Origin of the sequence: Marinitoga sp. 1197, assembly GCF_001021165.1 — a bacterium.
Classification (GTDB): Bacteria; Thermotogota; Thermotogae; order Petrotogales; family Petrotogaceae; genus Marinitoga.
In genome coordinates this window covers 57,672-113,876 of record NZ_AZAY01000006.1, presented here as the reverse complement: position 1 = coordinate 113,876, position 56,205 = coordinate 57,672, and the positions used below count along the sequence as shown (strand labels likewise).

Here is a 56,205-nt window from a genome sequence, read left to right as displayed (position 1 = left end):
TTCCTTTAAATGTTAGATATCCAGCTTGTGTAAAGAATATATTTGCATTTGCATCTTCTATTTCTCTTATTGAGAAATCCATTGCACTTACTGTGTTTTTTACCAAATCCTCATAGGTTACTTTTTTGTCTTCTATATATTTTGATAGAAATGATGGTGAGCCGCTTTCAAACCAGTAATTTCTGAATTTTTTTTCTTCAAAAAACTTTAATATGGAGAATGGATTATATACAAATTGTTCTCCATCAAAGGAAAAACCATTGTAATATTTTTTCATTTCTTTTAATAATTGATGTTCTGTTATTCCTATTTCTTTTGCTGTTTCTTTTATATAATCTTCAAAATAATATTCAAGTTCTTCCTGTGTATAACCCAACATTGTTGCATATTTTTTATTTAACGATATATCATTTAAATTATTAAGTGCTGAAAATACACCTGTTTTTGTGAATTTTGTAATACCTGTTATAAATACAAATTTTATGTATTCATCCTTTGTTTTTACTTTTTTATAGAATTCTCTTAAAAATGCTCTAAATTCTTCTGCTTTTTCTTTATTGTTTATATATTCTAATATTGGTGATTCATATTCGTCTATGAGTATTACTGTTTTTTCTTTGTATTTTTTACTTAATTCTGTTATTAAATGCCCAAATTTTGTTGGTAAATTATTTTTTATTGGTGAAATATCATATTCTCTATATAATTCTTCAATTCTTTCATTAAGTGAATCTATAAATTCATCATATGTTGTTAGTGTATTATCTGACATATCGAGTTTTATTACAGGATATTCCTTGAATTCCCATTTGTCATATATACATGTATCTTTAAATAATTCTTTTTCTCCTTTGAATAAATAATACAATGTTGATACTGTTAAGCTTTTACCAAATCTTCTTGGTCTTGAGAGAAAGGTTGGTATTCCGGAATTTGCTAATTCTAATATATATTTTGTTTTATCTATATATATATAATTTTCTATTATTAGTTTTTTATAATCCTGTACTCCTATTGGTAATTTTTTCATTTTCATCATCTCCACATTTGTTTTTTCTTAATATTATTATAGCATAAATGTATCTTACAAAAAACTGTTTTTATATATTCTCACGAGAATATGGAATTATATAAAGCCATGTTACTAATATACCTGTTAATTCTAAAAATTAGGGTATCCAATTAGTAAAAAGCAAGCGAAAATTCGCAGATTGTCCTTACACGCTATCGCGGGTATTGGTTAAAATAATTTTGATTTTATAAAAAATTTTTGTTTTCTATAAAATATTAAAAAAACTATTTACCTTAGATTTTTTATATCTAAAAAATCTAAGCGTAAAATGAAGTCGGTCAATTTTGCACGGATGCAAAATACAGAACATGGATGTAAGTCTGATATGGCCGGCGAGAATGAGCTATTTTTAAGGATTAACAATCAAGGTTTGAGCGACTTTACTTTTTAGACATCGTAATCAGATTTTTTTAACTTAATAATTTCTCCATTTTGCTCGATATATTTTATAAAATCATTAAATAATGAATAATTGGTTATTGTTAATATATCTCCTATAACGATTAATTTTTTTCTTGCTCTTGTAATTGCCACGTTTAATCTTCTTTCATCTGTTAAAAAACCTATTAAACCTTTTTCATTACTTCTTGTTAAAGAAAATATAATAACATCTTTTTCTTTACCTTGAAATCCATCAACCGTATTAACTGTATTATTTATTTTTTCTTTTAAATATTTCACCTGATCTTTATATGGTGAAATAATTCCATAATCGATATTGTTTTTATCCAGAATTCTACTAATTTCTATAACTATTTTTGCTTCTAATGGATTGTATTTTGATGATGACCCTTTTTTTATCACTTCATATTTTTCTTGAATTTCAGAGGTGTCAACAAAAATCAGAGGTGTTTTGCTTAATATTTTATTATACGGATAATTGTCGATATTAATATATATAGTTCTATTTTTAATATTTTTACTGCTTGTTAATATTCCATTATAAAACTTTTTATTAGAAAATTGCATTATTTTATCATTCATTCTATACTGAACTGTCAATATAGAAGAGTTTTCTGGATATTTTTTTATTAATCTTTCAAATAATGTTTTTGATAATACCTTTTTTGCTTTTTCACTTAAAATTGTTGGAGGAAGTTGTTTATGGTCTCCACCTATTATAAATTTTCTCCCACGAACTATTGGTATATAACATGATGGTTCAGTTGCCTGAGAACCTTCATCTATAACAACAGTATCAAATGTAATATTATCCAGTTCTTCAATACCAGCAGAACTATTTGTACTTATGATTACATCACAACTACTTATAATTTTTTTTACCAGAATTTCTTCTGATTCCTCTGCAAGATTATAAAGTTTTTGAACTTCGTTGTTAAGTTTTATCCACTCATACATTGACTTCATGTCTTCAGGAAAAATTCCTCTTGTTCCACGATTTTTTAAGGCGTATTTTTCTATTTGCTGCTCACTTAGTCCTCGTCTTATTTGAGGAATAGGCTTTTTATATTTATCCCTTTTTTCTGATAAATTAAGAGCTTCTTCACGGATTTTTTCAATTTTTTTATAATCTTCATGATTTTCAACGACATAATATAATGAATGGGATATTAAATCTTTATCTATTCTACTCGGATGACCTAATCTACATACTTTTATATCTTTATAACGTATAAGATTAAATAACAAATTATCTGTTGCAGCATTTGAATCGGAAGTTGCTAAAACTTTTTTATCATTTTTTACTTCTTGCATAATAATTTCTGTTAGAGTTCGAGTCTTTCCTGTACCTGGAGGACCATGTATTAGAAAAATATCTTTACTGCCAACTGCTTTTTTCACAGCCTTTTTTTGCGAATCATTTAAATCTTTATCATAAAAAGATAAACTTACGTTTTCAGGTTGTTTTGGTTTCTTATTACCTAAAATAATAGACTTTAAAATTTTAAGCTTTCCTTCACTATAATGAAGTTTTAAAATTGCATTCTGCATACGTTTAAAAGTTATTTCATTTAAATATAAGTCTATTCTAATGTTTTTTGATTTTTGGATCCAGATAGGTGGCCTATTTGAAAAAGATACAACAATATATTTATTTCCAATTTCTGTAACAGAACCTGTTAAATCGCTTTTTAAAGGATTACCTTTGCTAATCAATACAACATCTCCAACAGAAATATCTGTTTTAAAAGGCTCTTCTCTTCCAAATTTAATTAAATATATTCCCCCAATTTCTTTTCTTATAAATTTACCTTTTAAATTGTTTATAGCTCGTCCTATTTTTTCTCTATTTTTTCCATATAACTTTATTTCATTAATCATAGTTTTTATTTCGGCTTCTTTTTCTAAATCAATAGCTTCGTATAATAATTCTAAATAATTCATATTGTATCTCCTTTCTTTTTTTATAATAGCATAATTTTGTTATAATAAAGTATCGAAAGGTGGGATAATATGATTGGTGAATATCCGGAAAAATCCTGGTCATTTTCAAAAGACAAATTATTATCGAAATGCCCAAGGGCATATTATTATTCTAAATTTCTGATATGGGGCGGTTGGGAAAAAACGGCACCAGAAAGGTCAAAAATGGCCTATAGACTAAGTAAACTAACAACTATTGAACAATTTTTAGGATCTTTAATACACGATTATATTGCTAATAACATAACAGCTTTAAAAACTCCTGATTTAAAAATGGCATTGAAAAATATTGGATATGAATTTAATAAAGCTGTATATTATTCAAAAAAGTATCAAAAAGAATGGGAGAAAAATCCTAAAAGTATAGTTATGTTTTATTCTATTTATTATAAAAATAGAAATATATTTGAAAATGAATTTGGAAAAAAAATAAAAGAAAAAACTAAAATTTTGCTTCAAAATTATTATAATTCTAAAACGTTAAAAGATATACAAAACGGTATAAAAATAATGGAAATAGACAAAGAAAATAATTTTTCTTCTTTTTTTATTGATGATTATAAAATATATTCTATAATTGATTTTATGTATAAAAAAGGTAGTGAAGTTATCATTGTTGATTGGAAAACTGGTAAAAAATCAAAAGATGATGACTTTCAATTAAAATTATATGCATTATATGCTTATAAGAATTATACTATTAATTTAGAAAAAATCACATTGATAAATGAATATTTGCTGGAGGGTATTTCTGAAGAAAAAAAATATAACAAAGATGATATTTTAAAGGTAGAAGAGCATATTAAATCAAGAATAAAAATCCTCGAATCTTATTTAAAGGATAAAAAAAGAAATATCCCAAAAGACGAAATCTATTTTCAAGCAAAACCTTCAAAGTATAATTGTAAATGGTGTAATTTCAAAGCAATATGCCCAGAGTATAAGGAAAATTTTATTAATAAAAATTAAATAATATTAATATAAAATTAAAAAAGACTTCTATTTAGAGATAATTGGTTCAAATCTCTGTTTATTTTTTGTTATTGGATTTTGAATAATATGTAAAGTATGTTATTCTTATTTCAGAAAACGTTTTCAAGAACGTTTTTTGAAAGGGGTGAATGCGGTGAAAAAAAAAGGAATATTTAATTCTGAAATTTCTTCTGTAATTGCTTCCATGGGACATACTGATACTATTGCTGTTGTAGATATGGGTTTTCCAATTTCAAAAGATATTAAAAAAATTGATTTAGTAGTAGATATCGGAACTCCAACACTCGAACAGGTTACAAAAATTCTATTAAAAGAATTACATATAGAAAAAATTATTATTGCTAAAGAATCATCTGAAGATTTTATAAATTTAATTAAAAAGTTTAATAAAAATATTGAGTTTGTATCTCACGAAAATCTAAAAAAACTTTCTACTAATTGTAAAGCTATAATTAGAACTGGTGAAAATAAACCTTATTTTAACGCTATTTTTGTTTCAGGAGTGATATTTTAATGTTATTAGAATTAATAAAAGTGACAAAACAATTCCCCGGTGTTTTAGCTTTGGATAATATAGATTTTAAACTTAATCCTGGTGAAGTTCATGCCTTGTTAGGTGAAAATGGAGCTGGAAAAAGCACTCTGATAAAAATTATAGGAGGAGTAATAAAAGCTGATAAAGGAAAAATAATTTATAATGACGAAGAAATTTCTTTTTCAAATCCTTCAGAAGCAATAAATCGTGGAATCGCTACCATACATCAGGAATTAAATTTATTTGAGGATTTAACTGTAGCAGAAAATATTTTTATTGGAAATATAAATAAATTCTTTGTAAATAAAAAACAGTTAATTGATGAAGCTCAAAAAATTTTAACAGCTAATAATTTTAATATAAAAGCTGAAACAATTGTAAAAGATTTAAATACATCAGAAAAACAATTAGTATCAATAGCAAAAGCTTTATCCTTGAACTCAAAAATTATTATTATGGATGAACCAACGGCAGCTATAACTGAACATGAAACTAAAAATCTTTTTAAAATAATAAAAGAGTTAAAAAATAATGGAATAGGTATTATTTTTATTTCTCATAGATTAGAAGAAGTTTTTGAAATAGCCGATAAAGTTACTGTTTTAAGAGATGGGAAATATATTGGTAGTGGTTCTGTAGATAATTTTTCACAGGAAGATCTTATAAATATGATGGTTGGAAGAAAAATAGACGAGATGTTTCCTAAATATAATAAAATTGAAAATAAAGTAATTTTTTCTATAAAAAAACTTAAAGTGGGAAATGTAGTTAGAGATGTTTCATTTGATGTAAAAGAAGGTGAAATCTTTGGAATAGCTGGATTAGTAGGATCTGGAAAATCCGAAATTCCTTTAGCCATTTATGGATATATACCAGCAAAATGGGAAAGTTTAATAATTAATAATAGAAAAATAAAAAAAATAGATAACCCTAACAAAGCCTTAGAATATGGTATAGCACTGGTTCCAGAAGATAGAAAAAGCATGGGATTGATATTAGAATTAGATATTATGAAAAATATAATAATCCAAAATATTAAATTAATTGAAAAGTATGGTATATTATTTTGGAAAAAAGCTAAAAAAATTGCAAAAGATGAAATTAAAAAGTACTCTATCAAAGCAACATCATACAAACAAAAAGCTGGAAATTTATCTGGAGGAAATCAGCAAAAGGTTGTATTATCCAAAGTTTTAAAAAGAAATCCAAAAGTGGTTTTTCTGGTTGAACCGACAAGGGGTATAGATGTTGGAGCAAAAGTAGAAGTCTATAATATAGTTAATAATTTAGCTAATTCAGGAAATGCTGTAATTTTTATATCTTCAGAATTACCTGAGATAGTAAGTTTGTGCGATAGAGTTATGGTTATGCATAGAGGTAAAAGTATGGGAATATTAGAACAAAAAAACATAAATCAGGAAAACATTTTAAAGTTAGCTACTGGAGTTGATATTTAATGAATGGAAAAATTATTTTGAAAAAAATGAAAGAATATCCAGCAATAGTTGGTTTTATAGGTATTTCAATATTTTTTTCAATTTTAAGTGATAGGTTCCTTACAATATCTAATATAATTAATGTCTTTAGACAGGTTTCTATTCAGGCGGTAATGGCTTTTGGTATGACTATGGTTATAATATCAGGAGGCATAGATCTATCTGTTGGATCTATTTTTGCACTATCTGCAGTTATAATGGCATCTGTTTTAAAAACTGGTTCTATCTTTTTAGGTATAATAACAGCATTAGTTATAGGCGCATTGATGGGATTTGTTAATGGATTTATTATAGCAAAAGGGAGAATCCAACCATTTATTGTAACACTAGCAACTATGGCTATTGGTAGAAGTTTAACATTAGTATATACTCAGGGAATGCCTATCTCAGGGTTTTCTTCAAGTTTTAGAGTTATAGGAAGAGGAGATTTTTTCGGAATACCTTATCCTATAATAATTATGTTAGGTACTTTTACTTTGATATGGTATATATCATCAAATACAAAATTAGGATTATATACATATGCAATTGGCGGAAATGAAATGGCAGCTAAACTTAGTGGGGTTAAAGTTGTTAAATATAAAATAGTTATATATATGATTAGTGGAATTTTATCAGCGCTAAGCGCTATACTTTTAACCGCCAGGCTTAATAGTGCCCAACCTACATTTGGAACAGGATATGAATTAGATGCTATTGCAGCTGTTGTTTTAGGAGGAGCGAGTTTAACCGGTGGAAAGGGTAGTGTCGTTGGCACTATTTTTGGAGCTCTAATAATGGGAATAATCAATAATGGACTTAATTTATTAAACGTATCTCCCTTTTACCAACAGGCTGTAAAGGGTATTGTTATATTAATTGCAATACTGTTGGAAAGGGAAGAAAAATAGGGGGTGTATGTATGAAAAAAACTGTATTATTTGTAACATTTATTATTTTATTTTCATTGATGGCATTTAGTATTAAAATCGGATTATCTCTTTCAACATTGAACAATCCATTTTTTGTTGAGTTAAGGAATGGAGCTTTACAAGAAGCAGTAAATCAAGGTGTGGATATAGTAGTTGTTGATGCCCAGGATAAATCGTATAAGCAACTAAATGATATCGAAGACCTTGTTCAACAAAGAGTTGATTTAATAATTATCAACCCTACTGACAGTGATGCTATAGTCGCTGCAGTTGAAGAAGCAAATGATGCAGGTATTCCTGTCATTACTGTCGACAGAGCAGCAAATGGTGGCAAGGTTATTTTGCATATTGCTTCTGATAATGTTGCTGGTGGTGCTATGGCAGCAAAATATATTGCAGAACTTTTAAATGGCAAAGGAAATGTAGTAGAATTGGAAGGTATTCCTGGTACTTCTGCTGCAAGAGATAGAGGTAAAGGCTTTGAAAATGAATTAAAAAAATATCCAAACTTAAAGCTTATAGCCAAACAAACGGCTAATTTCAATAGAGCAGAAGGATTAACTGTTATGGAAAATTTATTGCAAGCATATCCAGATATCGATGCAGTTTTTGCTCAAAATGATGAAATGGCATTAGGTGCAATAGAAGCAATTAAATCAGAAGGAAAATTAGGAAAAATTGTCGTTGTTGGTTTTGATGCTATCCCAGATGCTATTGCAGCTGTAAAAAATGGTGAAATGGCAGCAACTGTTGCTCAACAACCTTCTTTAATGGGGGAATTAGCAGTTAGAAAAGCTGTTGAATATTTAGAAACAAAGACTATTTACATACCAGTTAATTTAAAATTAGTAGTAAAATAAAATGGGGGGATCCCCCATTTTTAATTTTTTATTAGTATATAAACATATTTTTAAGAGGTGTTTTTTTATGAAAAGAATTAGCATTAAGGATGTTGCCAAAGAGGCCGGTGTTTCTATTTCAACAGTCTCTAGAGTTATTAATAATAGTACTTATGTGAATAAAGAATTAAAAAAAAAGGTTGAAATTGCAATAAAAAAGTTGAATTACAACCCAAACATCTTAGCCCAAAATTTAAGACGTGGTAATACCAAAACAATAGGATTCGTAATTCCAGATATTACAAATCCTTTTTTCCCAAATATAGTAAAAGGGGTTGAAGACTATTTAAAACAGAAGGATTATACTCTTCTATTAAGTAATTCAGATCAGAATTTAGAAATAGAAACTAAAATAATCAATACTTTAATTTCCAAACATATAGACGGTATTATATTTACAGGAACAGGATTATATAATCCAACTTTAGAAAAATTAATAGATAAAGGTCTAAAAATAGTTTTTCTTGATAGGATTTTGGAAGATGTCAATGCTTCTTATGTTATTTGTGATAATAAATCTGGAATTTTAGATTTATTAAATTATTTATATAATAATGGAAAAAGGAGTTTTTATTTTATAAATGGAAGTAAAAATACATTTAGTGCAAAAATAAGATATGAAACATTTATTGATTTTATGAAAGAAAAAAACATATATAATTATAAACACGTTTATACTAATTTTTCTTATGAAGCAGGATTCAAATTTGGAAAACGCATAAAATCATTACCTGATGTAATTATAGGAGGAAATGATTTAATTGCATATGGTATAATTGATTCTCTTCAGGAAAAAGGAATACAAATTCCTCAAGATGTTGAGGTTACAGGTTTTGATGATATATTTTTTAGTAGACATTATAAACCTTCGCTAACTACTATAAGACAACCAATATATGAATTGGGGTACAAAGCAGCTGAATTAATTTTAAATTTAATTGAAGAAAAACAAAAAAAAATAAGAGGTATTATATTAAAACCCACATTGATAATTAGAGATTCAACGAAATAAACATTTATTTTAAATCTTTTCTTAAATCTCTCGCATTATGTAAATATATAAAATTTTGAGTATCGCTCTCACAAAGAATTAAAAATCTTATTATTCCGTTTGCAGAATTCTCAAAAACAGCTTCCTGGAATGTCATTAAAGGTATATTATTTAATCCGAAGTGCTCTCGTATGGCTGTTATGGGATTATATGCTGTTATGTCTGGAGTTGCAGAACATAATATAGCAATTATATTTTTTATGTTATTATTTTGAATGATTTTATTGTATAATTCTATAGAACGATTTTTTATATGTTCTTTTTCATTTTTATCTATAGAAGTAGCGCCTCTAATTCCTATCATAACACACCTCTTTTATTAGAATCATTTTACATTATATCATTACGATGTCTAAACTAATCCTTCTATGTAGTTCCTTTTATAAAAATTTATTGTTAATTTAACAATTTCATCTATTTTGAAAGTAGCTCTTTTCACATCATTACTCGACCTATTTATGCAATATACACAATCATAAATGCATGCGTTTGAAAATAGTATTTTTAGAAGAGATATACACCTGCCATCTCCTGTCCAACTATGGCATATTCCGCTATTCACAGCATTACCTAATCCATTTGAATTATTTTTTTCACTCCCGCTTGAAGCACAAGAAACATCATATTTAGCAGATGCTGCTATTATTTTAAACATCTACAATTATTATACTACTTTCAAGTATAAAAAACAATAGAATTATGTAAATTTTATGTTATAGGAGGAGTTTTTATGAAAAAAAATTTTTTGATTATTTTTTTATTGAGTGTATATTCCATAATTTTTGCTATTTCAGAAGGGAATTTTATTATTAGTTCTAAAGATTTAGAATTACCTGGAGAATATTACGATGGAAATAATTATTTTTGGAGAGCAGATTATCATCTCGAAGATTTAAAAGAAGCAACTGATTTAAATATTGAAATTCATAATATCAGTGATGATTCGACTGTACTTTTTTTTGATGAAGGTAATAATGAGAAAAAAAATTGGAAATATATAAAATCATTATTGGATAATGCGAAAAAATTTGTATGGATAGCAATATACGATGTTAATTATTATCCTTTTATAAAAGAATTAAAAGAGCTAAAGAATAAAAATATCGATATAAGATTAATAATAGAATCACAAAACATCAATTCCTATATATCTGGATTAAAAAAATCTGGCATATTGGTAAAATATGATAAAAATTATAAATTAATGCACAATAAATTTATAATTATTGATGGTTATTGTGTAATAACCGGAAGCACCAATTTTACAAATAATGGTTTTGGATATAACTCCAATAATTCAATAATAATATTTTCAAATGAGTTGGCACAGGATTATATGAATGAATTTAATGAAATGTATAACGGATATTTTGGTAAAAATTCGATTGATAATAAACCATATAAAAAAGTAGAATTTGACAGTGGATTAATAGAACCTTATTTTACTCCAGAAGATGATTTAACAAATAGAATAATAAAATTAATAAATGAAGCCAATAAAAAAATCCATGTTATGATATTTACATTCAGCAAACGTCAAATAGCTGATGCATTAATAGATGCAAAAAAAAGAGGTGTTGATGTCAAAATTATTGCGGAAGAATATCAATCAAATTATAACTGGGCTCAGATAAATTATTTAAAACAAAATGGCATTAATGTTATATTAGATAAAAATGACAAAACGTTTCATCATAAAGTAATTATAATAGATGAAAAAATAACTCTTACCGGTTCTTTCAATTTTACGAATTCTGCACAATATAATAATGATGAGAATTCTTTAATAATTCATAGTAAGTATATATCAGAAGTTTATGAAAAGGAATTTGAAAGATTATGGCAAAAATATCAAAAATAAATTATGCTTTTATTATCGCGCACAATCACCACCTAAATCTTTTATTTTTTCTATCGCATGTGGGATAGCAGGTAATAATACCTGCAAGTTTTCTTGTACAGCTTTTGGACTTCCAGGAAGATTTATAATTAATGTTTTATTTGCAATTCCAACAACAGCTCTTGATAGCATTCCATGAGGAGTTTTTTTTAGAGCTGTTGTTATCATGGCTATTTCCATGCCATATATCCTTCTTTCAATAACTTCTAAAGTAGCTTCTGGAGTTACATCTCTTGTTGTTAATCCCGTTCCTCCAGTTGTTAATATTATGTCGATATCTTTTTTTATTAATTCTTTTAATTCTTGAGAAATCTGTTCTTTTTCATCTGGCAATATTTTATATCCAATTAATTTTCCGCCTATGTTATTCATTAAATCTTGAATTATTTTTCCACTAATATCTTCCCTTTCACCCTTTGAGCCTTTATCGCTTAAAGTTAGAACAAAATATTTCATAAATTATCCTCCCTTAAAAAATGTCCGCTTTTCCCACCAGATTTTTCAATTAAATATATATCCGAAATTTCCATTTCTCTGTCAATAGCTTTACACATATCATAAATTGTAAGGGCTGCAATATTCACAGCAGTTAATGCTTCCATCTCTATACCAGTCTGAGAATGTGTTTTTGCTAATGAAAATATTTCGATATTATTATCGTTTATTTTAAATTCAATATCAATTTTCGAAATAAATATATTATGACACATTGGTATCAATTCAGAAGTCCGTTTTGCTCCCATAATACCAGCTATTTTTGCTGTAGTTAAAACATTACCTTTAATTATTTTTCCAGAAACTATTGCTTTTAATGTTTCCTTTTTCATCTTTATCTTTCCATGAGCACGGGCTATTCTTAAAGTTATGTTTTTCCCAGATACATCAACCATATTAACATTTCCATTTTTATCAATATGTGTAAAATCCATTCTACCCCCCCATTTTATGCATAGGCGTTTTCTTTGTTAATTTACTTAAATAGTGTCGTTTGGGTTTCTCAAAAATAGCAAATTTTATTTTCTCTTTTAATTTATCTTCTTCTAAAATAACATCTTTTATTGAAATATGGTAATCAAAAGCCAAACATGGATAAATTTTTCCATCTGCAGAAATTCTAATTTTATTGCAGCTTGAACAAAAATTATGTGTAATAGCAGAAATAAAACCTATGTATGAATTTAGTTCCTTTATTAAATAGTAATTTGAAGGACCTGAACCGAATTTTATTTTTACAGGAATTAAATTATATTTTTCATTTATTTTATCCTTTAAAGTTTTTTCGCTAATAAAATCACTATCATTATAATTTTTTCCAATAGGCATTAATTCAATAAATCTAATAGGCAAGTTCAATTTTGCCGCAAATTCAATTAAATCAAAGATTTCTGATAAATTTCTTTTTTGAATAACTGTATTGAGCTTGACTTTTAAACCTATTTTCAGTGATTTTTCAAGCCCATTTAAAACATTTTGCAGTTCATCTCTTTTAGTAATATTTTTGAAATTTTCACTATTCAGAGAATCCAGGCTAAAATTCACTTCATTTAAACCATTCTTTTTGAGTTCATCAGCAAGATAATACATTAAAGAACCATTTGTCGTTATACTAAATGTTCCAAAATATTTTTTTATTATTTTAGCAATATCAACAATATCCATTCTCAATGTTGGCTCTCCACCTGTTAATCTTATCTTTTTAAAATTTAAATCCTTTAAAGTTTTAACTAATACTTCTATTTCTTTTAATGTAAGTAGTTCATTATCTTGCATAAATTTTACTTCTTCATTCATGCAATAATTACATCTAAAATTACATTTATCAGTTAACGAAAGTCTAATATATTCAACTTTTCTATTGTATTTATCTTTCATAATAATTACCTCGATTCTGTGTATTTCCAGAAATTTTGTACTATTCTAATGAATACAAATATAATCATTGACATAATAAATATTAAAGCGGTTAGCGCTAATGCCTGTTTTAATCCATATCCCTGAAATTTATCGTAGGTAAGGACAGATAAAGTCATGGGATAATATGCTAATATAGCAACAGCACCAAATTCTGAAATACTTCTTGCCCACATTAATAAGGAACCTGTAATTATTTCATGTTTTACCATTGGTAAAGCTATAAAAACAAAGCTTTTAAAAGGTGTTGCACCTAAAGAACGTGCAACTTTCTCATATCTTATATCAACTTTTTTAAACCCATCTTTTACCGAATTTACAAAAACACTAAAACTCAAAAAACTCATCGCTGCAACAATTCCCCAAAATGTATGTACAAAAGAAATACCAAATAACCCAAAACTTTTCCCTATAAATGAATTTCTTCCTAAAGTCATTAATAATGCGATTCCCGCAGCTGTGTGGGGAATAGTCTGAGGAATATCGATAATAGCCTCTAAAATGGCTTTAAAGGGAAAATCAAATCGAATAATACCATAAGCAAAAGGAATGCCAAATATTACGGCTATTAATGTTGCTAATATTGCTGCAGAAAAAGTTATTTTAACAGTATTTAAAAATTCCGGAGTTTTAGAAATCTCAATTAATAGTTGATAATCTACATTTAGAAATACAGTAAGAAAAGGTAATAATATCGCAAATACAAAAGCAAAACTAATAATTATAATTATATTTCTGAACATATGATTCCTCCGTCAAAACTCCATTAAAAATTTTATAAACTTTTGAATTATTAATAATTTCATTTTTATCATGGGTTACATGAATAGTTGTTAAATTATACTCCTGATTGATTTCATGCAATAATTTTAAAATATCCTTTTTTATATCCTGATCTAAAGCTGATAATGGTTCATCAAGTAATAATATATCAGGCTTTGTCACCAGAGCTCTTGCTAATGCAACTCGCTGTTTTTCTCCCCCGGATAGAACCTGAACTTTTCTATTTAAGATATGAGAAATATTTAATCTTTCTATTATATAATGGAAATATTCAAAATCACTAATTTTCTTCATTTTCATACCAAATTCAATATTTTTTCTTACATTTAAGTGTGGGAAAAGATGATAATTTTGATATACAAAACCTATATTTCTTTTCTCCGGCGGTAATAAAGTAATATCCTTTTTGCCAAAAAATATTTTTCCCTTATGTTTTACAAATCCTGCAATTGATTCCAAGAATAGTGTTTTTCCTGACCCTGTTGGACCAATTATATAAATATAATTTCCAGAATTTATTTTTAATCTATTTACATTTAAAAAAAAATGATTAAAAACAATCTCAAAATTTTCAATTAATATTTCCAAATTAATACCCCCATAATTCCTTTAAGTCTTCAGGTAAATTTTCTGGAAAGTCAACATTCGCAAATAAATTCATTCCTTTTTCTTTAAAAATTTCTTTTCCTTTTTTGGAATACATAAATTTTATAAATTTCACGGCAATATTATAATGAGGTGCATTTTTTAATATAGTAAAACTATAGTTTATAGGTTTCCCATAAATCTTTATTTTTTCCCCATCTTTTCCAGGCACTTCTACAAATACTTTTTTATAATTTCCTTTATATTTTATTGAAGAAAGATTTATTTTTTCAGGTAATTCTATATATTTTAAATTATATTGAAAAGCTATTGATTTGTACAAAAATGCATAATCCATTTCATTAGCTTCTAAATACGCAATTAAATCAACTGATTTTTTTAAAATCATTCTATTTCTTGAATTCAAAAATTTTTGATATAATTCATTTTCATTATAATATTTTTCTGCTAATTGCAGTGTCATTAATGTTCTATATCCTGCCGGATCCAGTTCTGGATTAGAATGTCCAAAAATAACCTTTTTATTAAAAATAATTTTATACCAGTTTTTTTCATTTATTTGAACTTTATATTTTGAATTATCAGTATAAGCCAAAACAAGACTATTATTAGAAAAAATGACGTTGAAATTCGCATATTTGTTATATAAAAAATCTGGAATAATAGTATAATCAGCGACAAAAGCAATATCGGCTAATTGGTTTAATTCTGTAATTTTCCTTGCAACTACTAAACTTCCAGACCCCATTAATTGAACATTTATATCAGGATTTTCTCTTTCAAATTCAATGGATAGAGCTTTTAAAACATTGGTTAAAGAACCCGCATGAAAAATTACCAACTTTTCGGCCGGAGTTTGAACTGATAATACCAGAAAAACATATATCAAAATTTTTATCAAAATTTTTTTCATACTATCACCCAAAAATTTAAACATTTACTGTCTTACTAGTATAAAAAACAACTTTATCTCCAATTTTTATCTCTCCACCTTCAAGTACCTTTAAAAATATTCCTTCCAATGGCATAACACATTTTCCAATAGTCTGATAAATTGCACAAGATGTATGACATTTTTTCCCTATTTGCGTAATTTCTAACAGAGTATTACCGATTTTTACTTTTGTTCCTACAGGTAATTTGTATATTTCCCCATTTTTTATAGTGATATTTTCTGCAAAATCTCCATATTTTAGCTCATATCCATACTTCCGCATTTTATCAATACTTTCTTCTGAAAGCATTGATATTTGCCTATGCCAATTTCCAGCATGCGAATCACCAATAATTCCCCAATTGACTTTTAATTCTGCTTTTTGAACTGGTTCTTTAACAACTCCCTTTTTTTTTGAAATATTAATAGAAACTACAATACTTTCTATCAAAGCAATCCCCCCCTATAAAAGAACATTATTTATTAACACAATACCATTCCTATTTTGTTTTATAAATTATATCATTTTTCATATTTTTTACAAAATCCTATAATTATATTTCTAAAAAATTAATTTAAAAATAACTTTCAAATTCTTGTTATTTTAATGTGTAATTTAAAATATCTTTTTTATTCTATCTATTTGAATTTTTTTTTCTTTTATTTTTATACATCAGTTTGTCTGCTTTTGAAATAATAGAATCAAGCGTTTCCTTGTGATTATATTCGATAAATCCTAAACTTACACTGTAATTAATTTTACTTTTTTTACTAAGTTTTTTAAGTTCTTCTGTTATATTTTTTTCTAGTCTACGAGCATCTTCTAATTTACAATTATATAAGCCAACAAAAAATTCATCACCACCATAACGAGCTAAAATGTCAGATCTTCTTATATGTTTTTTAATTGTTTCAGATATAACTTTTAAAGCTTTATCTCCTTCATTATGACCATATGTATCATTTATGATTTTTAAATTATCAACATCTATAAAACCTATTGTAACTGGTTTTTTTTCTCTTTTGGATAAAAATATCAATTCTTCTAAGAGGTGAAACCCGGCATTTCTATTATATATTCCTGTTAAAGAATCATAATGAGCTAATTTTTGCAATTTAAATTCATTTTCTTTTAATTTTGTAATATCTCTGCTGATTAAAGCTATACCAATAACCTTCGAATCTCGATATATTGGATAATAATTATTGCTTACCCAATATATACTTCCATCTAATCTTTTTATGGCTTTTTCAACTATGAAATTTTTCTCATTTTTAAGAGAAAATTCAATTTCATCAAAAAACTGATATTCTCCTTTAAATATTTCCTTTAAATTATCATTTTCTTTTATTTTTTTATTAAAATCTCTTTTAGCCCATTTTTTGAAAACAGAATTAGCCAAAATAATATTTAAATTTTTATCAACATATAAAATCCCATCCTGGCTATTTTCTATTATAGATTTTAATAACATTTCTGATTTTTCAAGTTTTTCTTTTGTTATATTTAACTCCTTAGTATATTCTTTTAAAGATTTTAATAAATATTCCAATTCTAAATTTTGATTTTTAGTAATTTGTATTTGTTTTCTTAATTCAGCTGTTTTTCTTTTTATTATATTATTCATAACCCATATAATTAAAGCTAATACTATGAGTATTAATAAAGATATTGTAAGAATTAATGTTATCCATAACGGAATTTTGGCATTATGTAAATATTTACTTGTAATTGTATAATATACAGAATTAGGGTTGCTTTTTAAATTTGTTAAATTGGAATCTATTTTATGTATAATTTCCCGCAAATTGTCTTTATGATATATCAAATATGCATTAATAAGATAAAATGAAATAGGTGTTTCAAATGCATTATATTTTTTATAAAGCATCATTCCAACGTAATAATTTACCAACCCTGCATCAATCTCTTTTTTTATTAAAGCTCTAAATATGTCTTCATATGTATTGTATTCTAAAAATCTTATGTTTAAATCAAATGTTTCATCAATTTTTTTTAACCCTTTTTCTCCAAGATAAAAAATATCATTTTTTAATACTCCAATTGTTTTATTTTTTAAATCAAAAAAATTATGTATTTTTGTATTTTTTAAAGTGAAAATTTTTCCATATGTGTCATATAAAGGAACAGTATTATACTTAAAAATTTCACTTCTATCTTTTGTATACCCAACTCCTAATAAAATATCTATTAAATCATTTTCTAAATACTCTAGCCCTTCAGAAAAGTTTAAATAAACATATTTAACATCTATATTCTCTTTTTTAAATATATAATCCATAATCTCCGGAAGAATACCTTTTATTTTACCATTTTCGGCATACATAAGTGGAGGATTTTCATATACTCCAACTTTGAGTATATTTCCAAATAAATATGTAAAAGATAAAATAACTAAAATAATAAATATTTTTTTCATTGGGTATACACCTCAAATAGAAGTTTTTTATTTATTTCACCATACTTATCGAATTTTACAATCCCAAAGGAAGTATTAAATGTATTATTTAAAAGATATTTTTTTATTTCTTCTGATCTATTTGGCGTATTTTTATAAGTATAATATAATATTTCTAAAGTTTCATAAATAATATTTGCATAAATATTCGGATATACATTATATAGCTCCTTAAATTTACGGGAATATTCTGAATAATTTGAAAAGTAATAAGGTAATATTATATTTTTTTTATTATCTAACAAATCGATTAAATGTTTATCATTAAACCAGGGTAAAATTATTATATTTATTTTCGGATTCATTTTTTTCAATAAGTTTATTATTAAAGCACTTTTATTGATGGAGCTTATCATAATATATGCATAATTTTCATTATTATAGTACAGTTTGATTTTTTCTATTGAATTTTCCGGGGTATTTAAAGGAATAAGATTAATATTTCCATAATAAAAATTTTTAAAATTTTCAAATGAATTATTTATATAAATTGGATTTCCATATCCTTTTATAATAAGAATTTCATCTGTTTTTTTATTCAAATATTCTGCGATTTGCTTTTGTTCATTTTTATTATTAGGAATAACTCTTACAAACCAATCATCTTTGTTTGTATAAATATCAGAAGTAATAGAAGCACCTATTCCAAGAATTTTATCTTTTTTAAGCAAGGGATAAACAGGATTAAATGAAGTAGAATCTGTAGCAAATATCATTATGCTCACATTTTTCTTTTTTAATTTATTATATGCTTTTAAAGAATTCTCGGCATTTCCTTTTGCATCTTCATAATAGATCTTTATATTAGAATATTTATATTTTTTGTAAAATGTGTTGACTGCCTTAACAATATCTTCCATAGAAAATGTCTCATCTCCAGAAAAATTCCCAATTATGCCTATCTTTAATGGTGATTTTATAACATAAAAGAAAAGAATAAATATTAAAATAAAAAGAAATAAAAATATTTTTTTCATAATATCCTCCATAAAAAATTTTTACATGAAATAATTATACTATAATTTATTAAAAATACAAAACAATAATGTAAAATTAATTATTGATTCCATAATTTATTGAATAAATCTAACAATATTTGTCTAATATCTTTATTGTATATAATTAAGATATATTCATCATTTTTTTCGCGAGCTCTATATGTTAGATTATAACTTCCCAACAATAAACCATATTCATTTACTAATAATTTTAAATGCATATTTCTATATTTTTTTAAAATTTTATATTCTATACCTTTTAAATATTTTAAATTTGATACAAACTTTTCATTCCAGCTATCTGCAATAATTTTTACATCAACATTTATGGATGATAATTTTTCAAATGAATATAATATTCGACCATCAGTAAATGAATAAGTAAATATGTATAAAAATTTTTTAGATGATAAAATAAAATTATTTATAGCGCTGTATATATTTTTTGAGGGTCCGGTTATAAAAATTACTTTTCCAATATCTTTTGAATAAATAGATTTATTATCTATATTTTTGTTTTTCCCAAATTTACCATTTTGAAAATTTTGAAATTCTTTTAAAAAAAGAGAGGTTATTGCTTGATCTTCTGTATATATATAAACATTTAAATCTTCAAATATACTACCGCTTGTAAAATTCCCCGTTCCAAATAGTACACTTTTATTATCAAATATCATGAATTTTTCATGTAAATATCCCTCAATATTTTTATCAGGCAGTATATTATTGCTTTTAATATCATACATATTAAATTCTATAAAACCTTCGACATTGTTCTTGTTATTTAACATAGATAAAAAAGGGGCATTCAAACTCAATGATACAAATTTTATATTGTTAGAAATAATAATTTTTTCCTCTATAAAATCTGCCAATTCATAAGACGGAGTAATAAAAATTCTATAAGAATATAAAAATATAGAAAAAAATAAATATAAAATCAAAAAAATTTTTTTCATGAATCCACCTCCAAAAAACAAAAAGCTCCAGAGGAGCTTTTTGTTGATAATATAATATTAAATAGTGTATTCAAACACTTAATTCAAAACATAAAAAAACACAGCGATAAAATGAGAAATACTTCCACCTAAAACAAATAAATGCCATATCATATGACTATAAGGTAACTTCCTCCATATATAAAAAATAGCACCAACGGTGTATAATAAACCTCCCATTACAAGCCATATTATCCCACCTAAAGGTAATGATGATATTAATGGCTTTATTGCAAAAATTATCATCCATCCCATTCCAATATATAGAAGCGTTGAGATTATTCTGAATTTTTTTACAAAAAAAGGTTTTAAAATTATTCCAATTAAAGCAAGTATCCATACTATTATGAAAATTGACCAACCAATTTTTCCGTTTAAAGTTACTAAAGTAAAAGGTGTATATGTTCCTGCAATTAACAAATAAATAGATGAATGATCTATAATTTCTAAAATTTGTTTTGTTTTTTTATGCTGAATACTATGATATAAAGTTGAAGCAAGGTATAATAAAAATAAACTTATTCCATATATAGTAACACTAATGGTTTGTAAAAAAGTTCCATTAATTGAAGAAAAAATAATCAAGATGACAAGAGCAACCAGACTTAGTATGGCACCTATTCCATGAGTTATTGAATTTGCAATTTCTTCACCTTTTGTATATTTTTCAAAATTATTTAAGTCTTTAATATTATTCACCTTCCGTTGTAGGGATTTTTTTTTCAATTTCTAATACAAGTCCTTCTGCCGTAGCTAAATTGGTAGCAAGAGGTATATTATGTACATCACAAACTCTCATTAAAGCAGAAACATCTGGTTCGTGAGGTTGTGCTGTTAAAGGATCCCTTAAAAATATAACAAAATCCATGCTTCCTGCTGCAATCATCGCACCTATTTGCAAATCTCCTCCATATGGACCTGACGCAAATTTTGTTACATTTAATCCAACCTTTTCTTCTATTAAAGTTCCAGTGGAACTGGTGGCATAAAGATTACATTTTTCAAATACATACTTCCATTCCTTTACAAACATAACTAAATCCAATTTCTTTTTATCATGAGCAATTAATGCAACATTTATCATATTTTCCCTCCATATTATGAATTTATGTTCAAATATAGTACACTCCTATAATTATAAATTAATAAAAAAAAGACCCTAACTAAATAAGCCGGGTCTTGTAATAACTCTCACTAATAATTATATCATAAAAAACACTTTTTGTCAAGTTAAATTTTATTATCTATGATTATCTTTTTAATTTTTTTAATTTAAAAAATTCTTCTCTTTCAAATTCCTCAAGAGTATCCTGAATAAATTTAATAGAACTTTGTAGTTGAGGTATTACAATATTTTCAAGTGCAGAAACCCTCTTTTTAGTCTTTTTTACTTCATGTGCAAGTTTGTAAACCTTATTTTCAATCATGGAAGCTTCTATAATTAATTCCAAAACTGTTTTAAAATATATATATGCTTGATCTAATGCAGCATCTGTTCTATAAATTTCATAAGGAATATCTATTTTTTGCTCTTCTTTATAAATTTCTGGAACTTCAACACCCATGATACTTCTGAATCTTATTTTTAAATTATCGTATTCTAAAACCCCATTTGCATATTCTTCAACATTTTCTATTCCTAAATCAAGATTTGCCAGTTGCAAAGATTCATAAGCTCTATTAAATATTTTTAATATTCTATCCTGAACACTCTTAGCCTGATCTATTAAATCTACTAATTCTTTCATTATAATATTTCTTTTTTTCTCCAGCAAATCATGTCCCTGTTTTGCAAGAATAATCTGTTGTTTTAAATTTATTAAATTCCCTTTTGTCGGTATAGTTTGATTAAAAATCATTATTCCACCTTCAATCTTAAAGGTTATTTTTTATAATATTTCTCTATATAATTCTTTTTTATTCTTGTTAGTTCTGTCTTTGGTAATATAGAAAGTATTTTCCAGGCAATATTTAATGTATCTTCAAGTGTTCTTTCTTCATTAAAACTCTGATTAATAAATTCATTTTCAAAGGTTTTTCCAAAATCCAGATACAATTTATCTATATCAGATAAATCATCTTCTCCAATTATAGCAGCCAAAGATCTTATTTCAAACACCCTAGAATAAGATGCAAAAAGCTGTGATGATACATCCGGATGATCTTCTCTGGTAAATCCTTTACCAATTCCATCTTTCATCAATCTTGAAAGAGATGGTAAAACATTTATAGGTGGGTATATATTTTTTCTATGTAATTCTCTTGATAAAACAATTTGGCCTTCTGTTATAAAACCGGTTAAATCTGGTATTGGATGAGTAATATCATCATTTGGCATAGTCAATATAGGTATTTGGGTTACAGAACCATTTTTACCTTTAATCATACCAGCTCTTTCATATATCGAAGCTAAATCTGAGTAAAGATACCCAGGGAAACCTTTTCTCCCAGGAATTTCACCTCTATAATTTGATAATTCCCTTAATGCTTCACAATAATTGGTCATATCATTTAAAATTACAAGAACATGTTTTCCTAAATCAAAAGCCAGGTATTCAGCAACTGCAAGAGCCATTCTTGGCGTAGCTATCCTTTCGACGACAGGGTCACTGGCCAGATTTAAAAACACCACCATATTTTCTATGGCGCCACTTTCCTCAAAATTTTTAATTATGAAATTTGCATCGTCTTTTTTTAAACCTATTGCACCAAATACAACAGCAAATTCTTCATTTGATTTTAATTTAGCCTGTTTGGCAATTTGAACCGCTAATTTATTATGAGGTAATCCATTTCCTGAAAAAATAGGAAGTTTCTGACCACGTATTAATGTAAGCATACTATCAATTGCTGAAATACCCGTTTGAATAAAATCTCGAGGATATTCACGGGCGGCCGGATTTATTGCTGATCCGTTTATATCTACACTTTTTTGTGCAATTATTTCACCCATTTCATCAATAGGCCTTCCCAGTCCATCAAATGTTCTTCCAAGTATATCTGGAGATAAATTTATTTCCAGTGGTTTTCCTAAAAACTTTATTTTTGGTTCATTAAGAGATAATTCTTGAGTTCCTTCAAACACCTGAATAACGGCCGCATCTTCACTTATCATAATAACTTTACCCAATCTGGTTTTATTATTATGTTCAATTTCGACAACTTCATCGTATCTTATATCTTTAACATTTTCTATTATAATGAGAGGTCCTCGAATTTGAGATATCCCCTGATATTCTCGTATTGCCATATGTACACCTCCGATATAGCATACTACACACCCACGGTGGAATGTTGAATATAGCTCATTTTTCACTAATACATTTTCATTATTGTGCTTTCGCACACCTAGAGTGGAAGTAAGGATTTATTATCATTTACTATATATATTTTCTAATTTTTCAAAATGTGTATTTAAAGATTCTTCTATACTTTTAAACTCTTCTATAGTTTTTATTTCTTCTTTCATTGTCAACAATTTTGAAATAACCTCTGCAGGTAAAACCTGACTTATTGCTATTGATTTTTCAATATATTTTTTTGAACGTGAGTAGGTATCCATAATTGTTTTTAATAAATAATATTGTTTTTCTAATGGACAATAAGAATCTATTTCGCTAAAAGCACTTTGTTGTAATATACCTACTTTTATTATTTTCGATATTAAAACAGTAAGTTTTTGATCGTCAGGCAAAACATCTTCACCAACTATTTTTATAATCTGTTGAAGCCTATCATCTTCTGTTAATAATTTCATAGCTTCATCTCTATAATAATTCCATTGTTCTTTAACATTATTTGCGAACCATTCATTTAAATCTTCCTTATATTCACTATAACTTGTAAGCCAATTAATAGATGGATAATGCCTTGAATAAGCCAGATTTTTATCTAATCCCCAAAAACACTTTACAAATCTCTTCGTATTCTGAGTTACTGGCTCCGAAAAGTCTCCACCAGGAGGTGAAACAGCTCCTATAATAGTAACCGATCCAACGGTTCCATTTATATTTTCTGTAATCCCTGCTCTTTCATAAAATTGACCTATCCTCGATGCTAAATATGAAGGATATCCCTCTTCAGCCGGCATTTCTTCAAGTCTCCCAGAAAGTTCTCTTAAAGCCTCAGCCCAACGCGATGTTGAGTCCGCCATAACAGCAACGTTATATCCCATATCTCTAAAATATTCTGCAATTGTAATCCCGGTATATATTGACGCTTCTCTTGCTGACACAGGCATATTGGAAGTATTGGCAATTAAAACAGTTCTATCCATTAACGGAGCTCCAGTTTTCGGATCTTTTAAATTTGGAAATTCTTCTAAAACTTCTGTCATCTCATTCCCTCGTTCTCCACATCCAATATACACAATTATATCAGCATCAGCCCATTTTGCGAGTTGATGTTGTGTAATAGTCTTTCCTGTTCCAAATCCTCCAGGAATAGCAGCAGTTCCACCCTTACTAATAGGGAAAAACAAGTCTATAACTCTTTGGCCTGTTATTAATGGTATTTTGGGTTCTAATCTATTCTTTACTGGTCTTGGAATTTTTACCGGCCATTCATGATACATTTTAATTTCTCTTATTCCATATTTTGTTTCTATTTTTGCCAGTATATCTGTAACTTTATAATTCCCGTTTTCTTTTATTTCAACAATTTTTCCATTTATATCTGGTGGAATCAATATTTTATGGGTTAAACTTTTGGTTTCCTGAACTTCTGCAAGAATGTCTCCACCATTAACTTCATCTCCTACATTTTTCAGGAAAGATACTTCCCAATATTTTGTTGTATCCAATCCAAAAGCATCTATTCCTCTTCCTATAAAAGATCCTGACTTTTCTATTAATTCATTTAAGGGTCTCTGGATGCCATCATATATACTACCTAATAATCCTGGACCTAATGCAACTGATAACATTTTTCCTGTTCCTTCTATTGGTTCAGTTGGTTTTAGCATAGAAGTTTCTTCATATACCTGGATGGTAGCAATATCTCCATTTATTCTTATTACTTCTCCTGTCAGCTTAAATTCACCAACTCTAACCATTTCATTCATAAAGAGATTTTTAGCACCATCAGCTTTTACAACAGGACCATTAATTTCTTTTATTTTCATTATATATCACCTACCTCTTCTAATACAAGACGAAAGATCATATTTTTATTTTCCTGAAGATATGATTCAATTGTATTTTTAATACTTACATTTTTGCTTTTTAAAATGATTCCACCTTTAATTTCATTATCAGACTCAATTTTGCAATCTGATACAAATGTTTTTATAATTTCTACATCATCAGGATTACACAATATTATATAATCATCATTTACTAATTTTACCGCGTCAAAATATAGTTTTTGATAAAAATATTTTTTTCGCTCATTTTGCAAATTTAACATTTTATTTTCTATTTCATCTAATACTTTTTTTAATAAATTATTTTTAAGTTTTAATTTTTCCTCTTTTATACGAAGTTCCGCTTTGGATTTTGCAAGCTTTAATATATGTTTTGCTTTATCATTAGCTTCTTTTAATTTTCTTTGACTATATTTTTCAATATCTTCTTCAAAACTCTTTTTTAGTTTTTCAAATTCATCATCATATTGTTTTTTTAAAGATTTATATTCAACTTCATAATCTTTTTCCAATAATTCAAGCATATTTTTTAATTTTAATTCTGTATCATTCATTAATTCTCACCCCAATGGCTTCCTCTACATATTTTGTAATAAAATCTTTATCTCCACGCCATCCATGCCTATCTGGGATTACAAAGATTAGAGGAAGTTTTCCAGAAAGTTTATGTTCTTTCAGTTCTTCTTCTATCTTTTCAGCTGCTAATTCTGTTATTAATATAACGCCTATTTCTTTATTTTTAAGAACACTGTTAAATGTATTCAAAATTTCATTTCTTTCATGAACAACAACTCCAGAAACCCCACTTAGTCTTAATCCTATAGAAGTATCAATGTTGTCGCTAATAAGAAAGAATTTCATGAATTATATCCTCCCAAGAATCATTATGGTTACAATAAGTCCATAAATAGCTATACCTTCAGCCAAACCTACATAAATAAGAGTTTTTCCTAACAACTCTGGCTTTTCGCTAATAGCTCCAACAGATGCTGCACCAACCATCCCAACACCGACACCTGCTCCAACTGCGGCCAACCCTGTTGCTAATGCTGCACCTATTAAACCAAGTCCTGTATTGTTAGTAGTATCAACAGCAGGTGTTGTTGTATGTGTTTCAGCAAATGCTGATGTAGGAGTTAAAGTTATAAAAGCAAAAAGCATAATCATCACAAACAAAACTATATTTCCAGCAAAAACTTTTTTTGCAAACATTCTTGATTTCTCAGGATTCTTTGAAAAATAGAATCCAGATACAACCGTTAAAAATACTAAAACAAAAAGAGAAACAACATATGCCATAACTAACACCTCCACTAAAATTTGTATTTTATAGGATTAAATTCTTTACCATTTCCTTTAAAAAATCTGGTGAAAAATTCATAATATTCTAACCTTAATGTTTGAATAAACACGACCAAACCTTCTAAAACTATAATTAAAATATTTCCTAACAATAGGATAATATATGAAAAAATGGTATTTCCTGTCATTTTAGACATCATATAAAACGCAAGAAATAGTCCTGCATGATTCATAGCAAAAGCTCCCAATCTGATAAAAGATAAAGTATTGCTTAGATATCCCAATAATATTTCGAATAAATCAAAAAAACCCTGTACAATCTTTTCTCCTAAAGTACCTTTTTCAAAAATAATACTTCTTAAATATATGATTATAATTAAACCAATAATAAATATATAACTGATTTTTGGGAAAGTACCATTTTTAATCATATAAAAGACAGAACCTAATAAAATCCAATAAAGAGCAATTCCAGCATATCCATTTGGATCAAAAACGAGTTCTTTTATATTTTTATTTTTTATTTTATTTACAATATTCAAAAACATTGCTAATGTAAGAATTGATATTCCAAAATATATAGAAAGTATTAAAAAATAATTTATATTATCCATTGGTCTTTTCCATAACGGTTTTATAACATTCTCAAATCCAAAAAAACTTCCATATAAAAAACCAAAAATAATTGAAAAAATGCCTGATGCTCCTATAACATAAAATAAATCGGATTTATTTTTTTTATAAATCCAAAAACCAAACAGGGATAAAACAGCTCCCTGCCCAACATCACCAAACATCATTCCATAAAATAACAAGAATAGTATAGTAATTATAGGTGTCGGATCAATCTCATCGCTTGAAGGAATTCCAAACATTTTTACGATAAACTCAAAATGCTTAAAAATCCCTTTATTTTTCAATAATGTCGGTGATTTTTCCGAAAAAGCGTAATCAATAAATAAAATATAATCGTTTGAATTTGTATAATTTAGCAATTCATTATATATATCCCCGGTTGTCCATCCAGAAATTATAAAGAAATTTTCAGTAAATTTCATCTGATTGGTAAGGTCATAAATGTTTTTTAAAACAAATATGTAATCAAAATACTTATATATGAATCTCCTGTTTTCAAAAAAAATTTTTTTTAAGGATATTTTTAGCATTTCTATTTCATATTTTAAAGAACGATATTCATCATATAATATCCATAATATTTCTTTTGGCGTACCAGTATAATCAGGAATAATATATTCAATAAAATTTGCTATTGATAAAGTTTTTCCTATTTCCATATTTGACTCATATATAAGCATTAACCACATGAAATTATCTTCTTCTGCAAGATTAATAGTTAATACATTTTCGGTTTCTAAACTATTTATAAATCTTTCGTAATATAGATTATTTATTTTTCCAACTTTAAAGTTTAACCTTTTCATCATTAATAGTTTTTCTATGTCAATTTCTATAGATTTTAATTTTTCAAATAATTCTATTTCTGTTTTTAATCTTTCTTTCTTTTCTTTTAAAAAATTCATTTTATCAGAAATCTCTTTCATTTTATTATTTAAATTTCTTGAAAATTCAAGAATTTCATCTTTATCAATAACAAATGGAAAGTTTATTTTTTTAGTTTTTGGTTCTGGAATCTTTTCAGCATATTCAAAAATATTTATAAAATTATTGTATATATTTTTATATGCATTCTCTTTATGTGTCTTCAATTCTTTTAATAGATCTATTTCAATAATCTTTTCTAAAGGTAATATTTCAACTTTTTCTGAATCCAGAATCTTCTTTGAAATCTCTTCTAATTCATATTTATTTGAAATAATAGTAAAAGGTTTTAATTTTTCATGCACTTTCAATCACCCGCCAATAATAAAAAAGTTTTTATCTTTTCATTTGAAAAATTATAACGTTTTCCTTCTATTAAAGTTATTAAATCTTTATACTCATATTCTCGTATATAAAGATATCCGCTCATCACATCAAATCCATTTTGTGTATGACTTAACAATTTTCTAGCATATAACAATATAATTTTTTCACATATTCTCTCAATAACATATGGAAAAATATTTTTATCAATATTTTGAAAGTATTTACCATATGAACATGTTGAAATTTTATTGATAAAATCATCTATATTCTCTGAAGTTGCAATATTTTGTAGTTCAGTTCTTGAAAGATTAAAAGAAATAGGCATTAAAAAGTTTAAAACTTCCTCCGTAGATAACTTAAATAAAATTTTTGCTCTATAAATCCATTGAATATTTGCTAAATCCATCTGTATATAAAATATTTTTTTTAGATTTTTTCCAAATTCCGGAATTAAACTTAGCGTTGTTTTCATTTTGGTAAAATACCAGAAATCAAAAGCATTTAATAGATGTTGAATTTTTTTAGATTTAGAATAATTCTGGTAAGCAGAATCAATAATAGGCTGATAAAAAGTATTTTTAAAAATATTAAGAACATCATCAAAGTTTTTTATCGAGGATAGCATATCTTCGTCAATAGTTTTATGGTTTAGCGGAAAGAATTTTTCTTTTGAAATATATTCTGGATGGCCTGAATGAAGAGATCTTAGTACAAATTTAATATTTTCTATTTCAAATCGTTTCTCCATAACTCTAAAAAATCTTTGACCTTCTACAGGAAGATAAAAATAAATATTATAAAAATCCTTTAAAATAGATTTTCTTATAAGAATTTCAACATCACGTCTATGTAACTTTGAAATATCTGTATTTTCAAAAATTTTGCTATAATGAGTATTATTTTTTAAATATTCTGTTATTTCTAAAACGCTCGAAGAATTTACTAAATTTTGAAAATCATCTCTATTTAATATTTTTGAATTTAAAACTTTTACTTTTGCCATTAATGCTGGAAATTTCAATTTAATCATCTCCAATTATGAATTTGCTTTTTTATTCTTATATCATTTAAGAAATTATTTTTTCCAAAACGTTTGAGGCAAAATTATCAATATCTTTTTCCAATAATTTGAATTTTTCTTTTAATAATAATATTTCTTTTTCAGATTTCGAAAAAATCTTTTGTGCTGATTCCTCAGCATTTTGAATAATTTTTTCAGCATTTTTTTCGATTATAATATACTTTTCCTTTTTTTGATTTTCCAGTTCAAGAATTTTTTTTCTTAATTCATCTTTTAATTCTTTTTCAGCATTTTTTAATTTCTCCTGCATATTAAGTTCTGCATTAACAATTTTGTTTATAATACTATTTGGAGAATCCATATAAAATCACCTCCACTAAAGACTAAAAAATTCAAATTAAATATCTTCTATTAAGATTATACTCCTTTAATTGTTAACAAATGAGAAAAGAATTATGTATATTTATGGATTAATACTGTTAAAAAACAATTAAAGGCGATTATGATAAAAAATGTCATATTTTCTAACAAAAAAGAAGGCTTTAAGCCTTCTTTTTTATGCCAAAATTTATTTTTATACGTATTGTATTTTCATAGAAATTTTACATTTTCTTATTTTTTATATATGTATTGCTAAATTTTCCGTATCTTCAAATGCACCTAATATTGTTTCTGTTAATGTAGGATGAGGATGAATTGAATTTGAGATCTCATCAATAGTAAGCCCGTATTTAACAGCTAAAACTCCTTCCATTATCATATCTGTTGCTGATGGTGAAATTATTGTAAAACCTAAAACCTTTTTTGTTTTTCTATCTGCTATAATCTTAGCAAATCCTTCTCTTTCTTCCATTGTTCTTGCTCTACCATTGGCTGAAACAGGAAATTTACCAATAATAATTTTTTCAGGATCCAGATCCTTTTCCTTTAAACCTGTTGAAGCAACTTCTGGTGTAGAAAATATAATAGACGGAACTGCGGAATAATCCATTTTCATACTTTCACCAGCAATATTATGTGCTGCAACAATACCTTCAAACATTGCCACATGAGCAAGCATTATTTTTGCTCTTATATCTCCAATTGCATAAACATTATCTATATTAGTTTTCATTGAATCATCCGTAACAACACCTTTTTCTATCTCTACACCTAACTCCTTAACATCTTGTGGAATATATGGTTTTCTTCCTACTGCCAATAATATTTTTTCAGAAGATATTTCGATTTCACTATTCTCAGACTCTGCAACAACAGTATAAAAATCACCCTTTATAACATTTTTCACTCTAGTTTTTTCATAAATTTTTACACCTTTTTTAATTAAAGCTTTTTTTATTTCTTTAGCAACGTCTTCATCTTCAAAAGGTAAAATATGGTCGGCTAATTCAATTAAAAAAACTTTTTTACCCAGTGCTGAAAAAAATGTGGCAAATTCCACACCTATAACTCCCCCGCCAATTATCACTATACTTTCAGGTATTTCCTTCATAGTAAATACATCATCACTTGTCCATATTCCATCGATTTTATCAAAAGGAGGAAATACTGCCGGAATTGAACCATGAGCTAAAATTAAATTTTTGCTTTCTAAAATTTTATCATTTACTTTTATATGATTTTTATCTATAATTATTCCAGTTCCATTAAATACATCAATATTATTTTTTTTCATCAAATATTCTATTCCTTTTCGTGACATAACTATCGATTTATTCATATGTTTTAGAATTCCAGACAATTCATATGAAATATTTTCAACCTTTATACCAAATTTTTTAGATTTAGTAATAATATCTGTATACAAATGAGTGGCTGTAAGTAAGGCTTTGGTTGGAATACAACCTTTGTTTGTACATGTTCCTCCAAGATGTTCCTTTTCAATTAAAGCAACTTTTTTGCCAAGTTGAGATAATCTAATAGCTGCAACATATCCGCCAGGTCCTCCACCAACTACAACAACATCATACATTTAATCCACCCCTTTGCGTTTTTTATCGCAAATATTTTACCTTTTATACAGAAATTTTATTTTACGAAAAGATTAAATATTAAATAAAAAAATTTTTATAGAATGCACTCTATAGAATATACACAATATAAAAAAATAATTTCATCTTTCTAAAATTTTAATATAAATTCAATATTTTCTTCATAGAAAAATTATATCATATGCCTATATGAACATATAGTAATATAAAAGGAGGTTAATATGAATAAATTTGTTGAAATGATAAAAATTTTTTCTGATGAAACACGACTGAGAATATTAAACATATTATTCCAGGGTGAGCATTGTAATTGTGATTTAGAAGAAGTTTTAAATATTTCTCAATCCAATATTTCAAAACATTTAAAAAAAATAATGCTACTCGACTTAGTATCAAGTAGAAAAAGTTCATATTGGACATATTATAAAATTAATAAAGAGAATTTTGATAAACACCCATTTATGAATGAACTAATGAAAGAAATACAATATTTAGAACCTTTTAAATCTGATTTAATTAAACTAAAAAAATATAAAAGTATTCCAGGAAGATGTCAAATAAATTTAAAGGAGGTATAATATGAAATTAGCTTTTATTTCAGATATTCATGCCAATTTAGAAGCTTTAAACGCCGTTTTAAAAGATATAAAGAAAAGAGAAATAGAAAAAATATATTGTTTAGGAGATTTAGTAGGATATGGCCCAAATCCAAATGAAGTTATTGATATTATAAAAAAAGAAAAGATAGAAAGTGTTATGGGCAATTACGACAATGCAATTGGATATGAAAAAGAAAGTTGTGGTTGTGCTTATAATCCCGGTAGAGAAACGGAGGTTGGAGATGAATCCATCAACTGGACAATAAAAAATACAACAAAAAAAAATAAGGAATATTTGAAATCATTATCTTCTAAAATCGAATTAAAAATTGAAGGAATTAATTTATTATTAGTTCATGGCAGTCCGTTAAATCATTTATTTGAATATATAAAACCTGATATAGATATTTTAAGGTTAAAAGAAATTTTTAATAAAACAAATGCTGATATTATTATTACTGGACATACACATTTGATCATGTCAAAACATATAAAAGGTAAAGCTATATTGAATCCCGGAAGTATTGGTAGAACAAAGGATGGTTCTCCTTTGGCAACATATTTAATATTAGAAATAAATAATGGCATATATAATTACGAATTCATAAAGGTAAAATATGATGTAAAGAAAACTGTGGAAAAAATCATTGAAGTTGGTCTTCCGGTAGAATTAGCAACTGTCCTAGCGTTAGGAGGAACATTTAATATGGGAAAATCAAAAAATAATAATATGATATTTAAAGTAAATAAATAATAATAATAAATTGAGCTGTCTGAGTGAATTTGACTTTTTGGATATCGTAATTATATAGAATACATTTTAACAAAAACATGAATTGGATATCCAATTCATGTTTTTATATATATAATAAATACCCAATATATAATAATCCAATAATTAAAGAAATTAATACGGGCACTATTTTCCATTTCATATATTCGATAAAACCAAATCTTCTTCCAAGATTTTTTTCAAGATAATTTACGGCCACAATATTTTGTACTGCACCAAGCGGAGTTAAACTCGTTGCAAAATTGGCCCCAATTGCAAAAGTCCACCACAATATAGGATTTATACCCTGCGAAACAAGTATTTTAATAACCGGAGCTAAAATTAAAGCAGATGGAACATTGTTCAATATAGGAATGGTTATTATTGATATTAAATAAAAAATACCCAACAATAATAACATATTTCCTTCTAGAGGTATAAATAAGTTTGCAATTTTTTCAGTAAAACCTATTTCTTCGAGCGCATATGATGTCATATATAATCCAGCAAAGAAAAATAACATATCCCAATCTATATCTTTAGCAATATCCTCATAACCTCCAGAAAATTTAAAAACAAGTATGGAGCCACCCAAAAGCGCAATAACAGCTAATTCAAGATTCAACGATGTATGAAGGATAAATAGAATAATAACAATTATAAAATCCAGCAAAGAAAATATCATCATCTTTTTATCTGTAATAGCCTTATTTTCATCCATTAATTTTAACTTTTCTATATTTTTCAATGCTTTTTCATCAATAGTTAAATGTTTTTTGAAATATATCAATACCCCAATAAATGCTAAAATAGAAACAGGCCCCATTTTTATTATAAAATCATTAAAAGAATATCCGCTAATAGAACCTATTACAAGATTTAAAGGACTTCCGATTAAAGTTGCAGCTCCACCAATATTATCCATTAATATAGTTAAAGTTATTAAAGGTATTGGATTTATCTCAAGCATATCAGAAATTAAAAAAATCATAGGTGCCATAACCAATATAGTTACAACATTGTCTAAAAAAGCGGATGTGAGAGCAACTATTATCATCAATAACGTAACAGTTAGAAAAAAACGCTTTCCACCTAGTTTTATTATTTTTATTGAAAAATATTCAAAAAATCCAGATTTACTCAAAAAAGCAACTATCATCATCATTCCAGTTAATAATCCTAAAGTGTCAATATCAACAACATGGCTGAAATTTTCTGTGTCTAAACCATTTACCAACCTCAATGCCGAGATTATTAAAGCCAAGCTAAACACTATAGCAGGTTTATTTTTCCGACCAAAAATAATGTAAAGATAAGCCAAAGTTACAATAAATAAAACAAGAATAGAATGGATAGTCATAATGTCACCCCAATTTAAGTTTTATCAAATGAATTGCTGATATATAATAAACCTTCAATATAATGAGAATTTTTCATTATTATTTAAAACAGGCAACCAAAATATTACAAAATAACTTTATAAAATTTAGCGTTTTATCGAAATTAATTTTTATGGTATAATATTAATATAGCGAATGATTATTAATACTTTAATATTAAATTACAATAATATTCAAAAGAGGTGTTATTGTGTATTATTTAACAAAAAACGGAAATTTTATTTTTAAAAATACAAAACATAATGTGAAAAAATATATAACCCCGTTAATAACAGATACTCATATGCATATATTGGGTTTTGGTGAAAAATTATTAAATCCAGATCTTGAAAAATTAAATACTGAGCAAATACAAAAAATTATTATAGACAAGTTAAACAAAGGGGAAGATAAAGTTATATTAAGAGGATGGAGTAATTTAAAAATGGATTTAGATCTAATTTCTAAAAACATTCCTATAATTTTGATTAGAAGATGTGGGCATATTGCTATTGTTAATTCTATTATTTTAGAAAAATTATCAAAAGAAATTGATAATAAATATATAGATTTCAAAAATAAGATTATAAAAGAAAAAGCTCTTGAAAAATTTTATGAAATATATGGATACTTTTCAGATATTAAAGGAGCTTATAAAAAAGCCACAAAATATTTGCAATCAAAAGGTTACGGATATGTTCATTCTGATGATTTGCACGGTATAAAAAAAGAAAATTTACCTTTTAATAATGAAATGAAAATTTTAGAAAAAGTTGCAATTAATAATTTTGATGAATTGCGAAATTATTATAATTTAAAATATTTTGAGAAATTTAAAAGCGTGAAATTATATATGGATGGCTCCTTTGGAGGAAGAACAGCATTTTTAAGAGAAAAATATAATGATAGTAAAGAAAATGGTTCTATATTATGGCATAAAGAGGAATTAAAAAAAGTTATTGAATTTTGTGAAAATCATAATCTTCATTTGTGTATGCATGCAATAGGAGATAAAGCTGTTGATATAATTTTAGAATCTTTTAATGATTTAAAACCAAACAATTTTCATAGAATAATTCATGCTTCTATCTTACATGACGAACAAATAAAAATGATTAAAAAGCACAAATTAATATTGGATATGCAACCACAATTTTCCGACTCAGATAAAGAAATATTGGAAAGCAGATTAGGAAAGAGAAAAAAATTAACATATAGATTTAAAGATTTATATAATGAAAAAATACCTATGTTCTTTTCATCTGATGCACCAGTTGAGATGCCAGATTGGATTAGAGATGCTCGAATTTTAAATAATCTAGGACTTCCATTAAATTATATTATTTATAATTTAACATATTTCCCTGAATTTATTGATGGATTTGATAGAGAAAAACAATTTTTAATATTTAAAGAAAATCCTTTTGAAAAATTGACAATTCCTTATATTGGAGGAAAAAATGATATATAGTATTTTATTTTTTTTATTATTAAGTATATTTCTTATCATTATAAGTAAATATAATCTTAGGAGAACTATTAAAAATATTTTTATAGTTCTTAATAATTTGCCATTTATTATAATAATATATGACTTTGATAAAATATATTATTATTCTTCAGAAATTGAAAAAATACTGAAAAAGAAAATAATTACAGTGGATGATTACATTACATTTTTTGACAAGAAAGAAAAATTACAAATGATACAAATATTATCAACAGAAAAAGAAAAAGTTTATTTGAATTTTATAAAAAAAATTAATAATGAAATTTATAAAATTTTTTCAATGAAAATTACTTTTTTTGGAAAAAAAATAATTTTGCAGATTTTTCATAATATAACTGAAATTTATAAAAAAGATAAGATGATACATCAAATGAATCAAAAAATTGAAATTCTGGATAATTTAAGAAATTTAACATATACTGAAAATTTTAATTTGCCTGGAATAATGGAAAGTATATTTAACTATTTAAGAAAAGTTGATCTCGTAGACTTATTTGCTTTTAATATTTTTTCAAAAGATAAAAAAAGTGCTAAAGTAACAATTTATTTTGAAAATAAAAAAATTGAAACAACTATTTACGAAAAACAAAAAGGTATTCCATGGTATTTTTTTAACAATAATTTAAAAAAATTATATATTCAAGACTTATCAAATTTTTCAAAAGATGAATATAAAAGCATTATAAATATATATGAAATGGATAATTCGTATAAAGATTTAACCTTATATTTATTTCCATATAGATTTGAAAAAAATATTCACGGATTATTTTCATTTGGGAAAAAAGGAATAGACTCCTATTCGGAAACGGATAAAAAATTAATAGAATCTATAGCAGAACATATAGATTTCATTGTTAGATATCAATATATATTAAAAAAATATAATGAAGAAAATAATCATTATAAAGATTTACTAACTAAAGATACCTTAACTCAACTATATTCAAGATATTATTTTAATGAATGGATATTAAAACATGCTGAATATCTTAAAAGAAATGATAAAAAATCCATATTGGCAATGATAGATATAAATAATTTTAAAAATATAAATGACACATATGGTCATTTAACAGGAGATAATGTATTAAAATTTGTTGCCAATGTCTTTTTAAATAATATAAGGTCAATGGATATAGCTGTACGATTTGGCGGTGATGAATTTTTATTAATATTTCCTGATGCTACAATTGAAAATATTAAGAAAAAAATGAAAATAATTATTGAAAAAATAAAAGAAAATAATTATTCTTTTGATGTTTCTATTTCATACGGACTTTCTGAATTCTGTGGAGAATCATATATAGAATCTTTAAAAAGAGCTGATGAAAAAATGTATGAAATGAAGAAAAATTTAGATAAAAAACTTTAAGTAAAAATATTAAGTCAAAAAATAAATAAAGTTAAAAAATATATCATTTTATGATATATTTTTTGTGGTATAATTTGATGTTAGGGTAAAAGTGATTATGATGAGGAAGTGAAGAAATGCTGAAAATAAAATTTATGAGTAATTTAAGAGCAATTCTTGACAAAAAATCAATAAACTTGGATATTGAACAGGAAAAAGAACTAGAAGAATTATTAAAAATAATTGGAAATAAGATTAAATCAAAATTTGAAATAATAAAAAAAGAAAAAGATCATATGGTATTGAAATTATATGTAAATCTGAATGGTCAAGAAAGTTATATTACAATGAGAGTTAAATTTCTTTATAACAATGAATTTATCTCAATGGATAAAAAAATAAAAGATGGAGAATTACAAATATTACCGCTACTTGGTGGAGGATAAGAAAATGATAAAGGAGTGATGATGATGGATTACATGAAAGTATACGAAGAATGGTTAAACAGCCCCCATGTGGATGAAGAAACTAAAAAAGAATTATTATCAATAAGAGAAAATGAAAAGGAGATTATGGAAAGATTTTATAAAGAATTAGAATTTGGTACTGCTGGATTAAGAGGTATATTAGGTGCAGGAACAAATAGAATGAATATTTATACAGTGGGTAAAGCAACACAGGGATTGGCAGATTTCATTATTTCAAAAGGTGAAGAATATGTGAAACGTGGAGTTGTTATAGCATATGATGTTAGACATAACTCGGAATTATTCGCCAAAACAGCTGCACTTATTTTAGCAGCTAATGGAATAAAAACTTACTTGTTTGATCATATCGCACCGACACCTTTACTTTCATTCTCTGTTAGAAGATTAAATACTGCTGCTGGTATAGTAATTACAGCAAGCCATAATCCAAAAAATTATAACGGTTATAAAGTTTACTGGGAACAAGGTTCTCAAATATTGGATGATGTGGCTATCCCGGTAATGGAAAATATCAAAAAATTAACAGATTTCTCAATGATTAAGAAAATTTCTGAAAGCGAAGCTCTTGAAAAAGGTTTATTAGAATATGTTGGTAAAGATATTGAAGATGAATATATAGAAAAAGTAAAAGGATTAGCAATAAGAGATGATATTGATAAAGATGTTAAAATTGTATATACACCTCTTAATGGTACCGGAAATAAACCAGTTAGAAGAGTACTGGCTGAAAGGGGTTTTAAAAATATATTTGTTGTACCTGAACAAGAAAATCCGGATCCAGATTTTAAAACCGTCGGATATCCTAATCCTGAAGATATAAAAGCTTTTGAATATGCAAAAAAATTGGCTGAAAATAAAGATGCTGATGTAATAATAGCAACCGATCCAGATTGTGATAGAACTGCTGTAATGGTAAAACATAAAGGAGAATATGTGCCTTTAAACGGAAATCAAACTGGAGCTATATTAATAAAATATATTATTGAAGGAAGAAAAGAAAAAGGAACATTATCTGAAAAAGGAATGATTATAAAATCAATAGTTACGGGTGATTTAGGAAAGGAATTAGCTGAAAAATATGGTGTAATTACATTTGAAACATTAACAGGATTTAAAAATATCTGTGGATTAGAAAATGAATTAGAAGGAAAATATGATTTCGAATTCGGGTATGAAGAAAGCATAGGATATGTAACAGGCACGTTCGTAAGAGATAAAGATGGCGTTATCTCTTCTATGTTTGTTTCAGAAGCTGCTGCATATTATAAAAAACAAGGAAAAACACTAATAGATGTACTATATGATTTATATAATGAAATAGGTTATTATTTTGAAAATAATTTTTCAATTATCATCGAAGGGTTAGAAGGTATGGCAAAGATGAAAAAGATTATGGAAGTATACAGAAAAGAATTTCCGAAAGAAATTGGCAATATGAAACTTATAAGATACATTGATTATTTAGAAAAAAAAGATATGAACTTAACCACAAATGAAATAAATGAAACAGATGTTCCAAAATCAAATGTATTAAGATTTTTCTTCGATGATGGCTCATGGTATGCGGTTAGACCATCTGGAACAGAGCCTAAATTAAAGATTTATATTTACTCTAAGGATAAAGATGAAAATAAATCAAAAGAGAAATTAAAATTAATGAAAGATAAAATAATGGAAATTATTAATTCTGTAGAGTAAAAATAATCCCCTGAACCAGGGGATTATTTTTATTCACTTTAATTTACATAATTTTGATCATATACTTCTTCTGTTTTCCCAATATATTTAATTTTTCCCTTTTCGATAATAATAATTTCATCTGACAGAGTAATAGCATCGTTTTTATCATGAGTAACTAAAATTGTTGTAATACCTGCTTTATTCAGAATTTTTTTTAATTCCATTCTGATTCTATCTTTTAAATTTTCATCCAAATTACTAAAAGGTTCATCTAAAAGCAATAATTTTGGGTTTGTTGCAAGTGTTCTTGCCAATGCAACTCTTTGCTGTTGCCCGCCACTTAATTCATGAGGATATCTATTTTCGTATCCTTTTAAATTGACTAATTGCAACATTTCCTTTGTTTTATTTTTTTTTGCAAATTCTATATTTTGTTTTACTGTCATATGCGGAAATAATGCATAATCTTGAAATACAAACCCTATATTTCTTTTTTCTGGAAAAACAAAATGCTGTTTTGAAGTTAAAATTCGATTTTCCAATCTAATAATACCTTTTTGCGGCCTTTCAAATCCTGCAATTATTCTAAGTATAGTACTTTTACCGCTTCCACTTTCACCAACAATAGCAACTGTTTCCCCTTTTTTAATTTGAAAATCTATTCCTTTCAATACAAAATCTTTATCATATTTAAACCAGATATCTTCTATATATAAAAACATTATTTACCATCTCCTGTTATTTTTCTTAAAATTAGTATAAAAATAAAAATTATTGATATTATCGTTAAAGATGCTACAGAAGCTTCATGTATCATTTCATCATTTGCATATTCAAAAACTTTTGTAGCTAATGTATCAAAATTAAAAGGTCTAAGAATTAAAGTCAAAGGTAATTCTTTTATTATTTCAATAAACGAAAAAATAAAAGCACTAATAATAGCAGGTTTTATAATTGGAATATCGATCTTTAAAAATGTAATAAAAAATGATTTCCCCAAACTTCTGGAAGCTTCATGATAGGATTTTCCAGTTTTTTCAAAATTACTATCAATAGGACTATAAGCTATATTTAAAAAACGAACAATATATGCATAAATAAGCATTAATATTGAAGAAGTTAATACTAATCTTGATTTAATACCTAAAAATGCATATAAAGAGGATAAAGTTTTATCTAAGTTTATGAAAATTATCATTACACCAACAGCAATAACTGCACCAGGTATAGAATAACCCATTGTAGCTATTTTTGACAAAATAACTGTATTTTTTCCACTAAATCGGATAGTATCTGAAATTATAAGAGCCAGAATTATTATAACAATTGAAGATATCATGGCTATAAGTATTGAATTAAAAGTTAATTCAATAAATTTTATATTGGTATTTTTAAACGAAAATATAGACCATTGTATTAATTGCAATACTGGAAACAAAAAGGATAATAAAAACAAAGCTGTCATATAAGAAAAAATTAGATATAATTTAATACCTTTTAATTTTCTTCTTTTTATTGGTTTGTTTTTTTTAGTAGCATATGATTTATTTTGCCTTAAAATTTTTTCAAAATATAAAATACTAAAAACAAATAATAATAAAATAGCTGATAATTTTATTGCTGTATTAATATCGCCTAGAGAAAACCATGCTTTAAAAATTCCCGTGCTAAAAGTTGGAATTCCGTAATATTTCACAACACCATAATCATTTAATACTTCCATTAATACAAGACTAGTCCCGCCCACTATAGCGGGTCTAGCCAATGGCAAAACAATTTTAAAAAATGTCTCTAAAGTTCCCTTCCCCAAAGAATAAGAAACTTCTATAATATTATGTATTTGTTTTGAAAAAAAAGATTTTACTGTTAAATAAACATATGGAAATAAAAACATTGAAAATATAAATACCGATCCTGAAACTGACATAATATTAAATAAATACGATTTCCCGTTAAATTCCGTATACTTCATTAAAAATGTCTGTAATGAACCAGTATAGCTAATCATACCTGCATATACATATGCACCTATAAACGGAGGAATAGTTAATGGTAATATTAGCAACCACTCAAATTGTTTTCTAAAAGGAAATTCGTAATAACTAACAAACCATGCACTTGAGATACCTAATACCGCTGATAAAAATCCTGTCCCTATAATAAGTTTTAATGAATTTAGAACATAATCTTTTAACAAATAATTATAAATATGCGTCCAATTCTTATTAGAAGGAATTATTAAATTGTATAAAACAACAAAAATAGGTACTGAAATTAAAAATAATATAATATAAGTTGTTTTTTTCATATATCCTCCTATTGGTTCTATTATTTCCAACCAGCTTTATCCATTATTTCAACAGCTTTAGAATTATACTCACCTAATAGTGTTAAGTCTATTCCTTGAGAAGTAAAATTTCCCCATGATTTTAATAATTCAGATGGTTCAACTTCTGGATTTGCAGGATACTCATAATTTGCTTTAGCAAATTCACCCTGTGCTTCTTTACTTGTTAAAAATTCCAAAAGTTTAATTGCATTTTCTCGGTTTTTTGAGTATTTTACAATACCAGCACCACTTACATTTATATGAGTTCTTTCAGGAAAAAATATTTTTATTTTTTTAGCCGCTGCTACCTGTTGTTTATCGGACGAATTTAACATCTTCCCTATATAATATGTATTTACTATTGCAATATCCCCTTCACCAGATGCAACAGCTATAACCTGTGCCCTATCATTCCCTTGAGGCTTTCTAGCCATATTATTAACAATACCTTTTGCCCAATTTAAAGCCCATTCTTCACCATATATTGCAACAAATGAAGCTATTAAAGATTGATTATATATATTAGAAGAAGATCTGACAACAATTCTTCCTTTCCATTCAGGATTAATTAAATCCTCATATGTTTTTATCTTCGATATATCTACTCTTTTGGGTGAATAAGCTAAAACTCTTGCTCTTACAGTTAAAGCATACCAGTAATTTTCTCTATCTCTTAGATTATTCGGTATATTTTTTATTAACACATCTGTAACGATAGGTTGTAATAATCCTAAAACTTTTGCTCTGTGCAGCCTTCCTACATCAGCAGTTATAAATAAATCCGCTCTTGTGTCACTACCCTCATTTTTTATTCTTTCAATTAATTCATCTTCTCCAGCTTTAATTACATTTACTTTAATTCCTGTTAATTTTGTAAATTCATCATATAATTTCTGATCTGTATCATAATGTCTACTTGTATATACATTTACTTCTCCACCTTGGCCATAACCAAACATACCTGCATATAACGAAATAGATAATAGAGCTAAAACAACCACAAAAATTTTCTTCATAAAACATTCCTCCTTTTGTTTTTATTTTCACAATTTATTACCAGTTTAATTATAACAAATTCTATCCATTTTTAAGCTAAAAAAAAATTACATGTTTGATATTTTTCTTTTTATAATCCAAAATAGTTAAAATAATGAAAATAAAAAAGAAATAAAAAAGAAATAATACCCGTGGTAGGTAGGGGTAAAAACGTATTATATTTACCATAAACAACAGAAAACAACAATATTTGTCAACAATGTTAAAATGTTACATAAAATCAACAAATAGTGTTATAAAAGTTTTTAGGTTTATATTATTTTAGATTTAAATCAAAAAATATATTCTATTTGTTTTTAATCTTTTTTTGGTATAATAATAAAAAAATTGGAAGGAAGATAATATGCTTGAAATAGTAGCAGTATCAGATGAAGAAAGAGGATATTTACCTAAAAAAATTAAGAAATGTGATGTATTATTGTGCTGTGGAGATTTATCGCCAGGTTATCTTGATTACTTATTAAATACATTAAATCCCAAAATAAGTTATATGATTTATGGAAATCATGACAAAAAATATTTTAAAAACTTATTTGATGTAGAACTTTCAGGATATTCAAAAACATATAAAGGCTTAATAATAATACATGAAAAAATTGAAAATTTGAAAAGAGTATTAAATATAGAGTCAAATATCTATATAGCAGGTTTTTCTGGAGCTTTTTCATATGGGAAAAAGCCTTTTCATTTTACAGAAAAAGATGTAAAAAATTTCAAAAAAATATTATCTCGAAAAAAAAGATTAAATCTTATCAAACAATTGGACATTTTAATAACTCATTCTCCTCCAGGAATTGAAAATATGTTTGAAAAAGAAATCAGTTCATATCATAAAGGTTCAAAGATTATGGCTTTAATATATAAAAAATATTTCCCTAAAATATGGTTTTATGGCCATATACATCCAAGATATACAGATCAAAATTTAAATTTTATTATTCATTATAAAAATAATATTTCCTATCTTTTAAATGCTGTTCCATATAAATATATAAAATATGATGAAAAAAATAAGAAGGTTTTAGAAATTTCGGGTGAAGAGGGGAAGATAAAATTTAAAGAAATTTATTTTGATTTTTAGGAGAGGGAAATATGAACAATATGAGGTTTGATAGTTCAAAAGAATATAAAATTGCAAAAAAAATGGCCGAAAGAGAAGTATTATACTGGCAAAGCAGAGGGAAAGATGGATATCTACCTGCTTTAGAAGAAATAATAAAGGATAAAAATATTATTAGTGAAAATTCTTTAGGAGTAATAGAAATACCTATAAAAAAAATAAAAGGTACATATTATGCTTCGAGAAAGAGTGCATTTGCAAAAAACTTTATGCCTCTTTTAGAAGAAGATAGTGAGTTTGCTATAAAATGGATGAATTTATTTGAGGCACAACAGGAAGAAGGAATTAGGGATGCTATTGTAGCTTATGAATATTTAAATAAATTTTATGTAATGGAAGGAAATAAAAGAACAAGTGTTTTAAAATATCTAGATTCTCCATCAATAATGGCTAATGTTAAAAGACTAATCCCTAAATATGATGAAATGGATATAAATATAAGAATATATTATGAATTTCTTGAATTTTATGAAAAAACTAAAATAAACATGATCTGGTTTAAAAGAGAAGGAGGATTTAAAGAATTAGAAAAAATATTAATTGATTACGTTGAAAAAAATAATGAAAATCCAAAAGAATTTTTTAACTTTCTTGAAAAATCAATATATTGGGATTTTAGAAAAATATATCATGAATTAAATGGTGAAAAATTACCTATAACAACTGGTGAAGCATTTTTGTTTTATCTAAAAAAATATGGAATAGAAAAAAATTTAATGCATAAGAATTTAAAACCAAAAATCAGGATGTTAATAAAAGAACTGGAAAATATCTATATTGAAGAAAGAAAAAATATATTACAGGAAGTTTTTACATCTTTAATAAAAATCCCAACAGAAAAGCAATTAAAAATAGCTTTTATTTATAGAAACTATATTAATGAAAGCACATGGGTTCAATCACATGAAAATGGAAGAATATATATCGAAAATAAATTTGGAGATAAAATCTCCACCTATTTCGTTGAAAATGTAAAAAAAGAGGAATCTTATAATTTAATTAAAGATTTAATCAATCAGGAATATAATCTAATTATAACAACAAGTTATGATTATATGGATTCAACATACAAAGCAGCTATAGAATTTCCAAATATAAAATTTTTAAATTGTGCAGGATATAAGAGTTATAGAAATTTGTCTGTCTATTTTGGAAGAATATATCAACCGAAATTTTTAACGGGATTAATTGCTGGTGCAATAACGAAAAAAAATAAAATAGGATATATCGCACCTTATCCACTACCACTTTTTGTCAGAAGTTTAAATGCTTTTGCCCTTGGTGTTAAAGTTGTAAACCCTTATGCAAAAATTTTAATCAAATGGACAAAAAAATGGATGGATCATGATATTGAAATTCAAAAAACTAATGAGTTGATTAATGAAGATATAGATATACTGGTAACCAATATGGATTCATTAGTGCCACAAAAAATAGCAGATAAAAAAAATATTTTGAGTATTGGATATAATGTAATATCCGACAATCTTACATCAAAAACATATATAGCATCAGCCTACTGGGAATGGGGAAGATTTTATAAAAAAATAGTAGGAAGGCTTCTTGAAAACAAATGGTCTGTTACTACTTCAAAAAATCTGGAAGATTTAAAAAAATATTGGTATGGTATGAATAAAGGTGTTGTAAAATTATATAAAAATAGTAAATTAATTCCAGGCCAAACTTTAAGAATAGTTGAAGCAATGGAAGAGTTAATTAAAAATAATAATTTTGATATATTTAGCGGCCCAATAATAAATAATAATAATAAAATAATAGTGGATAAAGACGAAAGTATCTTAGATGAAGATTTGCTAAAAATGAATTGGTATCTTAATAATATTGAAGGAGAACTAGAAAAAGTAATCTTTAGCACAGATAAAAAATATTAAATAAATTGAAAGATATATAATGTATTTAGTCGTTTCTTTTTGAATAGATATCACTTATCTAATTCCTTAGTTCTGAACATGTACATTAAAATAGATATATCTAACAACAACAGCAGGAGAAAATCCTGCTGTTGTTGTAATCTATAATTCAAAATATAATTCAAATTCTTTAGGGACAGGTATTGAATAAATCATATTAGCTTCTTTTATTTTTGTTTCTATCCATTTGTTTATCAATGAATTTGGAAATGTTTTTAAATATTCTTTATCTTTTTCAAGGCCTTTTACAACATCCTTTAAATTTAATGGAAATTCTTTATCGTTTTCACCTTTAGAATGAAATCCCAAATCTACCGGATCAAGATTATTTTCAATTCCATTCACTCCGGCTAAAACCATTGCAGAGAGGAAAAAATATATATTTGCTGTAGCATCACCTGTTCTGAATTCAATTCTCGTATCTGCTTTGCTTAAATATCCCGGAATTCTAATAGCTGCACTTCTACTTCCTTTTGAGAACGATGCAGAAATAGGTGCTTCAAATCCCGGAACAAGCCTTTTATATGAATTTGTACTTGGATTAGACCAGGATAACAACGACCCAGTTAAACTATGTTTTAAAACACCTGCTGTATATTTCAAAGCTAAATCACTTAAATTATATAATTCATCTCCTACAAATAAACTTTTTCCCTCTTTTTCTAAAAATTGATGCACATGCATACCATTTCCAGGCATATTATATAATGGTTTAGGCATAAATGTTACAAAAAGTCCATACTCATTTGCAATTCGTCTTATTAAATATTTTGTAAGTGTTACACTATCAGCTGCATCAACTAAACTCATAAAATTCAATTCTATTTCGTGTTGTGACATTCCAACTTCATGATGATGATATTTCACAGGAATACCTGCATTTTCTAAAGTTTTAACAATTTCGTTTCTTAATTGAAAATGTATATCATATGGCTCATTTAAATGATATGATGAACCATTTGCTCTTGGATAATATTGGCTATTTCCTAATCCTTCAGAACTTTCAACACTATAATATGATTTTGTTGATGAAGTATTATACTCAACACCATCAAATATATGAAATTCAAGTTCAACAAGCATTTTTGCATCATCAGCTATTCTTGAATCTTTAAGATATTTTAAAGTTTCTTTTGCTATACTCCTAGGATATTGATCAAAATACTCTCCAGTAGAAGGACTTATTACATCCGATAAAACATGAACAATTTTCATATTATTATTTATTTCTAAATACATATTTGTCTTATCTGGAATAGCAACCATATCAGAATCAGTAACCTTTGCGAAACCAAAATTTGAAGCATCAAACCCTATACCTTCTTTGAAAATTTTTTCACTTACATAACTTTTAGGTAAAGTTACATGTTTCATTTTTCCATATATATCGATTACCATAATGTCTAAAAAATCATAATCCTCAGGAATTTTGTCTATTTTAAAAAATTCCACAATATGTCACCTCCATAATTTATTCCAATATACTATATCATTTTTGAAAAATTTTTCATAGTTCTATTTTTTCAATTTATTTGTCATTAAAAACAAATACAATTATTTAAGTTCATTCAGAACCTTTTTTTTTAATATTAATACAATTAAATTCTCTTCAGAAAAAAGTTTGTTTTATCTGTTTAATGTAATATATGATATAATTTAATAAAATAAATATCTTTAAAGGAGCGATGATATTGAATTTTATAATTTCTGGAGATTCCCACGGAGAATTTATGATAGGAACTCTTATTGGAATACCAGCAGGATTAAAAATAGATATGGATAAGATAAATACTGATTTAAAAAAACGTCAAAATGGATATGGACGTGGAGAAAGAATGAAAATTGAAAGGGATGAAGTTAATATAATATCAGGGATATGGAAAGGATATACAACTGGCGCTCCATTAACAATATTAATAAAAAATAAAGGAAAAAATACTGAAAAAAATATTCGAAAAGTACCAAGACCAGGACATGGTGATTATAGTGCATATATGAAATATAAACTTCCGGATTTAAATATATATACTGAAAGAAACAGTGCAAGATGGACAGTAGTTTTAACTGCAATAGGTAATATTGCCAGACAATTTCTGGATAATTTGAATATAAAAATTTCAGCTTATATAGAAAAAATAGGGGAATTAAAAACAGAAGATGGAAAAATTTCCAATAATATAAAAAAATACATAGACAAAATGAAAAAATCTGGTAATACTCTTGGCGGTTCGATAAAAGTGATTGCTAAAAATGTCAAACCTGGAATTGGAGGATATTCATCAATATTTGAAAGGTTGGATTCAAAAATTGGAAAACTGTTTATGGCTATTCCTTCAGTGAAAGGAGTAATTATAGGAAATACGGATTTCTCTCTATCTGGAAAAGAATATCACGATGAGTTCTATATTGAAAACAACAAAATAAGAAGAAAAAGCAATAACGCCGGTGGAATAGAGGCTGGCTTTACCAATGGTGAAAACATTGAAATAACAGTATTTTTAAAACCAATACCCACACTCAGAGAACCATTAAATTCCATAGATCTGGAATATATACAGGAGACAAAGGCTCCTTATATTAGATCTGATGTTACTGTTGTCCCAGCAAGTATTGTAATATTCGAGAATGCTTTATCTCTAATATTAATGGAAAGTATTTTAGATAGATTCGGCAATGATAATGTAAATGATATAATCAGGAGGTATAATAATGCCAATTTATTTAATTGGAATGATGGGAACTGGAAAAACGACCCTTGGTAAGATTTTAAGCAATATTTTAGATAAAAAGTTTATAGATATAGATACAGAAATAGAAAAACTTGAAAGAAAAAAAATCCAGCATATATTTCTTCAAAAAGGTGAAGAATATTTCAGAGATGTGGAAACTAAAATATTGAAAAAAACTGAAAATGAAGATGCCATTATTTCTACAGGTGGCGGCATAATCTTAAAAAAAGAAAACAGAGAAATATTGAAAAAACATAAAACTCTTTTTTTGTATGTGCCAATTGAAATATTATTAAAAAGAATAGATACAGAAAATAGACCATTATTAAAAAATGGAAAATATAAATTATATGATATATGGAATAAAAGAAAAGAATTATATGAAAATTTTAAAAAAATTGATTTAAAAGATTTCGATATTTATGAATCTACAGCAAAAATATTGTATGAAATCTGCGAAAAAAAATCTTCAGAAATAGTTAATGATTTTCAAGAAATAATTTTTAAAGTTAAGGGAATTGAAGATTTAAAAGATAAAAAAAACATTTTTACAAGTGAAATTGTGAATAAAATATATGGAAATAATTTTATTAATCCGTATATTTTGGAAAATGGCGAAAAAATCAAGAACATTGAAAATGTAAAAAAAATATACATGTATTTAATTAAAAATAATATAAACAAAAAAGATGCTATATACGGAGTTGGCGGAGGAACAGTTACAGATTTAATAGGATTTATAGGCAGTACATTCAAAAGAGGAATAAAAACAATATTTTATCCAACAACGCTTTTATCCCAAGTAGATGCTGCTCTTGGTGGAAAAAATGCTATAAATTTTGAAGATATAAAAAATATTATAGGTACATTTAAAGTCCCCGATAAAGTAATTATAGATCCACTAACTGTTATATCTCAAAAAAACGAAAATTATTATGAAGGAATAATTGAAGCATTCAAATTAGCGATTATAGATGGAAATATATCTTTATTTTTAGATAATATAAAAAAAATAAAAAAAAGAGACTTAAATATAATCATGGATATTATAAAATTTTCTGTAAAAACAAAATTGTCAATTGTATCAAAAGATCCTTTCGATGATAATATAAGAAAAATTTTGAATTTAGGACATACATTTGGTCATGCGTTTGAAAGTATTACAGGTATATCACATGGTTTGGCTGTAGGATGGGGAATAAAGAAAGAAATTGAATTATTTGGACCTAATATAAAGGATAAAAAACTAATCCTGGATTTTCTTGAAGAAATTATCCCGGAAAATATTTATAATATGAATATTAATATAAATAAATTAAAAAAATTTATTTTACATGATAAAAAAATAATATCCAAAAATCAAATTACAATTCCAATAATTAATACTGTGGGAAATGTTGAATTAAAAAAAATAGATATTTTAAATTATTTGTAGTAACAATACTGGAAAGTTTGAGTTAAGAATAAAAATTATAAAAAATTTTAAGGGGGATTTATGATATGATATTAATAGTTAATGGTCCTAACCTTAATATGTTAGGGAAACGCCCGAACAATATATATGGTAGATTCACTTATGAAGATTTAATTGATAAAATAAATCTCTGGTCAAAAAAAAATGGGATAAATATCGAAATTTTCCAATCAAATGTTGAAGGAGATATAATCAACCGTCTTCAAAAAGAGGATTTCAAAGGGTTAATTATCAACGCAGGAGCTTATACACATTATAGTTATGCAATTAGAGATGCTCTGGAAATTTTAAACATACCAAAAATTGAATTGCATATTTCTAATATATATAAAAGAGAGGAATTTAGAAAATACAGTGTAATAGCCCCTGTATGTGATGGACAAATAGCAGGGTTAGGACTCGATGGGTATATCCTTGCATTGGAATACCTGAAAAATTTATTGTGGAAAGAGGTAGAAAATGGTAAAATTAGAAAAGTTTAGAGAATTAGGATTATCTGAAGGAACATTAAAAGCGTTAAAAAAGAAAGGTTTTGAAGAACCTACTCCTATTCAGGAAAAAGTAATACCATTATTATTAAAACAGGATGTGGATATTATTGGCCAAGCACAAACTGGAACTGGAAAAACCGCTGCATTTGGACTGCCTTTAATAGAAAAATTAAAACCTTCTAAAAAAGTAAAAGCTATAATATTAACCCCAACAAGGGAATTAGCGGTTCAAGTCGCTGAAGAAATTAATTCATTAAAAGGAAATAATAAACTAACTGTATTTCCTATTTATGGTGGGCAATCTATAGAAAATCAAATTAATAGGTTGAGAAAAGGCATCGATATTGTAGTTGGAACTCCAGGAAGGGTTTTGGATCATATTAAAAGAAAAACTTTGGATTTAAGCTATGTGAAATATTTTATTCTTGATGAAGCTGATGAAATGTTAGATATGGGATTCATAGATGATGTTGAAGAAATTTTATCAAAAGCTCCTGAAAATAGACAAATATTACTTTTCTCTGCTACAATGCCGTCAAGAATTATCTCATTAGCTAAAAGACATATGAAAAATTATAAAATAATATCTGTAAAACCTGAGCAATTAACTACTGAATTAACCGAACAGATATACTTTGAAGTTTCTGAACAGGATAAATTTGAAGCATTATGCAGAATAATTGATATTGAACCAAATTTTTACGGACTAGTGTTTTGTAGAACAAAGGTAGATGTAGATACAGTATCAAATAGACTTATCGACAGAGGATATAATGCCGAAGCATTACACGGTGATCTCTCTCAATATCAAAGAGAACGTATATTAAAAAAATTCAAATCTAAAAGAGCAAATATATTGGTTGCAACGGATGTTGCCGCAAGAGGTATAGATATAAATGATTTAACTCATGTTATAAACTACTCATTGCCTCAAAATCCAGAATCATATGTTCACAGAATAGGAAGAACTGGAAGAGCTGGAAAAGAGGGAACAGCTATTACGTTTGTAACTCCAGAAGAATACAGAAAATTATTATTTATTAAACGTATTTCAAAAAGCAACATTAAAAAGAAACCAATACCAAAAATAAAAGATGTAATTGAAACAAAAAAACTTAGAATTAAAAGTGAAATAAACAGTATCTTAGAGCATAATGCATATAATAATTACCTTTCTTTATCCAGAGAAATGCTTGAAAATAATAACCCTGAAGAAGTTTTAGCTGCAGTATTAAAATATGCATTTCAGGATGAATTAGATGAAAGAAATTATAGAGAAATAAAAGAAGTATCATCTATTGATAAAAAAGGAAAAACACGATTATTTGTAGCTCTTGGAAGAGAAGATGATTTAACTATAGAAAAACTAAAAAATATGATAAGAGAATATACAAATATACAAAACATATATTTAAAAGATGTAAAAATACTTGACAAATTTTCATTTATGACTGTACCTTTTGAAGAAGCAGAAATCATATTACAAGCATTTAAAAAGAAAAAGAGAGGTAGAAAACCTATTATTTCAAAAGCAAAAGAAAAAAAGAGAAAGGCGGAATAATTATGAAAGCGGAAAAAGGTAATACTGTAAAAGTACATTATACAGGAACATTAAATGACGGAAGTGTTTTTGATACATCAAATGGAAGAGAACCTTTAGAATTCACACTGGGAACAGGACAGGTAATACCTGGTTTTGAAGAAGCAATCATAGGTATGGAAATCGGTGAAAAAAAGACTATAACTATCCCATCGAAAGAAGCATATGGTGAATATTCTGAGGAAAAAGTATTTGAATTACCAAAACAGAACTTCCCATCAAATATTGATGAAGCATTGGGACAAACTGTACAATTAGGTGATTCTACAGGAAATGTATTTTTAGCAAAAATCCTTGAAGTTACTGATGAAATAGTAAAAATGGATACAAACCATCCACTTGCTGGAAAAGATTTAACATTTGAAATTGAATTAATTGAAATTAATTAAAAACAAACGGGAGGAAAGATAATGAAAAAGGTTGAATTACTTTCCCCTGCTGGTAATATGGAAAAATTAAAAATGGTTTTCCGCTACGGTGCAGATGCTGCATACCTTGGCGGAAAATTTTTCAATTTAAGAGCATTGGCAGGGAATTTTTCAAATGATGAAATTATTGAAGCTGTAAATTATGCACATTCACTTGGAAAAAAAATATATGTTACTCTAAATATAATCGCTCATAACAATGAAATAGAAAAAGTTGCTGATTATGCAAAATTTCTTGAGTCAGCTGGAGTTGATGCTGTTATTGTTGCTGATTTAGGCGTTTTTAAAATTGTAAGAGATAATACAAATTTAGAAATCAACGTAAGTACTCAAGCAAGCAATACAAATTGGATGAGTGTAAAAGTCTGGAAAGAAATGGGAGCAAAAAGAATTATTTTAGCAAGAGAATTATCATTAAAAGAAATTAGAGAAATTAGAGATAAAGTTCCCGATGTGGAATTAGAAGTATTTATCCACGGCGCTATGTGTATGTCTATTTCCGGAAGATGTTTGTTGAGTAACTATTTAACGGGAAGAGATGCGAATCGTGGTGCATGCGCTCAACCATGTAGATGGAAGTATAATTTAGTTGAAGAAACACGTCCAGGTGAATATTATCCAATTTTTGAAGATGAAAGAGGAACCTTTATAATGAATTCCAGAGATCTTTGTACTATAGAATTTATAGACCAGATTTTAGACACAGGTATTGATAGTTTAAAGATTGAAGGTAGAATGAAAGGCATATATTATGGCGCCATAGTAACAAAGGTTTATAGAGAAGCAATTGATTTATACTATTCTGGAAATTATAAATATAAACCAGAATGGATGGAATATCTCAATTCTGTAAGTAATAGAAAATATACAAAAGGATTTTACTTTGGAAATCCAGGTGTAGATGGACAGAATTATGATTCATCATCATACAATAAAACTCATGAAATTGTTGCAAAATCAATTGGAAAAAGTCGCGATGGAAAAAGCATTCTGGAAATAAGAAGTAAAATTTCCACAGGCGAAGAAGTTGAAATTATAAAGCCTACAGGTAATCCTATAAAAATTATAATGCCAGAAATGATAAAAATGAGAAAAGGTCAGGAAGAAAAGATAATAGAAACGGCAAATCCAAATATAATTGTGAAGGTTGACCTTGATTTAGAAGAGATGGATATATTAAGGAAGAAAATATAAAAATTAGTTCATTCTGCATTCTAAAATTTTGTAATGAAATGTAAACTATAATAACCCCCGCGAAACGGGGGTTATTTATTAAATAAATGACAGTTCACTTCATGTTGATTATCAAGTTTTATTGTTTTCGGTTCTTCAACTTTACAAATATCCATAGCATAAGGACATCTCGGATGAAATCTACACCCCTTAGGTGGATTTACTGCATTTGGCACCTCACCTTTAGGAATTATCTTCTTCTTTTTTAATTTAGGATCAGGTTCTGGAACTGCTGAAATTAAGGCTTTGGTATAAGGATGCGCGGGATTTCTATATATATCCTCAAAAGTTCCAATTTCAACAATTTTCCCAAGATACATTACGGCAATTCTATCACATATATATTTTGTTGTAGCCAAATCATGAGTAATAAATAAATAAGTTAAATTAAATTCTTCCTTTAAATCTATCATTAATTTCAATAACTGAGAACGAACTGATACATCAAGCATAGCAATTGCTTCATCTGCTACAACAAATTCCGGTTTTAAAACAAGAGCTCTTGCTATGACAACTCTTTGCCTTTGCCCGCCGGATAAATCTCTCGGATATCTATTATAATACTCTTCAGCGGGTTTTAAATTCACGCGTTCCATAATTTCATAAACAATTTTTTTCTGTTCTGAATAATTTTTTCCTACTTTGTGTATTTGAAGAGCATGTCGTATAGCTTCTCCTATTTTCATATAAGGGTTTAAAGCCGCCATAGGGTCCTGAAAGATTATCTGAATTTTTCTTCTGAATTTTCTTAATTCTTCATTAGTTAGTGAAGTAATATCAATATCATCTATTTTTATTGTTCCAGATGTTGGTTCCAATAATCTTAAAACCATTCTTCCAGTAGTAGTTTTTCCAGAACCAGATTCTCCAACCAATCCAAGTGTTTCGCCTTTCTTTATTATGAAAGAAATATCATCAACAGCTTTTACGAATTTTTGCTCTTTTCCTGTTAAAAATTCTGAAATACTTCTTTTCAAAGGAAAATACTTTTTTAAATTCTTTACTTCAATTAAAACTTCATTCATATTTTCACCTTCTCATATAACCAACATTTAACTCTTGTTTCATCTACAATAAAATCTGGAGGCACCTGTTCATGACATATATTTTTTGCATATGGACAACGTGATGCAAATCTACATCCTTTGGGTGGTTTAACAAGATTCGGAAGATCCCCAGGTATATATTTTAACTCTCTATCATCTATATTTGTATTTGGTATTGATTTTAATAAAGCTTGAGTATATGGATGTTTTGGCTCATAGTATATTTTTTCAGCAGTTGCTAATTCAACAAGATGACCGGCATACATAACACCTATTCTATCAGCCAATTCTGCAACAACCCCAAGATCATGTGTTATTAAAATCATTGACATTTTATGCTCATCTTTGAGTTTTTTTAATACTTCCATTATTTGTGCCTGAACAATAACATCTAAAGAAGTAGTTGGTTCATCTGCAACAACTATTTCAGGTTTTAAAACCAAAGAAAGTGCAATCATAACTCTTTGTCTCATACCACCAGAAAATTGAAAGGAATATTCATTCATCCTTATAGGATCTATTCCGACATCTGATAGAATTTTTGCAGACATATTTAAAGCTTCTTTTTCGGGAATTTCAGAATAATGAGCTTTTATTGTTTCCAGAAATAAATCTTTTACCTTCATAATCGGATTTAGCGAAGTCATAGGATCTTGAAAAATCATCGAAATATGCTTGCCTCTTATTTTTCTCATTTCTTTTTCATTGAAAGTTGCTATATTTTTATTTTTAAATAATATTTCTCCTAAAATCTTTGCATTTTTAGGTAGTATTTTTAACAATGATTTTCCCAGTGTGGATTTTCCACATCCTGATTCACCAACTAACCCTAATGTTTCATTTTCAGACAACGTAATATTCACATTTTGAACTGCACTAACATATCCTCGTTTAACTTCATAATTTATATTTAAGTCTTTTATTTGCAATATCAACAACATCACCTTCTCTCACGTATAGTAGGATTTAATAGTTCATTAAGTCCTTCACTAAATAATGAAAAACCTAGAACAATTGTTATTATAGCCATACCAGGATATAATATTCCCCACCATGCTCTTGATAAAACAAATCTCTGCCCATTGCTTAAATCATACCCCCAATCAGGAGTGGGCGGAGCTATTCCCAAACCCAGAAAACTCAATCCAGCCTCTGTCATAATTGCATCGGCAAGGTTCATAGAAAGCACAACAACCACTGAAGGCAATACATTAGGCAATATATACTTAAATAATATTTCCCAATTTTTTGCACCTATTGCTCGTGCGCCTTCAACATATAGCTCATTTTTTATACTGGATACCTGATTTCTTATAACTCTAAAATAAGTCGGTGTATAAACAACAGCAATTGATAAAGCAATATTAATCATACCAGGACCCAATACTGCAGCAATAGCTATTGCTAGAATCAATCCCGGAAAAGAATATATTGCATCCATTATCAGCGTTAAAACTCTATCAAAAGGTCCTCCAATATATCCAGATAATAATCCCAGTGGTATTCCAAATAATGATGCAAATCCAACAGAAATAAAAGCTATGGATAAAGCTATTCTGGCGCCATATAATATTCTACTAAATATATCCCTACCAAGATTATCTGTTCCGAAAATAAATTGGCTGTCAGGGGCACTTAAAGCTCTCCCAACCCTTTGAATTGGATTATATGGAGCTAATTGAGGAGCGAA

At 26.6% G+C, this 56,205-nt stretch carries 54 protein-coding genes and 1 pseudogene (1 of these 55 cut by a window edge); 21 read left to right on the top strand and 34 right to left on the bottom strand.

Annotation, left to right across the window (positions count from 1 at the left end):
* Both X275_RS01975 and X275_RS01970 read right to left on the bottom strand, forming a co-directional pair.
* Positions 1-1,030: ATP-binding protein (locus X275_RS01975; protein ID WP_047267277.1), on the bottom strand; the 1,030-nt coding region annotated here is incomplete at its 3' end.
* Positions 1,031-1,459: 429 nt separating this feature from the next.
* Entirely contained in the window at positions 1,460-3,418 is a 1,959-nt protein-coding gene (locus X275_RS01970; RefSeq protein WP_047267276.1) for an IGHMBP2 family helicase, read from the bottom strand.
* Positions 3,419-3,487: 69 nt separating this feature from the next.
* Here X275_RS01970 and X275_RS01965 point away from each other — a divergent pair, with 69 nt between their 5' ends.
* The 6 genes from X275_RS01965 to X275_RS01940 all read left to right on the top strand — a co-directional run bounded on the left by X275_RS01965 (position 3,488) and on the right by X275_RS01940 (position 9,303).
* Positions 3,488-4,426, top strand: a complete 939-nt coding sequence (locus tag X275_RS01965; protein WP_047267275.1) for a PD-(D/E)XK nuclease family protein — start codon at positions 3,488-3,490, stop codon at positions 4,424-4,426.
* Between the two features lie 157 nt (positions 4,427-4,583).
* A complete protein-coding gene (gene rbsD, locus X275_RS01960; protein WP_047267274.1) occupies positions 4,584-4,964 on the top strand; it encodes a D-ribose pyranase in 381 nt (126 codons plus the stop codon).
* On the top strand, positions 4,964-6,442 hold the full coding sequence (locus X275_RS01955; protein WP_047266451.1) for a sugar ABC transporter ATP-binding protein: 1,479 nt from the start codon (positions 4,964-4,966) through the stop codon (positions 6,440-6,442). The genes rbsD and X275_RS01955 overlap by 1 nt, the downstream gene beginning before the upstream one ends.
* Positions 6,442-7,371, top strand: a complete 930-nt coding sequence (locus X275_RS01950; protein ID WP_047266450.1) for an ABC transporter permease — start codon at positions 6,442-6,444, stop codon at positions 7,369-7,371. The genes X275_RS01955 and X275_RS01950 overlap by 1 nt, the downstream gene beginning before the upstream one ends.
* Positions 7,372-7,430: 59 nt before the next feature.
* On the top strand, positions 7,431-8,252 hold the full coding sequence (locus X275_RS01945) for a D-ribose ABC transporter substrate-binding protein (RefSeq protein WP_442914803.1): 822 nt from the start codon (positions 7,431-7,433) through the stop codon (positions 8,250-8,252).
* 67 nt (positions 8,253-8,319) lie between these two features.
* Positions 8,320-9,303, top strand: coding sequence for a LacI family DNA-binding transcriptional regulator (locus tag X275_RS01940; RefSeq protein ID WP_047267273.1), 984 nt, complete (start codon positions 8,320-8,322; stop codon positions 9,301-9,303).
* Between the two features lie 4 nt (positions 9,304-9,307).
* On the opposite strand, the gene aroH is transcribed toward X275_RS01940, so the two are convergent.
* Together aroH and X275_RS11885 are read right to left on the bottom strand one after the other, a co-directional pair.
* Positions 9,308-9,646 carry a chorismate mutase gene (gene aroH, locus X275_RS01935; protein ID WP_047267272.1) on the bottom strand — a complete coding sequence of 113 codons (339 nt, stop codon included), beginning with the start codon at positions 9,644-9,646 and terminating at the stop codon, positions 9,308-9,310.
* A gap of 54 nt (positions 9,647-9,700) precedes the next feature.
* Positions 9,701-9,997: pseudogene (locus X275_RS11885) on the bottom strand (putative DNA modification/repair radical SAM protein); the annotation flags it as partial.
* A gap of 75 nt (positions 9,998-10,072) precedes the next feature.
* Here X275_RS11885 and X275_RS01925 point away from each other — a divergent pair.
* Positions 10,073-11,203: a phospholipase D-like domain-containing protein gene (locus tag X275_RS01925; RefSeq protein ID WP_047266444.1), complete on the top strand. Its 1,131-nt coding sequence runs from the start codon at positions 10,073-10,075 to the stop codon at positions 11,201-11,203.
* 12 nt (positions 11,204-11,215) lie between these two features.
* Here the strand turns inward: X275_RS01925 and X275_RS01920 are convergent, their stop codons facing one another.
* The 22 genes from X275_RS01920 to lpdA form a co-directional block, all read right to left on the bottom strand.
* Positions 11,216-11,698, bottom strand: a complete 483-nt coding sequence (locus X275_RS01920; RefSeq protein ID WP_047267270.1) for a MogA/MoaB family molybdenum cofactor biosynthesis protein — start codon at positions 11,696-11,698, stop codon at positions 11,216-11,218.
* Positions 11,695-12,171: a cyclic pyranopterin monophosphate synthase MoaC gene (gene moaC / locus X275_RS01915; RefSeq protein ID WP_047266442.1), complete on the bottom strand. Its 477-nt coding sequence runs from the start codon at positions 12,169-12,171 to the stop codon at positions 11,695-11,697. Before moaC ends, X275_RS01920 begins: the two co-directional genes overlap by 4 nt.
* 1 nt (position 12,172) lies before the next feature.
* Complete coding sequence (gene moaA, locus X275_RS01910) at positions 12,173-13,114, bottom strand: GTP 3',8-cyclase MoaA (RefSeq protein ID WP_047267269.1); 942 nt, start codon at positions 13,112-13,114, stop codon at positions 12,173-12,175.
* Between the two features lie 5 nt (positions 13,115-13,119).
* Positions 13,120-13,896: an ABC transporter permease gene (locus X275_RS01905; protein ID WP_047266440.1), complete on the bottom strand. Its 777-nt coding sequence runs from the start codon at positions 13,894-13,896 to the stop codon at positions 13,120-13,122.
* The gene (locus X275_RS01900; RefSeq protein WP_052913268.1) at positions 13,868-14,524 is read right to left on the bottom strand and encodes an ATP-binding cassette domain-containing protein; all 657 of its coding nucleotides are present in this window, start codon (positions 14,522-14,524) and stop codon (positions 13,868-13,870) included. The genes X275_RS01905 and X275_RS01900 overlap by 29 nt, the downstream gene beginning before the upstream one ends.
* Position 14,525: 1 nt before the next feature.
* Positions 14,526-15,455, bottom strand: coding sequence for an extracellular solute-binding protein (locus X275_RS01895; RefSeq protein ID WP_047267290.1), 930 nt, complete (start codon positions 15,453-15,455; stop codon positions 14,526-14,528).
* A gap of 16 nt (positions 15,456-15,471) precedes the next feature.
* Entirely contained in the window at positions 15,472-15,927 is a 456-nt protein-coding gene (locus X275_RS01890; protein ID WP_231588275.1) for an MOSC domain-containing protein, read from the bottom strand.
* Between the two features lie 184 nt (positions 15,928-16,111).
* Positions 16,112-17,917 (bottom strand): GGDEF domain-containing protein, encoded by a 1,806-nt coding sequence (locus X275_RS01885; RefSeq protein ID WP_047267268.1) that lies wholly within the window; start codon positions 17,915-17,917, stop codon positions 16,112-16,114.
* Positions 17,914-18,933 (bottom strand): ABC transporter substrate-binding protein, encoded by a 1,020-nt coding sequence (locus X275_RS01880; protein ID WP_047267267.1) that lies wholly within the window; start codon positions 18,931-18,933, stop codon positions 17,914-17,916. The genes X275_RS01885 and X275_RS01880 overlap by 4 nt, the downstream gene beginning before the upstream one ends.
* Before the next feature lie 80 nt (positions 18,934-19,013).
* A complete protein-coding gene (locus tag X275_RS01875) occupies positions 19,014-19,913 on the bottom strand; it encodes a phospholipase D-like domain-containing protein (protein ID WP_047267266.1) in 900 nt (299 codons plus the stop codon).
* A 78-nt stretch (positions 19,914-19,991) separates the two neighbouring features.
* Positions 19,992-20,642 (bottom strand): PAQR family membrane homeostasis protein TrhA, encoded by a 651-nt coding sequence (gene trhA, locus X275_RS01870; RefSeq protein ID WP_047267288.1) that lies wholly within the window; start codon positions 20,640-20,642, stop codon positions 19,992-19,994.
* A gap of 1 nt (position 20,643) precedes the next feature.
* The gene (locus X275_RS01865) at positions 20,644-21,036 is read right to left on the bottom strand and encodes a methylglyoxal synthase (protein ID WP_047267265.1); all 393 of its coding nucleotides are present in this window, start codon (positions 21,034-21,036) and stop codon (positions 20,644-20,646) included.
* Positions 21,037-21,202: 166 nt separating this feature from the next.
* Positions 21,203-21,811, bottom strand: coding sequence for a V-type ATP synthase subunit D (locus tag X275_RS01860; RefSeq protein ID WP_047267264.1), 609 nt, complete (start codon positions 21,809-21,811; stop codon positions 21,203-21,205).
* A gap of 23 nt (positions 21,812-21,834) precedes the next feature.
* The gene (locus X275_RS01855; protein WP_047267263.1) at positions 21,835-23,202 is read right to left on the bottom strand and encodes a V-type ATP synthase subunit B; all 1,368 of its coding nucleotides are present in this window, start codon (positions 23,200-23,202) and stop codon (positions 21,835-21,837) included.
* Positions 23,203-23,325: 123 nt separating this feature from the next.
* Entirely contained in the window at positions 23,326-25,074 is a 1,749-nt protein-coding gene (locus X275_RS01850; protein WP_047267262.1) for a V-type ATP synthase subunit A, read from the bottom strand.
* On the bottom strand, positions 25,074-25,649 hold the full coding sequence (locus tag X275_RS01845) for a V-type ATP synthase subunit E family protein (RefSeq protein WP_047267261.1): 576 nt from the start codon (positions 25,647-25,649) through the stop codon (positions 25,074-25,076). Before X275_RS01845 ends, X275_RS01850 begins: the two co-directional genes overlap by 1 nt.
* On the bottom strand, positions 25,642-25,956 hold the full coding sequence (locus tag X275_RS01840; RefSeq protein WP_047266428.1) for a V-type ATP synthase subunit F: 315 nt from the start codon (positions 25,954-25,956) through the stop codon (positions 25,642-25,644). Before X275_RS01840 ends, X275_RS01845 begins: the two co-directional genes overlap by 8 nt.
* Before the next feature lie 3 nt (positions 25,957-25,959).
* Positions 25,960-26,394: an ATP synthase subunit C gene (locus X275_RS01835; protein ID WP_047267260.1), complete on the bottom strand. Its 435-nt coding sequence runs from the start codon at positions 26,392-26,394 to the stop codon at positions 25,960-25,962.
* A gap of 14 nt (positions 26,395-26,408) precedes the next feature.
* Entirely contained in the window at positions 26,409-28,262 is a 1,854-nt protein-coding gene (locus tag X275_RS01830; protein WP_047267259.1) for a V-type ATP synthase subunit I, read from the bottom strand.
* A 2-nt stretch (positions 28,263-28,264) separates the two neighbouring features.
* Entirely contained in the window at positions 28,265-29,305 is a 1,041-nt protein-coding gene (locus tag X275_RS01825; protein WP_047267258.1) for a V-type ATPase subunit, read from the bottom strand.
* A 46-nt stretch (positions 29,306-29,351) separates the two neighbouring features.
* Complete coding sequence (locus X275_RS01820) at positions 29,352-29,666, bottom strand: hypothetical protein (RefSeq protein ID WP_047267257.1); 315 nt, start codon at positions 29,664-29,666, stop codon at positions 29,352-29,354.
* A 258-nt stretch (positions 29,667-29,924) separates the two neighbouring features.
* The gene (gene lpdA / locus X275_RS01815) at positions 29,925-31,277 is read right to left on the bottom strand and encodes a dihydrolipoyl dehydrogenase (RefSeq protein ID WP_047267256.1); all 1,353 of its coding nucleotides are present in this window, start codon (positions 31,275-31,277) and stop codon (positions 29,925-29,927) included.
* Positions 31,278-31,517: 240 nt separating this feature from the next.
* Here lpdA and X275_RS01810 point away from each other — a divergent pair, with 240 nt between their 5' ends.
* Together X275_RS01810 and X275_RS01805 are read left to right on the top strand one after the other, a co-directional pair.
* Entirely contained in the window at positions 31,518-31,874 is a 357-nt protein-coding gene (locus X275_RS01810) for an ArsR/SmtB family transcription factor (RefSeq protein WP_047267255.1), read from the top strand.
* 1 nt (position 31,875) lies between these two features.
* Positions 31,876-32,649: a metallophosphoesterase family protein gene (locus X275_RS01805; protein WP_047267254.1), complete on the top strand. Its 774-nt coding sequence runs from the start codon at positions 31,876-31,878 to the stop codon at positions 32,647-32,649.
* 103 nt (positions 32,650-32,752) lie between these two features.
* Here X275_RS01805 and X275_RS01800 read toward each other — a convergent pair whose 3' ends face one another.
* A complete protein-coding gene (locus tag X275_RS01800) occupies positions 32,753-34,027 on the bottom strand; it encodes an SLC13 family permease (protein WP_047267253.1) in 1,275 nt (424 codons plus the stop codon).
* 230 nt (positions 34,028-34,257) lie between these two features.
* On the opposite strand from X275_RS01800, the gene X275_RS01795 reads away from it, so the two are divergent.
* From X275_RS01795 to X275_RS01780, 4 genes are all read left to right on the top strand, one after another.
* On the top strand, positions 34,258-35,517 hold the full coding sequence (locus X275_RS01795) for an amidohydrolase family protein (RefSeq protein WP_047267252.1): 1,260 nt from the start codon (positions 34,258-34,260) through the stop codon (positions 35,515-35,517).
* A complete protein-coding gene (locus X275_RS10965; protein ID WP_052913519.1) occupies positions 35,507-36,931 on the top strand; it encodes a GGDEF domain-containing protein in 1,425 nt (474 codons plus the stop codon). Before X275_RS01795 ends, X275_RS10965 begins: the two co-directional genes overlap by 11 nt.
* Before the next feature lie 116 nt (positions 36,932-37,047).
* Positions 37,048-37,356, top strand: a complete 309-nt coding sequence (locus X275_RS01785; RefSeq protein ID WP_047267251.1) for a hypothetical protein — start codon at positions 37,048-37,050, stop codon at positions 37,354-37,356.
* Between the two features lie 24 nt (positions 37,357-37,380).
* Positions 37,381-39,096 (top strand): phospho-sugar mutase, encoded by a 1,716-nt coding sequence (locus X275_RS01780; protein ID WP_047267250.1) that lies wholly within the window; start codon positions 37,381-37,383, stop codon positions 39,094-39,096.
* 38 nt (positions 39,097-39,134) lie between these two features.
* Here the strand turns inward: X275_RS01780 and X275_RS01775 are convergent, their stop codons facing one another.
* The 3 genes from X275_RS01775 to X275_RS01765 are packed head-to-tail and all read right to left on the bottom strand — an operon-like array spanning position 39,135 to position 42,423.
* Positions 39,135-39,800: an ABC transporter ATP-binding protein gene (locus X275_RS01775; protein ID WP_047267249.1), complete on the bottom strand. Its 666-nt coding sequence runs from the start codon at positions 39,798-39,800 to the stop codon at positions 39,135-39,137.
* The gene (locus tag X275_RS01770; RefSeq protein WP_047266467.1) at positions 39,800-41,386 is read right to left on the bottom strand and encodes an ABC transporter permease; all 1,587 of its coding nucleotides are present in this window, start codon (positions 41,384-41,386) and stop codon (positions 39,800-39,802) included. Before X275_RS01770 ends, X275_RS01775 begins: the two co-directional genes overlap by 1 nt.
* 20 nt (positions 41,387-41,406) lie before the next feature.
* Positions 41,407-42,423, bottom strand: a complete 1,017-nt coding sequence (locus X275_RS01765; RefSeq protein WP_047266414.1) for a Fe(3+) ABC transporter substrate-binding protein — start codon at positions 42,421-42,423, stop codon at positions 41,407-41,409.
* 383 nt (positions 42,424-42,806) lie between these two features.
* Here X275_RS01765 and X275_RS01760 point away from each other — a divergent pair, with 383 nt between their 5' ends.
* Positions 42,807-43,544, top strand: a complete 738-nt coding sequence (locus X275_RS01760; RefSeq protein WP_047267248.1) for a metallophosphoesterase family protein — start codon at positions 42,807-42,809, stop codon at positions 43,542-43,544.
* A gap of 11 nt (positions 43,545-43,555) precedes the next feature.
* Positions 43,556-45,475: a BMP family ABC transporter substrate-binding protein gene (locus X275_RS01755; RefSeq protein ID WP_052913517.1), complete on the top strand. Its 1,920-nt coding sequence runs from the start codon at positions 43,556-43,558 to the stop codon at positions 45,473-45,475.
* 141 nt (positions 45,476-45,616) lie between these two features.
* Here the strand turns inward: X275_RS01755 and X275_RS01750 are convergent, their stop codons facing one another.
* On the bottom strand, positions 45,617-46,966 hold the full coding sequence (locus tag X275_RS01750) for a glutamine synthetase beta-grasp domain-containing protein (RefSeq protein WP_231588273.1): 1,350 nt from the start codon (positions 46,964-46,966) through the stop codon (positions 45,617-45,619).
* Positions 46,967-47,205: 239 nt separating this feature from the next.
* Between X275_RS01750 and X275_RS01745 the strand changes: the two genes are divergently transcribed.
* The 6 genes from X275_RS01745 to X275_RS01720 all read left to right on the top strand — a co-directional run bounded on the left by X275_RS01745 (position 47,206) and on the right by X275_RS01720 (position 53,430).
* Positions 47,206-48,276 carry a chorismate synthase gene (locus X275_RS01745; protein WP_052913515.1) on the top strand — a complete coding sequence of 357 codons (1,071 nt, stop codon included), beginning with the start codon at positions 47,206-47,208 and terminating at the stop codon, positions 48,274-48,276.
* Positions 48,224-49,678: a shikimate kinase gene (locus X275_RS01740; protein ID WP_047267246.1), complete on the top strand. Its 1,455-nt coding sequence runs from the start codon at positions 48,224-48,226 to the stop codon at positions 49,676-49,678. The genes X275_RS01745 and X275_RS01740 overlap by 53 nt, the downstream gene beginning before the upstream one ends.
* A 65-nt stretch (positions 49,679-49,743) precedes the next feature.
* The gene (aroQ, locus tag X275_RS01735) at positions 49,744-50,199 is read left to right on the top strand and encodes a type II 3-dehydroquinate dehydratase (protein WP_047267245.1); all 456 of its coding nucleotides are present in this window, start codon (positions 49,744-49,746) and stop codon (positions 50,197-50,199) included.
* Entirely contained in the window at positions 50,177-51,769 is a 1,593-nt protein-coding gene (locus tag X275_RS01730; RefSeq protein WP_047267244.1) for a DEAD/DEAH box helicase, read from the top strand. Before aroQ ends, X275_RS01730 begins: the two co-directional genes overlap by 23 nt.
* A gap of 2 nt (positions 51,770-51,771) precedes the next feature.
* The gene (locus X275_RS01725; RefSeq protein ID WP_047267243.1) at positions 51,772-52,197 is read left to right on the top strand and encodes an FKBP-type peptidyl-prolyl cis-trans isomerase; all 426 of its coding nucleotides are present in this window, start codon (positions 51,772-51,774) and stop codon (positions 52,195-52,197) included.
* Between the two features lie 21 nt (positions 52,198-52,218).
* Positions 52,219-53,430: a peptidase U32 family protein gene (locus X275_RS01720; RefSeq protein ID WP_047267242.1), complete on the top strand. Its 1,212-nt coding sequence runs from the start codon at positions 52,219-52,221 to the stop codon at positions 53,428-53,430.
* 71 nt (positions 53,431-53,501) lie between these two features.
* Here the strand turns inward: X275_RS01720 and X275_RS01715 are convergent, their stop codons facing one another.
* The 3 genes in view from X275_RS01715 to X275_RS01705 are tightly spaced (at most 2 nt apart) and all read right to left on the bottom strand, a layout consistent with a single transcriptional unit that may run on beyond the window.
* Entirely contained in the window at positions 53,502-54,494 is a 993-nt protein-coding gene (locus X275_RS01715; RefSeq protein ID WP_047266406.1) for an ABC transporter ATP-binding protein, read from the bottom strand.
* Positions 54,491-55,453: an ABC transporter ATP-binding protein gene (locus X275_RS01710; protein WP_047267284.1), complete on the bottom strand. Its 963-nt coding sequence runs from the start codon at positions 55,451-55,453 to the stop codon at positions 54,491-54,493. Before X275_RS01710 ends, X275_RS01715 begins: the two co-directional genes overlap by 4 nt.
* Before the next feature lie 2 nt (positions 55,454-55,455).
* Positions 55,456-56,205 carry the 3' portion of an ABC transporter permease gene (locus X275_RS01705; RefSeq protein WP_047266405.1) on the bottom strand. It continues 123 nt past the right edge of the window, so only the last 750 of its 873 coding nucleotides appear in the window; the start codon falls outside the window, past its right edge — the gene reads right to left on this strand; it ends in the stop codon at positions 55,456-55,458.

Bases quoted from the DNA above. Each gene is read 5' to 3' on its own strand.
- X275_RS01970 (WP_047267276.1), bottom strand. From the start codon at position 3,418: ATGAATTATTTAGAATTATTATACGAAGCTATTGATTTAGAAAAAGAA.
- X275_RS01965 (WP_047267275.1), top strand. From the start codon at position 3,488: ATGATTGGTGAATATCCGGAAAAATCCTGGTCATTTTCAAAAGACAAA.
- X275_RS01955 (WP_047266451.1), top strand. From the start codon at position 4,964: ATGTTATTAGAATTAATAAAAGTGACAAAACAATTCCCCGGTGTTTTA.
- X275_RS01950 (WP_047266450.1), top strand. From the start codon at position 6,442: ATGAATGGAAAAATTATTTTGAAAAAAATGAAAGAATATCCAGCAATA.
- X275_RS01945 (WP_442914803.1), top strand. From the start codon at position 7,431: ATGGCATTTAGTATTAAAATCGGATTATCTCTTTCAACATTGAACAAT.
- X275_RS01940 (WP_047267273.1), top strand. From the start codon at position 8,320: ATGAAAAGAATTAGCATTAAGGATGTTGCCAAAGAGGCCGGTGTTTCT.
- aroH (WP_047267272.1), bottom strand. From the start codon at position 9,646: ATGATAGGAATTAGAGGCGCTACTTCTATAGATAAAAATGAAAAAGAA.
- X275_RS01925 (WP_047266444.1), top strand. From the start codon at position 10,073: ATGAAAAAAAATTTTTTGATTATTTTTTTATTGAGTGTATATTCCATA.
- X275_RS01920 (WP_047267270.1), bottom strand. From the start codon at position 11,698: ATGAAATATTTTGTTCTAACTTTAAGCGATAAAGGCTCAAAGGGTGAA.
- moaC (WP_047266442.1), bottom strand. From the start codon at position 12,171: ATGGATTTTACACATATTGATAAAAATGGAAATGTTAATATGGTTGAT.
- moaA (WP_047267269.1), bottom strand. From the start codon at position 13,114: ATGAAAGATAAATACAATAGAAAAGTTGAATATATTAGACTTTCGTTA.
- X275_RS01905 (WP_047266440.1), bottom strand. From the start codon at position 13,896: ATGTTCAGAAATATAATTATAATTATTAGTTTTGCTTTTGTATTTGCG.
- X275_RS01895 (WP_047267290.1), bottom strand. From the start codon at position 15,455: ATGAAAAAAATTTTGATAAAAATTTTGATATATGTTTTTCTGGTATTA.
- X275_RS01885 (WP_047267268.1), bottom strand. From the start codon at position 17,917: ATGAAAAAAATATTTATTATTTTAGTTATTTTATCTTTTACATATTTA.
- X275_RS01880 (WP_047267267.1), bottom strand. From the start codon at position 18,933: ATGAAAAAAATATTTTTATTTCTTTTTATTTTAATATTTATTCTTTTC.
- X275_RS01875 (WP_047267266.1), bottom strand. From the start codon at position 19,913: ATGAAAAAAATTTTTTTGATTTTATATTTATTTTTTTCTATATTTTTA.
- X275_RS01865 (WP_047267265.1), bottom strand. From the start codon at position 21,036: ATGATAAATGTTGCATTAATTGCTCATGATAAAAAGAAATTGGATTTA.
- X275_RS01860 (WP_047267264.1), bottom strand. From the start codon at position 21,811: ATGATTTTTAATCAAACTATACCGACAAAAGGGAATTTAATAAATTTA.
- X275_RS01855 (WP_047267263.1), bottom strand. From the start codon at position 23,202: ATGGCAATACGAGAATATCAGGGGATATCTCAAATTCGAGGACCTCTC.
- X275_RS01850 (WP_047267262.1), bottom strand. From the start codon at position 25,074: ATGAAAATAAAAGAAATTAATGGTCCTGTTGTAAAAGCTGATGGTGCT.
- X275_RS01845 (WP_047267261.1), bottom strand. From the start codon at position 25,649: ATGAATGATACAGAATTAAAATTAAAAAATATGCTTGAATTATTGGAA.
- X275_RS01840 (WP_047266428.1), bottom strand. From the start codon at position 25,956: ATGAAATTCTTTCTTATTAGCGACAACATTGATACTTCTATAGGATTA.
- X275_RS01835 (WP_047267260.1), bottom strand. From the start codon at position 26,394: ATGGCATATGTTGTTTCTCTTTTTGTTTTAGTATTTTTAACGGTTGTA.
- X275_RS01820 (WP_047267257.1), bottom strand. From the start codon at position 29,666: ATGGATTCTCCAAATAGTATTATAAACAAAATTGTTAATGCAGAACTT.
- lpdA (WP_047267256.1), bottom strand. From the start codon at position 31,277: ATGTATGATGTTGTTGTAGTTGGTGGAGGACCTGGCGGATATGTTGCA.
- X275_RS01810 (WP_047267255.1), top strand. From the start codon at position 31,518: ATGAATAAATTTGTTGAAATGATAAAAATTTTTTCTGATGAAACACGA.
- X275_RS01805 (WP_047267254.1), top strand. From the start codon at position 31,876: ATGAAATTAGCTTTTATTTCAGATATTCATGCCAATTTAGAAGCTTTA.
- X275_RS01800 (WP_047267253.1), bottom strand. From the start codon at position 34,027: ATGACTATCCATTCTATTCTTGTTTTATTTATTGTAACTTTGGCTTAT.
- X275_RS10965 (WP_052913519.1), top strand. From the start codon at position 35,507: ATGATATATAGTATTTTATTTTTTTTATTATTAAGTATATTTCTTATC.
- X275_RS01785 (WP_047267251.1), top strand. From the start codon at position 37,048: ATGCTGAAAATAAAATTTATGAGTAATTTAAGAGCAATTCTTGACAAA.
- X275_RS01780 (WP_047267250.1), top strand. From the start codon at position 37,381: ATGGATTACATGAAAGTATACGAAGAATGGTTAAACAGCCCCCATGTG.
- X275_RS01775 (WP_047267249.1), bottom strand. From the start codon at position 39,800: ATGTTTTTATATATAGAAGATATCTGGTTTAAATATGATAAAGATTTT.
- X275_RS01770 (WP_047266467.1), bottom strand. From the start codon at position 41,386: ATGAAAAAAACAACTTATATTATATTATTTTTAATTTCAGTACCTATT.
- X275_RS01765 (WP_047266414.1), bottom strand. From the start codon at position 42,423: ATGAAGAAAATTTTTGTGGTTGTTTTAGCTCTATTATCTATTTCGTTA.
- X275_RS01760 (WP_047267248.1), top strand. From the start codon at position 42,807: ATGCTTGAAATAGTAGCAGTATCAGATGAAGAAAGAGGATATTTACCT.
- X275_RS01755 (WP_052913517.1), top strand. From the start codon at position 43,556: ATGAACAATATGAGGTTTGATAGTTCAAAAGAATATAAAATTGCAAAA.
- X275_RS01740 (WP_047267246.1), top strand. From the start codon at position 48,224: ATGCCAATTTATTTAATTGGAATGATGGGAACTGGAAAAACGACCCTT.
- aroQ (WP_047267245.1), top strand. From the start codon at position 49,744: ATGATATTAATAGTTAATGGTCCTAACCTTAATATGTTAGGGAAACGC.
- X275_RS01730 (WP_047267244.1), top strand. From the start codon at position 50,177: ATGGTAAAATTAGAAAAGTTTAGAGAATTAGGATTATCTGAAGGAACA.
- X275_RS01725 (WP_047267243.1), top strand. From the start codon at position 51,772: ATGAAAGCGGAAAAAGGTAATACTGTAAAAGTACATTATACAGGAACA.
- X275_RS01720 (WP_047267242.1), top strand. From the start codon at position 52,219: ATGAAAAAGGTTGAATTACTTTCCCCTGCTGGTAATATGGAAAAATTA.
- X275_RS01715 (WP_047266406.1), bottom strand. From the start codon at position 54,494: ATGAATGAAGTTTTAATTGAAGTAAAGAATTTAAAAAAGTATTTTCCT.